The sequence below is a fragment of the Luteimonas terrae genome (assembly GCF_004358165.1).
Lineage (GTDB): Bacteria > Pseudomonadota > Gammaproteobacteria > Xanthomonadales > Xanthomonadaceae > Luteimonas > Luteimonas terrae.
Map to the genome: position 1 here is coordinate 56247 of NZ_SMTG01000007.1, position 55771 is coordinate 112017.

At 69.4% G+C, this 55771-nt stretch carries 53 protein-coding genes and 1 pseudogene (2 of these 54 only partly in view); 28 read left to right on the forward strand and 26 right to left on the reverse strand.

Annotated elements, in window-relative coordinates:
• The 7 genes from argS to E2F49_RS14800 form a co-directional block, all read left to right on the forward strand.
• Nucleotides 1–990 carry the 3' portion of an arginine--tRNA ligase gene (gene argS, locus E2F49_RS14775; protein WP_243713620.1) on the forward strand. Its footprint begins 711 nt before the window's first position, so 990 of the gene's 1701 nt are visible here — the last part of the coding sequence; its start codon lies off the left edge, out of view; it ends in the stop codon at nucleotides 988–990.
• Nucleotides 991–1767, forward strand: coding sequence for an SPOR domain-containing protein (locus E2F49_RS14780; protein ID WP_133394600.1), 777 nt, complete (start codon nucleotides 991–993; stop codon nucleotides 1765–1767). It abuts the gene before it with no gap.
• A gap of 343 nt (nucleotides 1768–2110) precedes the next feature.
• Nucleotides 2111–2482, forward strand: coding sequence for a hypothetical protein (locus E2F49_RS16465; RefSeq protein WP_055250530.1), 372 nt, complete (start codon nucleotides 2111–2113; stop codon nucleotides 2480–2482).
• 40 nt (nucleotides 2483–2522) lie between these two features.
• Entirely contained in the window at nucleotides 2523–3086 is a 564-nt protein-coding gene (locus tag E2F49_RS16470; protein ID WP_165971251.1) for a methyltransferase family protein, read from the forward strand.
• A 68-nt stretch (nucleotides 3087–3154) separates the two neighbouring features.
• A complete protein-coding gene (locus E2F49_RS14790) occupies nucleotides 3155–3928 on the forward strand; it encodes a UPF0149 family protein (RefSeq protein ID WP_133394602.1) in 774 nt (257 codons plus the stop codon).
• A gap of 58 nt (nucleotides 3929–3986) precedes the next feature.
• On the forward strand, nucleotides 3987–4739 hold the full coding sequence (locus E2F49_RS14795) for an SDR family NAD(P)-dependent oxidoreductase (RefSeq protein WP_133394603.1): 753 nt from the start codon (nucleotides 3987–3989) through the stop codon (nucleotides 4737–4739).
• Nucleotides 4740–4829: 90 nt separating this feature from the next.
• Nucleotides 4830–5279, forward strand: coding sequence for an EF-hand domain-containing protein (locus E2F49_RS14800; protein ID WP_165971252.1), 450 nt, complete (start codon nucleotides 4830–4832; stop codon nucleotides 5277–5279).
• Nucleotides 5280–5333: 54 nt separating this feature from the next.
• On the opposite strand, the gene E2F49_RS14805 is transcribed toward E2F49_RS14800, so the two are convergent.
• Nucleotides 5334–6290 (reverse strand): MBL fold metallo-hydrolase, encoded by a 957-nt coding sequence (locus tag E2F49_RS14805; protein WP_133394605.1) that lies wholly within the window; start codon nucleotides 6288–6290, stop codon nucleotides 5334–5336.
• A gap of 249 nt (nucleotides 6291–6539) precedes the next feature.
• On the opposite strand from E2F49_RS14805, the gene E2F49_RS16575 reads away from it, so the two are divergent.
• Nucleotides 6540–6965 carry an EF-hand domain-containing protein gene (locus E2F49_RS16575; protein ID WP_208004924.1) on the forward strand — a complete coding sequence of 142 codons (426 nt, stop codon included), beginning with the start codon at nucleotides 6540–6542 and terminating at the stop codon, nucleotides 6963–6965.
• Between the two features lie 27 nt (nucleotides 6966–6992).
• On the opposite strand, the gene speA is transcribed toward E2F49_RS16575, so the two are convergent.
• Together speA and E2F49_RS14820 are read right to left on the reverse strand one after the other, a co-directional pair.
• Entirely contained in the window at nucleotides 6993–8882 is a 1890-nt protein-coding gene (gene speA, locus E2F49_RS14815) for an arginine decarboxylase (protein ID WP_133394607.1), read from the reverse strand.
• Nucleotides 8883–8957: 75 nt separating this feature from the next.
• Nucleotides 8958–10811 carry a M48 family metallopeptidase gene (locus tag E2F49_RS14820; RefSeq protein WP_165971253.1) on the reverse strand — a complete coding sequence of 618 codons (1854 nt, stop codon included), beginning with the start codon at nucleotides 10809–10811 and terminating at the stop codon, nucleotides 8958–8960.
• Nucleotides 10812–10981: 170 nt separating this feature from the next.
• Between E2F49_RS14820 and speE the strand changes: the two genes are divergently transcribed.
• Entirely contained in the window at nucleotides 10982–11833 is an 852-nt protein-coding gene (gene speE / locus E2F49_RS14825; RefSeq protein ID WP_133394609.1) for a polyamine aminopropyltransferase, read from the forward strand.
• Nucleotides 11834–11912: 79 nt separating this feature from the next.
• On the opposite strand, the gene E2F49_RS14830 is transcribed toward speE, so the two are convergent.
• A complete protein-coding gene (locus E2F49_RS14830) occupies nucleotides 11913–12251 on the reverse strand; it encodes a P-II family nitrogen regulator (protein WP_133394610.1) in 339 nt (112 codons plus the stop codon).
• Between the two features lie 214 nt (nucleotides 12252–12465).
• Here E2F49_RS14830 and ubiK point away from each other — a divergent pair, with 214 nt between their 5' ends.
• The gene (ubiK, locus tag E2F49_RS14835; RefSeq protein ID WP_055250553.1) at nucleotides 12466–12756 is read left to right on the forward strand and encodes a ubiquinone biosynthesis accessory factor UbiK; all 291 of its coding nucleotides are present in this window, start codon (nucleotides 12466–12468) and stop codon (nucleotides 12754–12756) included.
• A gap of 10 nt (nucleotides 12757–12766) precedes the next feature.
• Nucleotides 12767–14263, forward strand: coding sequence for a YifB family Mg chelatase-like AAA ATPase (locus E2F49_RS14840; protein ID WP_133394611.1), 1497 nt, complete (start codon nucleotides 12767–12769; stop codon nucleotides 14261–14263).
• On the opposite strand, the gene E2F49_RS14845 is transcribed toward E2F49_RS14840, so the two are convergent.
• Nucleotides 14264–14749: a hypothetical protein gene (locus E2F49_RS14845; RefSeq protein WP_133394612.1), complete on the reverse strand. Its 486-nt coding sequence runs from the start codon at nucleotides 14747–14749 to the stop codon at nucleotides 14264–14266.
• A 166-nt stretch (nucleotides 14750–14915) separates the two neighbouring features.
• Here E2F49_RS14845 and E2F49_RS14850 point away from each other — a divergent pair, with 166 nt between their 5' ends.
• Entirely contained in the window at nucleotides 14916–17012 is a 2097-nt protein-coding gene (locus E2F49_RS14850; RefSeq protein ID WP_133394613.1) for a S9 family peptidase, read from the forward strand.
• Nucleotides 17013–17069: 57 nt separating this feature from the next.
• Here the strand turns inward: E2F49_RS14850 and E2F49_RS14855 are convergent, their stop codons facing one another.
• The 4 genes from E2F49_RS14855 to aceB form a co-directional block, all read right to left on the reverse strand.
• The gene (locus tag E2F49_RS14855) at nucleotides 17070–17384 is read right to left on the reverse strand and encodes a hypothetical protein (protein ID WP_133394614.1); all 315 of its coding nucleotides are present in this window, start codon (nucleotides 17382–17384) and stop codon (nucleotides 17070–17072) included.
• Nucleotides 17385–17579: 195 nt separating this feature from the next.
• Nucleotides 17580–18029 carry a hypothetical protein gene (locus tag E2F49_RS14860; protein WP_133394615.1) on the reverse strand — a complete coding sequence of 150 codons (450 nt, stop codon included), beginning with the start codon at nucleotides 18027–18029 and terminating at the stop codon, nucleotides 17580–17582.
• 88 nt (nucleotides 18030–18117) lie between these two features.
• Nucleotides 18118–19449, reverse strand: coding sequence for an isocitrate lyase (gene aceA, locus E2F49_RS14865; protein WP_133394616.1), 1332 nt, complete (start codon nucleotides 19447–19449; stop codon nucleotides 18118–18120).
• Nucleotides 19450–19523: 74 nt separating this feature from the next.
• Nucleotides 19524–21143 (reverse strand): malate synthase A, encoded by a 1620-nt coding sequence (aceB, locus tag E2F49_RS14870; protein WP_425481394.1) that lies wholly within the window; start codon nucleotides 21141–21143, stop codon nucleotides 19524–19526.
• 123 nt (nucleotides 21144–21266) lie between these two features.
• Between aceB and E2F49_RS14875 the strand changes: the two genes are divergently transcribed.
• The gene (locus tag E2F49_RS14875) at nucleotides 21267–22235 is read left to right on the forward strand and encodes a LysR family transcriptional regulator (RefSeq protein WP_133394617.1); all 969 of its coding nucleotides are present in this window, start codon (nucleotides 21267–21269) and stop codon (nucleotides 22233–22235) included.
• A gap of 222 nt (nucleotides 22236–22457) precedes the next feature.
• Here E2F49_RS14875 and E2F49_RS14880 read toward each other — a convergent pair whose 3' ends face one another.
• The 4 genes and pseudogenes from E2F49_RS14880 to coaBC form a co-directional block, all read right to left on the reverse strand.
• Nucleotides 22458–23318 (reverse strand): DNA ligase, encoded by an 861-nt coding sequence (locus tag E2F49_RS14880; protein ID WP_133394618.1) that lies wholly within the window; start codon nucleotides 23316–23318, stop codon nucleotides 22458–22460.
• A gap of 128 nt (nucleotides 23319–23446) precedes the next feature.
• Complete coding sequence (locus E2F49_RS14885; RefSeq protein WP_133394619.1) at nucleotides 23447–25786, reverse strand: phosphomannomutase/phosphoglucomutase; 2340 nt, start codon at nucleotides 25784–25786, stop codon at nucleotides 23447–23449.
• Between the two features lie 12 nt (nucleotides 25787–25798).
• Nucleotides 25799–26272: a dUTP diphosphatase gene (gene dut / locus E2F49_RS14890; protein WP_133394620.1), complete on the reverse strand. Its 474-nt coding sequence runs from the start codon at nucleotides 26270–26272 to the stop codon at nucleotides 25799–25801.
• Nucleotides 26269–27485: pseudogene (coaBC, locus tag E2F49_RS14895) on the reverse strand (bifunctional phosphopantothenoylcysteine decarboxylase/phosphopantothenate--cysteine ligase CoaBC). The gene dut and the pseudogene coaBC overlap by 4 nt, the downstream one beginning before the upstream one ends.
• Before the next feature lie 174 nt (nucleotides 27486–27659).
• Here coaBC and radC point away from each other — a divergent pair.
• The 5 genes from radC to E2F49_RS14920 all read left to right on the forward strand — a co-directional run bounded on the left by radC (nucleotide 27660) and on the right by E2F49_RS14920 (nucleotide 31400).
• Nucleotides 27660–28334 carry a RadC family protein gene (radC, locus tag E2F49_RS14900; protein WP_055250574.1) on the forward strand — a complete coding sequence of 225 codons (675 nt, stop codon included), beginning with the start codon at nucleotides 27660–27662 and terminating at the stop codon, nucleotides 28332–28334.
• Between the two features lie 43 nt (nucleotides 28335–28377).
• Nucleotides 28378–28773: a YchJ family protein gene (locus E2F49_RS14905; protein WP_133394621.1), complete on the forward strand. Its 396-nt coding sequence runs from the start codon at nucleotides 28378–28380 to the stop codon at nucleotides 28771–28773.
• Nucleotides 28774–28861: 88 nt separating this feature from the next.
• Entirely contained in the window at nucleotides 28862–30097 is a 1236-nt protein-coding gene (locus E2F49_RS14910) for a lytic murein transglycosylase (protein ID WP_133394622.1), read from the forward strand.
• 182 nt (nucleotides 30098–30279) lie between these two features.
• The gene (locus E2F49_RS14915; RefSeq protein WP_133394623.1) at nucleotides 30280–31086 is read left to right on the forward strand and encodes a hypothetical protein; all 807 of its coding nucleotides are present in this window, start codon (nucleotides 30280–30282) and stop codon (nucleotides 31084–31086) included.
• 86 nt (nucleotides 31087–31172) lie between these two features.
• On the forward strand, nucleotides 31173–31400 hold the full coding sequence (locus tag E2F49_RS14920; protein WP_133394624.1) for a hypothetical protein: 228 nt from the start codon (nucleotides 31173–31175) through the stop codon (nucleotides 31398–31400).
• A gap of 66 nt (nucleotides 31401–31466) precedes the next feature.
• Here the strand turns inward: E2F49_RS14920 and E2F49_RS14925 are convergent, their stop codons facing one another.
• A complete protein-coding gene (locus E2F49_RS14925; protein WP_165971254.1) occupies nucleotides 31467–31910 on the reverse strand; it encodes an I78 family peptidase inhibitor in 444 nt (147 codons plus the stop codon).
• A 101-nt stretch (nucleotides 31911–32011) separates the two neighbouring features.
• Here E2F49_RS14925 and E2F49_RS14930 point away from each other — a divergent pair, with 101 nt between their 5' ends.
• Complete coding sequence (locus tag E2F49_RS14930; protein ID WP_133394626.1) at nucleotides 32012–33730, forward strand: M28 family metallopeptidase; 1719 nt, start codon at nucleotides 32012–32014, stop codon at nucleotides 33728–33730.
• A gap of 170 nt (nucleotides 33731–33900) precedes the next feature.
• On the opposite strand, the gene tyrS is transcribed toward E2F49_RS14930, so the two are convergent.
• Nucleotides 33901–35121, reverse strand: coding sequence for a tyrosine--tRNA ligase (tyrS, locus tag E2F49_RS14935; RefSeq protein ID WP_133394627.1), 1221 nt, complete (start codon nucleotides 35119–35121; stop codon nucleotides 33901–33903).
• Nucleotides 35122–35299: 178 nt separating this feature from the next.
• Between tyrS and E2F49_RS14940 the strand changes: the two genes are divergently transcribed.
• Nucleotides 35300–36766, forward strand: a complete 1467-nt coding sequence (locus E2F49_RS14940; RefSeq protein WP_133394628.1) for a M23 family metallopeptidase — start codon at nucleotides 35300–35302, stop codon at nucleotides 36764–36766.
• 70 nt (nucleotides 36767–36836) lie between these two features.
• Nucleotides 36837–37970: an anhydro-N-acetylmuramic acid kinase gene (locus tag E2F49_RS14945; protein ID WP_133394629.1), complete on the forward strand. Its 1134-nt coding sequence runs from the start codon at nucleotides 36837–36839 to the stop codon at nucleotides 37968–37970.
• Between the two features lie 16 nt (nucleotides 37971–37986).
• On the opposite strand, the gene E2F49_RS14950 is transcribed toward E2F49_RS14945, so the two are convergent.
• Genes E2F49_RS14950 through E2F49_RS14960 form a run of 3 tightly spaced genes read right to left on the reverse strand, consistent with a single transcriptional unit; the run spans nucleotide 37987 to nucleotide 40381 of the window.
• Nucleotides 37987–38247: a hypothetical protein gene (locus tag E2F49_RS14950; RefSeq protein WP_133394630.1), complete on the reverse strand. Its 261-nt coding sequence runs from the start codon at nucleotides 38245–38247 to the stop codon at nucleotides 37987–37989.
• Nucleotides 38244–39566 carry an AmpG family muropeptide MFS transporter gene (locus E2F49_RS14955; RefSeq protein ID WP_243713621.1) on the reverse strand — a complete coding sequence of 441 codons (1323 nt, stop codon included), beginning with the start codon at nucleotides 39564–39566 and terminating at the stop codon, nucleotides 38244–38246. The genes E2F49_RS14950 and E2F49_RS14955 overlap by 4 nt, the downstream gene beginning before the upstream one ends.
• Nucleotides 39563–40381 carry an exodeoxyribonuclease III gene (locus tag E2F49_RS14960; RefSeq protein WP_133394631.1) on the reverse strand — a complete coding sequence of 273 codons (819 nt, stop codon included), beginning with the start codon at nucleotides 40379–40381 and terminating at the stop codon, nucleotides 39563–39565. Before E2F49_RS14960 ends, E2F49_RS14955 begins: the two co-directional genes overlap by 4 nt.
• Before the next feature lie 103 nt (nucleotides 40382–40484).
• Between E2F49_RS14960 and pyrE the strand changes: the two genes are divergently transcribed.
• From pyrE to E2F49_RS14975, 3 genes are all read left to right on the forward strand, one after another.
• Nucleotides 40485–41144, forward strand: coding sequence for an orotate phosphoribosyltransferase (gene pyrE, locus E2F49_RS14965; protein WP_133394632.1), 660 nt, complete (start codon nucleotides 40485–40487; stop codon nucleotides 41142–41144).
• Between the two features lie 34 nt (nucleotides 41145–41178).
• Nucleotides 41179–41829 carry a hypothetical protein gene (locus E2F49_RS14970; RefSeq protein WP_133394633.1) on the forward strand — a complete coding sequence of 217 codons (651 nt, stop codon included), beginning with the start codon at nucleotides 41179–41181 and terminating at the stop codon, nucleotides 41827–41829.
• Between the two features lie 78 nt (nucleotides 41830–41907).
• Entirely contained in the window at nucleotides 41908–42702 is a 795-nt protein-coding gene (locus tag E2F49_RS14975) for an undecaprenyl-diphosphate phosphatase (RefSeq protein WP_133394634.1), read from the forward strand.
• 3 nt (nucleotides 42703–42705) lie between these two features.
• Here E2F49_RS14975 and E2F49_RS14980 read toward each other — a convergent pair whose 3' ends face one another.
• On the reverse strand, nucleotides 42706–43494 hold the full coding sequence (locus E2F49_RS14980; RefSeq protein ID WP_133394635.1) for a TatD family hydrolase: 789 nt from the start codon (nucleotides 43492–43494) through the stop codon (nucleotides 42706–42708).
• A 131-nt stretch (nucleotides 43495–43625) separates the two neighbouring features.
• Entirely contained in the window at nucleotides 43626–45401 is a 1776-nt protein-coding gene (locus E2F49_RS14985) for an endonuclease (protein ID WP_133394636.1), read from the reverse strand.
• Between the two features lie 93 nt (nucleotides 45402–45494).
• On the opposite strand from E2F49_RS14985, the gene hrpB reads away from it, so the two are divergent.
• Entirely contained in the window at nucleotides 45495–48047 is a 2553-nt protein-coding gene (gene hrpB, locus E2F49_RS14990) for an ATP-dependent helicase HrpB (protein WP_133394637.1), read from the forward strand.
• Nucleotides 48048–48430: 383 nt separating this feature from the next.
• Nucleotides 48431–48784 (forward strand): hypothetical protein, encoded by a 354-nt coding sequence (locus tag E2F49_RS14995; protein ID WP_055250605.1) that lies wholly within the window; start codon nucleotides 48431–48433, stop codon nucleotides 48782–48784.
• Nucleotides 48785–49047: 263 nt separating this feature from the next.
• Here E2F49_RS14995 and E2F49_RS15000 read toward each other — a convergent pair whose 3' ends face one another.
• From E2F49_RS15000 to E2F49_RS15010, 3 genes are all read right to left on the reverse strand, one after another.
• On the reverse strand, nucleotides 49048–50187 hold the full coding sequence (locus tag E2F49_RS15000; RefSeq protein ID WP_165971255.1) for a hybrid sensor histidine kinase/response regulator: 1140 nt from the start codon (nucleotides 50185–50187) through the stop codon (nucleotides 49048–49050).
• A gap of 102 nt (nucleotides 50188–50289) precedes the next feature.
• Nucleotides 50290–50835: a pseudouridine synthase gene (locus E2F49_RS15005; protein ID WP_133394639.1), complete on the reverse strand. Its 546-nt coding sequence runs from the start codon at nucleotides 50833–50835 to the stop codon at nucleotides 50290–50292.
• 102 nt (nucleotides 50836–50937) lie between these two features.
• Nucleotides 50938–51792 carry a class I SAM-dependent methyltransferase gene (locus E2F49_RS15010; protein WP_243713622.1) on the reverse strand — a complete coding sequence of 285 codons (855 nt, stop codon included), beginning with the start codon at nucleotides 51790–51792 and terminating at the stop codon, nucleotides 50938–50940.
• 180 nt (nucleotides 51793–51972) lie between these two features.
• On the opposite strand from E2F49_RS15010, the gene E2F49_RS15015 reads away from it, so the two are divergent.
• Entirely contained in the window at nucleotides 51973–52926 is a 954-nt protein-coding gene (locus E2F49_RS15015) for an aldo/keto reductase (RefSeq protein ID WP_133394640.1), read from the forward strand.
• A gap of 63 nt (nucleotides 52927–52989) precedes the next feature.
• A complete protein-coding gene (locus E2F49_RS15020) occupies nucleotides 52990–54015 on the forward strand; it encodes an NADP-dependent oxidoreductase (protein ID WP_133394641.1) in 1026 nt (341 codons plus the stop codon).
• Between the two features lie 27 nt (nucleotides 54016–54042).
• Here the strand turns inward: E2F49_RS15020 and E2F49_RS15025 are convergent, their stop codons facing one another.
• The 3 genes from E2F49_RS15025 to E2F49_RS15035 form a co-directional block, all read right to left on the reverse strand.
• Nucleotides 54043–54969, reverse strand: coding sequence for a 2OG-Fe(II) oxygenase (locus tag E2F49_RS15025; protein WP_133394642.1), 927 nt, complete (start codon nucleotides 54967–54969; stop codon nucleotides 54043–54045).
• A gap of 86 nt (nucleotides 54970–55055) precedes the next feature.
• Nucleotides 55056–55664 carry a hypothetical protein gene (locus E2F49_RS15030; protein ID WP_133394643.1) on the reverse strand — a complete coding sequence of 203 codons (609 nt, stop codon included), beginning with the start codon at nucleotides 55662–55664 and terminating at the stop codon, nucleotides 55056–55058.
• Nucleotides 55661–55771 carry the end of an NAD-dependent epimerase/dehydratase family protein gene (locus tag E2F49_RS15035; protein WP_133394644.1) on the reverse strand. It continues 882 nt past the right edge of the window, so only the last 111 of its 993 coding nucleotides appear in the window; its start codon lies off the right edge, out of view; the stop codon is at nucleotides 55661–55663. The genes E2F49_RS15030 and E2F49_RS15035 overlap by 4 nt, the downstream gene beginning before the upstream one ends.

Below are 55771 nucleotides of genomic sequence, written 5' to 3' on the forward strand. Positions count from 1 at the left end.
GACGCGATCCGCCGCTTCGCCGTGGCGTGGCTGCGCCGCGAGCAGAACGAGGACCTCGCCGCGTTCGGCGTCGGCTTCGACGTGTACTTCCTCGAGTCGTCGCTGTACGCCGACGGCAAGGTGGAAGAAACCGTGCGCGAGCTCGTCGCACACGGCCACACCTACGAGGAAGGCGGCGCGCTGTGGCTGCGCAGCACCGACTACGGCGACGACAAGGACCGCGTGATGCGCAAGTCCGACGGCACCTACACCTACTTCGTGCCGGACGTGGCCTACCACCTGTCGAAGTGGCAGCGCGGCTACGAGCGCGCGATCACCGAACTGGGCGCCGATCACCATGGTTCGCTGGCGCGCGTGCGCGCCGGTCTGCAGGCGCTCGACGCCGGCATTCCGCAGGGCTGGCCGGAATACGTGCTGCACCAGATGGTCACGGTGATGCGCGGCGGCGAGGAAGTGAAACTGTCCAAGCGTGCCGGCAGCTACCTCACGCTGCGCGATCTGATCGACGAGGCGGGCCGCGATGCGACGCGCTGGTTCCTGGTCGCGCGCAAGCCCGATTCGCAGCTGGTGTTCGACATCGACCTGGCGCGCAGCCAGTCGCTCGACAACCCGGTCTACTACGTGCAGCTCTCGCATGCGCGCATCTGCGGCCTGCTGCGCAAGCTCGATGAAGCCGGTCTCGCCTTCGATCTGCAGAACGGCCTGAAGCAGTTGCCGGACATGACCGATGTCGCGCTGCGCGACGTGCTGATCGACCTCTCGCGCTGGCCGGAGATCGTCGCTGCCGCGGGCGCGCAGCTTGAACCCCACCTGATCGCGACCTACCTGCTGGAGCTGGCACAGGGCTTCCAGACGTACTACAACGACCACCAGTTCCTGGTCGACGATGCCGACGTGCGCGACGCACGTCTGGCGCTGGCCACCGCAGTGCGTCAGGTGCTGCGCAACGGCCTCACGCTGCTGGGCGTGCAGGCACCGGAGGCGATGTAAATGGCGGCACGACGCGGCAAATCCCAGGCCCGACGCAACGGCGGCAGCTCCGGCGGCCTGCCCGGCTGGGCGTGGATGATCATCGGCGTGGTGCTGGCGCTCGGCGTCGTGCTGGCGGTGCCGCGCCTGCTCAAGCCCGATGCGCAGGACGGCTTCTTCCGTCCGCAGCCCAACCCGGATGCGCAGCCCGCGGCGGCGACTTCGGAAGACGAACCCGAGCTGCCCACGCCCGCCGGCCAGCGTCCGCGCAGCGGTACGCAGCCACAGCCGACCTCGACCGACTACGACTTCTACACGATGCTGCCCGAGCAGGAAGTTCCGATGACGGACGCCGAGCTCGCTGCCAGCGCGCGTGCCGAAGCCCAGCGCCAGCAGCGTGCCGAAGCGCAGCAGCGCGCGCTGCAGGCCCAGCATCCCGACGCCGCCGATCTCGCCGGTGGCGCGACGGCTGGTCCGCAGCCCTTGCCCGAAGACCGCCCGGCCGCGACCACGCCGCCGACCGCACCGGTGCAGGCGGCCAGTGCCCCGGCCGCCGCCGGCGGCGATGCCCGCTACATCCTGCAGGCCGGTTCGTTCAGCGCGTCGGGTGATGCCGAAGCGCTGAAGGCCCGTATCGCCCTGCTGGGTCTGACCGCGCGCGTGGAATCGGGCGAAGCGGGCGGCCGCACCGTGTACCGCGTGCGCATGGGGCCCTACGGCACCGCGACCGATCTGGCCGAAGCCAAGCAGAAGCTCGGCAACGGCGGCCTGCCGGCGCTGGCGATCAAGGCGCAGTAAGTACTGGTCTTCCGCTTGCGGAAGACGCCTTCGTCCCTCTCCCCTTGCGGGAGAGGGGGGACCATTTGCAAAGCAAATGGTGGGTGAGGGGGCGACGCTCGCGGGGTCCGCTTTTCTTGAAGCTTTCCTCGCATCCCTCTCCGCGCCCACACCACACTCCCGCGAGACCGCCCTCACCCCAACCCTCTCCCGAAGGGAGAGGGGCTCAAGCGCACCGCGAGGATGAGGGGCTCAAGCGCCCAGGTATCGGGGCTGAACCTCATTCCGTGTCTCCCGTCCCATCCGGATCGCAGTCCGCGCGACCGCGCTGCGGACACTGGAATCCCGAGGGAGGACACGCGCCATGGCCATCGAAGCCGCACTGATCAAACCCGTCGTCGATGTGCTGCTGGCGCTGTTCCAGCAAGGCAACGACCTCAAACTCAAACACAACGCCCAGGCCGCCGTCCGCGACGCGATCCGCGAACTGCTGCAGGCCAATCCGGATGAGAACCGCGCGGCGACACGCATCGCCGTCGCGCGCGCGGCCGGCATCCTGTCCGAGGATGTGGTGCTGGCCGAGGACATGCTGCAGAAGCATCTGGCGACGAAGGCCCGCACGCGCGGCAAGTCGACGACCGGCCGGCGCCGCATGCGCAGCGCACCGGCGAGCGGCGAAACGCCTTCGCCCCGGTCACCGGATGCGCCCGGAACCGGCACTCCGACATCACACTGAGCCTGCAAGGCTGACGCCCGGTTCCAGCGGAGATGGCGTCATGACCGGCATCCTCGTATTCGCGGCGATCAGCCTGACGTGGTGTCTGAGCGAACTATGGATCGGACTGCGCCATCGCGCGTCCGACCGCAGCCGCGACAGCGGCACCCTGGCCAGGCTGGTGCTGGTGATCGGCGGCGGGGTGGGCGTGGCCCTGCTGGTATCGGCGTGGTCGCCGGGCCGGGTGCCCGCCGAATGGCGCGAGGCCTTCCTGTGGGCCGGCTGCGCGCTGATGCTGGCCGGCATGCTGTTCCGCTGGTGGGCGGTGCGGGTGCTGGCACGCCATTTCACCGTGGACGTGGCGATCGCGCCGGACCATCAGCTGATCCGCCGCGGCCCCTACCGCTGGCTGCGCCATCCGTCCTATACAGGCCTGCTGCTCACGTATCTGGGTTTCCTGTGTGCGCTGGGCAGCTGGCTTGCGCCGCTGGTCGTCGCCATACCGCTGTGGCGCGCATTGCGGTCGCGCATCCAGGTGGAGGAAGCGGCGCTGTCGACCGCGTTCCCGCACGCCTACGCCGACTACGCGCGCAGCACGCGCCGCCTGCTGCCGGGCATCTGGTGAGCGCGCGCCGGGCGCGGGCTTTCGACGCGCGGTAAGCTGTCGCGCCTTGCCGCAGGCTGTCCCGTCGCATGACCACGTCCACGCCCCTGAGCGATACCGAACTCGACCGTCTCGACGTCCTGCTCGACCGCTGCACCGATCCGGAGACGGGGCTGGGCAACCTCGAGATGCTCGACGGCTATCTGTCCGCCTGCGCGGTCGGTCCGGTGGAAGTGGCGCTGGCCGACATGCTGCCGACGATCTGGGGCGAAGGCGAGGTGCCGCGCCGCGACGAGCGCCAGTCCCGCGAGGCCGAAGCCCTGATCGCGCGCCTGTCGGCCGAGGTCGAGCAGCGCATCCGTCACGATCCCGAAGACGGCGGCGACCGCGAGGCGCTGATGCCGTTGCTGGGCCTGCCGCCCGAAGCCGAAGGCGATGACGGGGCGACCACGCCCTCCGCCGACGACGCCCTCGATGGCATTCCCGAGGATTTCCCGTTTGCGGCGGCCTGGGCGGCCGGGTTCCTGCGCGGCGCCGCGCAGCACGAGGCCGACTGGTCGGCGTGGATGTCCGAGCACGCGTCGATCGAGAACGACCTGGGCGTGATCACGCGCCTGGCGATCGTCGATCCTGCGCAGCTCGAAGACGCCGAGATGGAGGCGGCCGAGATGCTGACGCTCGACGAACGGTTCGACCTGACCTACGACCTGCCCGACATGCTGCACGAGATGTATCTGCAGCGCCTGCACGATCGCCGCCCGGCACCCGCGAAGCGCGCCGACGTCCCCGGCCGCAACGATCCCTGCAATTGCGGCAGCGGCAAGAAGTTCAAGAAGTGCTGCGGCAACGAGACCCTGCACTGACCTGCCGCGCTGTTCCGCCTCGCCCCTGACCGGCGCGGCCGTACCGGAGTCTGCCCCCATGTCCCGCACCATCCTCATCACCGGCGCCACGTCGGGTTTCGGCGCCGCTGCGGTGGCGCGCTTTCTCGCCGGCGGCTGGCGCGTGGTCGCGACCGGGCGCCGCGCCGAGCGCCTGCGGGCGCTGACCGATGCACACGGCGCCGAACGTCTGCACACCGCCGCCTTCGACATCCGCGACGACCTGGCGATGCAGGCCGCGCTCGACGCGCTGCCGGCGGACTTCCGCGACATCGATGCGCTGGTCAACAACGCCGGACTGGCCCTGGGCACCGCGCCGGCACAGCGCGCGGATCTCGCGCAGTGGCGGCAGATGATCGAGACCAACGTCACCGCACTGGTCACGCTGACGCATGCGCTGCTGCCGACGCTGATCGCGCGCCGCGGCGCGGTGCTCAACGTCAGTTCGATCGCCGGCAGCTATCCCTACCCCGGCGGCAACACCTACGGCGGCACCAAGGCCTTCGTCACCCAGTTCTCGCTGGGGCTGCGCAGCGATCTGCACGGCACCGGCGTGCGGGTGACGTCGATCGAGCCGGGCCTGGCCGAAACCGAATTCACGCTGGTGCGCACCAGCGGCGACCAGGCCGCATCGGACACGCTCTACGCGGGCAGCCGGCCCATCGTCGCCGAGGACATCGCCGAGACGCTGTGGTGGGTGGCGAACCTGCCGCCGCACCTCAACATCAATCGCCTCGAGTTGATGCCGGTCAGCCAGTCGTTCGCGGGCTTCCAGATCCATCGCGAGGGCTGAGCGGGCGTCGCAGCACCCGGCGCCGGTCGGTTCCGTACACTGCGGATGCGCGGACATGCGCATCACGGACCGACAGGACAGGGAGTCCCCATGCGACGGCACCGGTGTCTCGTTGTCTCCATCCCGCTGATGCTGTGCGCCGCGACCGCGGTCGCCAGCCCCGACGTGGATCGCATCTTCGCCGAGCAGGACCGCAACGGCGATGGCGTCATCACCCAGGCCGAATCACGCGCGGGCGCCGCGCGTGATTTCCGCAAGCTCGACACCAACGGCGACGGCGTGCTGGTGGCCGCCGAGGTCAATCCTCGGGTGACAAGTTCAAGCCCGGGTGGCACAGGCTTCCCGCCCGAGGCACAGGCCGCGCTGCTGGATGCCACGATGCGTCTGTGGGACGTCAATGGCGACGGTCGCATCACGCTGGCCGAGATGCAGCAGACCTATGTCGCCAGCCTGCTGAGCGCCGACCACGATGGCGATGGCCAGGTCTCACGCGAGGAACTGGGCCGCTTCCATCAGGGCGTCATCGCACCACCCCGTTGAGCGTCTGCGCTTCGAGAGAAGGTGCGTCGCCGCCATGGCGACGCACCCGACCGCCTACTGCAGCGGCGCCCACACGAACGTGCCATCACGACGCACGACGTGCCCCAGGCCCGGGTACGGGAAATGCGGCGAGGACACGGTGACGCCGGTGTCGGCCGCACGTGCGAGCAGCGCCTCGCGGCTGGTCTCGGCAACCGGCGCGTCGCCGTCGAACGCGATCGTCCACTGCGGCCGCTGCACCGACACCGCGAAGTGGTGCGCCGCGTCGCCGATGTAGAGCAGACGCGCATCGCCATCGGTGATCTCGTAGGCGCTGTGGCCGGGCGTGTGGCCGTCGACTTCGACCGCAGTCACGACGCCGGGCAACAGTTCGGCGCCCGGCGTGAAAGCGTCGACGCGCGGCTGGATCGCCGCGGCCAGCGCCGCATTCGCATCATCCGTCTGCAGCGCCGCCCATTCCGGCGCCGAGAGATGCACGGTCGCGTTTGGGAAGCGGGCCGCGCCGCTGTCGTCGAGCAGGCCGCCGACGTGGTCCGGATGCGCGTGGCTGATGAAGATGTCGGTCACCTGCGCCGGCTCGACCCCTGCGGCCTGCAACGCGGCCGGCAGACGACCGGCATCGGCGAAGTCGGCAGCGCCGGCGCCGGTGTCGAACAGCAGCACGCGGTCGCCGCTGCGCACCAGCAGCGTCTGCACGCTCAGATGCACGGTATCGGTCGGCTCGCCCGCTTTCGACAGTACCGCATCGAGTTCCGCCTTCGGCGCACCGACGCCCAGCGTCTTGCCGTCATTCGGAAACCGGATGTCGCCGTCGCGCAGCACGGCGGCCTGGAGCGTGCCGATGTTGAAGCGGTGCACGTCGGCGTTGGCGGTCGTCGCATCGTCAGCGGCCTCCATCGGCGGTGGCGGCGCATCGACGGTCGCCGGCGGCGGTGCGGGCTCGGCGCAGGCGGCGAGGAGGGCGGTCAATGCGAGGGCGAGGATGGCGCGGGCGGGACGGATCGGACGCATGGAGTGGGCTCCCTGTAAGTGTGCGGCGCGGCCGGTCGCCCGCGCGCGATACCGGCGAGCATAGTCCGTGGATGCGATCGCGATCGCATGCATCGGCGGTCCACTGCATGCCGCGCGTGATCCCCGGAAGGCGGTGCGGGATAGTCCGATGCGACATCGCGCCCCTGCTGCGGCGAGGCGTTGCTACGGTGATCGTCAGATCCATGACGGAGCACCTGACGGATGAAGGGACCGCTTCTCGCAGCGTCGATGACACTGCTGTGCGCACCGTCGATCTCAACTGCGCAAAGTCCGTTCGACGTGCCGGGCACCTTCAAGCGCGTCGACGCCAACGGCGACGGCCGCATCACGCCTGACGAAATCCGCGTGGACGCGGGTCGCGACTTCGACAGATACGATCTCGACGGAGACGGTCTGCTCAGTCGTGATGAAGTCCGACAACAGCAGATACTGCATGGCTTACAGAACGGTGGCCCTACGGCCGCAACTGCCGAGGTCATCGAGATGGTGACCAGCCACGCCTTCAGGTTCTTCGACTTCGACGGCGACGGCCGGATCACCCGCGAGGACTACATCCGCAGCGGCATCCGCCAGATACTGCAGGCGGACACCGATGGTGACGGCGCAGTCACGCTCGAGGAACTGCATCGGTTCCACGGCCAGACGCCCCGCTGACCCAGGCGGGGCAGACCGGGCGACCCGTCACTCCAGCGGCGTGTCGTCCAGATAGGTGTAACCGGTGAGTCCGGCTTCCAGCGCGTCCTTGAGCCGCTGCGACTCGTCGGCGGCCAAAGACGCGTCGTCGACCAGCGTGGTGTAGCGCGCGCGCAGGTCGTCCAGGCGGTAGCCCACGTAGTCGAGCATCACGTCGGTGGTGTCGCCGCGACGCTGCTGCGCGACCGCGATGCCGTCGCCCTCGATCCTCACCTCCACCGCGTCGGTATCGCCGAACAGGTTGTGGATGTCGCCGAGGATTTCCTGGTAGGCGCCGACCATGAAGAAGCCAAGCCGGTACTGCTCGCCGGGCCTGAGCGGATGCAGCGGCAGCGAGGTGTCGAGGTCCTCGTTCTCGACGTAGGTGTCGATTTTGCCGTCCGAATCGCAGGTCAGATCGGCGATCACGCCGCGGCGCTCGGGCAGTTCGTCGAGGCGCTCGATCGGCACGATGGGAAACACCTGGTCGATCGCCCACACGTCGGGCATCGATTCGAACACGCTGAAATTCACGAAGTACTTGTCGACCAGGCGCTCGTTGAGTTCGTCGAGCAGCGGGCGGTGGCTCTTCTCGTCGAAGGTCAGGCGCGCGCGCACGGCATGTGCGATCGCATAGAACAGATCGTCGATGCGCGCGCGATGCACGAGATCGAGCTGGCCCAGCGCATACAGCGCCAGACCTTCGGCGTGCTGGTGCTGCGCCTCGTGGAACAGTTCGACCGCCGGACGCGAGGTCAGCTCGCCGTGCAGTTCACGCAGGTTGGCGACCACGGCCGGTTCGTCGTCATGCACGTCGGGCACGCGGCCTTCGGGCGCGCGTTCGACTTCCGACACGTTGGCGACCAGCACCGCGTGGTGCGCGGTCATCGCGCGGCCGCATTCGGTGACGATGCGCGGCGGCGTGAGGCCATGCTCGGCGCAGGCCTGGGCCAGCGGCTGCACGATCGAACCGGCGTACTGGCGCACGCCGTAGTTGACCGAGTTGTAGCTGCGCGAACGCGTGCCTTCGTAGTCGACGCCCAGGCCGCCGCCGACGTCGACGTGGCTGATCGTCGCGCCGAGCTTGGTCAGCTCGACGAAATAACGCACCGCCTCGCGCATGCCGTTGGCGATGTCGCGGACGTTGGAGATCTGCGAGCCCATGTGGAAATGCAGCAGCTGCAGGCAGTCGGCCATGCCAGCGTCGCGCAGCTTCTTCCACAGGTCCAGCAACTGGCGCGGATTGAGACCGAACTTGGCCTTGTCGCCGCCGCTGTTCTGCCACTTGCCCGCGCCGAGCGACGCCAGACGCATGCGCACGCCCAGGCCCGGCTTCACACCGAGCGCGGCGGCTTCTTCCATCACCAGCGCAAGCTCGGACGGCTTCTCGACGACGATGAAGGTTTCCAGGCCGAGCTTGCGGCCGATCAGCGCTAGTCGGATGTATTCGCGATCCTTGTAGCCGTTGCAGACCACCAAGCCGCCCGGACGCGACAGCGCCAGCACCGCCATCAGTTCCGGCTTGCTGCCCGCTTCCAGACCGAAGCCGTCGCCATGGTGCGAGGCCAGCGTGCCAGCGACGCCCTGATGCTGGTTGACCTTGATCGGATAGACGGCCGTGTAACCGCCCGGATACTCCCACTCGGCCTGCGTCTGCGCGAACGCATCCTGCAGCCGCGCGAGGCGGTCGCCGAGGATGTCGGGGAAACGCACCAGCATCGGCAGCTGCGCCCCGTTCGCACGCGCGGCATCGACCGCCTCGGGCAGTGCGATCGACGGGCCGTTCTTGCCCCGCGGCGAGACCACGATGCGACCGGCGTCGTCGACGTCAAAATACCCCTCGCTCCAGTGCGGGATCGAGTAGGTCTTGCGGGCGAGGTCGGTGGACCAGGCGGTCATCGGCGGCATTCCGGTCAGGCGTGAAGGCCGCATAGTCTAGGGGCAGCGGCCCGAACCTGCGGTGACACGCGCGCGTCAGCCCTCGCCGTGCCGGTAGCTGGGCGCACCCGCGGTCTTCCTGACCTTGGCGGCCACGCGTCGCTGGTTGGGCGCGGTGAACGCGACCCAGCTGCCGGGCAGGTCGAGGGCGTCGACGACCTTCTGCAGCGCCGAATCCTCGCCGAACACCAGGCCGCGCCACTTCACCAGCACCAGGAAATGCGGCGGGCCGTCGGGATCGCCGTCGATGCGCTTGCGTACGATCCAGGCAGTGGCGACCTTGCCGGTGGCCGCCAGCGAGGTACGTGCGGCCTGCAATGCGTCGCCTTCGAGCCCGTGCGACAACAGCACGTCGCCCGCCGACAGGGCATTGCGCGCCTGTGCGGCCTCGCGGCGACGCCGGTCGAGCGCGTGCTGGTCGCCGAGCACGCCGTCGAACGCATCGAGTTCGTCGTGACGGTGGTGGAAGCCGGCCAGCACTTCGTTGACCGCATCGGCGGCCTGCGGATCGAGCATGCGGGCGCGGTGCAGCAGCTCGATACCGGCCCGGTTGTCCTGTGCCAGCAGCAGCACGCCCAGCCGGTAATGCGCGAAGGCATCGTCCGGCGCCACCCGCACTGCATTACGGTACAGCGGCACCACGTCGACCTGCGGATGCAGGCGCTCGATCAGCGCGGCGTGCTCGACGACTTCGGCCGGACTGCGCACCAGCTGGCCTTCCAGTTCGCCGAGCCGGTCGCTGTCGAGCGCATGCGCGCGATGCCGCTCGCGCCAGCCGTCCTCGACCCGCAGCCGCCAGTCTTCGCTCAAGTCTGCTTCCAGCACCGGCAGCAGATCGCCGAGCAGAACCTCGGCCGCGCTGCGTTCCGGCGGCGCCGCGTCGCCCGCAACCACACCCAGCGCCTGCAGGCGCTGGGCGAGCGAGGGATGCGTGTCGTGGACGTCGGCACGCGCGGTCAGGCGCTGTGCGATGCGGGCATCGTCGTCGGTGTGACGGCTGCGCAGCGCCGCCGCCATGTCGCGCTGCAGGCCGCGCGGCGGCTCGCCCTCGCGCCGGTTGGCCTCGACCACCGACGGCCAGAACTCGTGTTCGAGCCGGGCCGCGCCGATGTTGACCCGCACCAGCGCGCTGCCGGCGACATCCGCACCGGCCAGCCGTGCGGCCATGGCATCGGCCTGGTACTCGTTCTGCCGCGCCAGTACGAAGCTGTAGGCATCGAAATAGGGCGCGTACCAGCGGAAGAAACGTTCGAACAGACCGCTGGCCCAGGCACCGCGGCCGGCCAAGCCGTCCAGCACGCGGTACCAGCTCACCCGCACGCGGTGGATCCAGCCCGAGAAGCGCCCGTGGCCGCCGCCGAAATGACCGAACTCGTGCGCCACCACCGAGGCGAACTGCTGCCGGTCGAGCAGCTGCATCAGCGGCAGCCCCAGCACCAGGTAATGCCGGTGTCCAAGCAGGCCCAGCGCGCGCGGCACGCTGGCCGCCGCGGCGTTGAGTTCGTCGTCGATCAGGATGCCCGCGAGCTTCGGCGCCTTGGCCGCGCGGCGCAGGCGTTCGACTTCGGCGAGCAGCGCCGGCGCTTCGCCGGGCGCGAGCAGGTGACCGGACGGCGGTTCGAAGCGCACCCACAGCGCGCGCAGCACCACCCAGCCGAACGCGACCGGAATCCAGACCACCTTGGCCAGCTTCGCCAGCAGGATCGGACTGATCGCCAGCAATACGACCACCAGGCCCACCGACACACCCAGTGCGAGCAGCACCGCGCCACCCAGCACGCCGAAGCCCAGCAGCGCGAGCAGCGCCAGCCGCACACGGTAGGCCATGGGCGCACGCTGCGCGAAGGTTTCCAGCCGTGCCACGCGTGCGCGGCGATCCGCTTCCGACATCATCCCTGCCGTCCCCGTGTTGCGCCCCCCGGCGCGTCCCCGAGGCCAATGCTAAGCCGCGCCGCGCGCCCTCGGGAAGCGTCTCCAAGCCGGCTGCAATCACCCTGCCCCATGGCCGCCACGAACGCTCGGCTACAATGCGCGCCCCCGCAATTCCACGGCACGACACCATGACCGACGCCAACTGGCTCTACGAGAACTTCGACACCGCCGGCTCGGCGATCGGCTTCCGCGTCAACAAGAAGCTAGATGAGGTGCAGTCGCCGTTCCAGAAGATCGAGATCTACGAGAGCACCGACTGGGGCAACGTCATGCTCATCGACGGCGCGATGATGGTCACCACGCGCGACAACTTCCTTTACCACGAGATGATGTCGCACCCGGCGCTGTTCACCCACGCCGCGCCGAAGACCGTCGTGATCATCGGCGGCGGCGACTGCGGCACGCTGCGCGAGGTACTGCGCCATCCGGGCGTTGAGAAGGCCGTGCAGTGCGACATCGACGAGCAGGTCACGCGCATGGCGGAGAAGTACTTCCCCGAGCTGTGCGAGTCGAACGGCGACGCGCGCGCCGAAATCCTGTTCGACGACGGCATCGCCTACATGGCGAACTGCGCGCCCGGCAGCGTCGACATCGTGATCGTCGACTCCACCGACCCGGTCGGCCCGGCCGAAGGCCTCTTCAACAAGGCCTTCTTCGAAAGCTGCCACCGCGCACTGAAAGACGACGGCATCCTGGTGCAGCAGTCCGAATCGCCGCTGGTGCTGCTCGATCTCATCAAGGCCATGCGCGCCGAGATGGGCAAGGCCGGCTTCACCACGTTCCAGACCCTGCCCTTCCCGCAGCCGTGCTACCCGACCGGCTGGTGGAGCTGCACCCTGGCGCGCAAGGGCCAGGGCTTCGATTTCCGCGAGGCCGACGCGCGCGCCAAGCCGTTCGAGACGCTGTACTACACCGCCGACATCCACAAGGGCGCACAGTCGTTGCCGCCGTTCGTGGCGAAGGCGCTCGGCGAGGGCTGAGTCACCGCCACCGCTCGAACCGGAAAGGCCCCGCATCGCGGGGCCTTTCACGTTGCGGTACCGCCTGCGGACCGCGCGGTCAGATCGCGTCGGAATCCAGCTCGCCGGTGCGGATCCGCACCGCGCGCTCCAGTTCGTATACGAAGATCTTGCCGTCGCCGATCTTGCCCATCCCGGCCGACTTCAGGATCGCTTCGACGACGTTGTCGACGATGTCGTCGGTGACCACGATTTCCAGCTTCACCTTGGGCAGGAAGTCGACGACGTACTCGGCGCCCCGGTAGAGCTCGGTGTGGCCCTTCTGCCGGCCGAAGCCCTTCACCTCGGTGACGGTGATGCCGTTCACGCCGACATCGGCGAGCGCCTCGCGCACGTCGTCGAGCTTGAACGGCTTGATGATGGCCATGACCATTTTCATCGCATGGGCCTCCCCGTTGTGGAATCGGGAACAGGATACGCCACGCTCACGCGGCGCCCCACACGATCTCCTCGACCGCGGCTTGCCGCGGCCCCACCTGCATGCTGTAGTGCCGCCCCTTTCGCGCCGGGATTCCCCGACCGCGTGCAGGGGACGCCGCCGACGGCATGCCTGCATCCGCCGAGCGAGCCTGTCTGCCACCGAGGATTTTGTGATGATCGATCTGTCCACCATCGACGAACTCGCCCGCCGCCTCAGCGGCCTGGTGCCGCCGGGCCTGCGCGAGAGCCGCGAGGACATCCAGGAGAACTTCAAGGCCGTGCTGCAGTCCGGCCTCACCAAGCTCGACCTGGTGACCCGCGAGGAATTCGAGGTCCAGCGCGCGGTGCTGCTGCGCACGCGCGAGAAGCTCGAAGCGCTCGAGGCGCAGGTGCGCCAGCTCGAGGGTCAGCCGCCGACGGGCCCGGTCACCACCAGCGGCAACGCGAGCACCATCGCCCACTAGAGGACACGCCATGGGACTTGCGCTCGTGCACGGACGTGCGCGCGCAGGCATCCGCGCTCCGGAGGTCAAGGTCGAGGTCCATCTCGGCGGCGGGCTTCCATCGATGTCGATCGTCGGCCTGCCCGAGGCGGCCGTCCGCGAAGCCAAGGACCGGGTCCGCGCCGCGATCCAGTGTGCGCAGTACGAGTTTCCCGCGCGCCGCATCACCGTCAATCTCGCCCCGGCCGACCTGCCCAAATGCGGCGGCCGCTTCGACCTGCCGATCGCGCTGGGCATCCTCGCCGCAAGCGGCCAGATTCCCGCCGACGCGCTGCGTGATTGGGAATTCGTCGGCGAACTCGGCCTGACCGGCGAGCTGCGCGCCGTCGACGGCGCCCTGCCTGCCGCGCTCGCCGTCGCCGACAGTGGACGCGCCCTGCTGGTGCCCGCTGCCAACGGCGCCGAAGCGGCGCTCGCATCCGACGTGTCGGTGCACACGGCGCGCACGCTGCTGGAGGTCTGCGCGATGCTCGGCGGCACCAGGGCGCTGCCGCAGGCCGTGCCGCCCACGCAGCGCGAGGTCGCGGTGCCGGACCTGCGCGACGTGCGCGGACAGGCGCAGGCGCGACGCGCGCTGGAGATCGCAGCGGCCGGCGGGCATCACCTGTTGCTGGTCGGCAGTCCCGGATGCGGCAAGACGCTGCTGGCGTCGCGCCTGCCGGGCCTGTTGCCGCCCGCCAGCGAAGCCGAAGCGCTCGAAACCGCGGCTGTGCTGTCGATCAGCGGGCGCGGGTTCGACCCGAGCGCTTGGCGCACGCGCCCGTTCCGCGCGCCACATCACACGGCCAGCGCGATCGCGCTGATCGGCGGCGGTGGAGATCCGAGGCCCGGCGAGGTGTCACTCGCGCATCAGGGCGTTCTCTTCCTCGATGAACTCCCCGAGTGGCAGCGGCAGGCCCTCGAGGTCCTGCGCGAGCCGCTCGAATCGGGCGTGGTCACCATCTCGCGCGCGGCGCGTCAGAGCGAGTTTCCGGCACGCTTCCAGCTCGTCGCCGCGATGAATCCCTGTCCTTGCGGCTGGGCCGGCGACAGCTCCGGGCGCTGCCGCTGCTCGACCGACGCGATCAACCGCTACCGGGCGCGCATCTCGGGTCCATTGCTCGATCGCATCGACCTGCACGTCGAAGTCCCACGGCTTCCACCCGCCGCCCTGCGTCCCGATGCGCCCGCGGGCGAACCAAGCGCGGATGTCGCCATCCGCGTCGCCGCCGCGCGGGCCCGACAGCTCGCGCGCGCAGGCACACTCAACGCGCAACTCGACCAGAGCGGTACCGACCGCTATTGCCGCCTTGCCGCGAAGGATCAGGCCCTGCTCGAACGCGCCATCGAAGCCCTGCATCTGTCGGCACGTGCGATGCATCGCATCCTGCGGGTTGCACGGACGATCGCGGACCTCGAAGGTGCGGATGTCATCGCGACGTCGCACCTCACCGAGGCGCTGGGCTACCGGGGTATACCTGCCCCCTGATCACCGCTGGCAGCCACCCGGCCCCATGGTGGCTTCCGAACATTCCAACGTGCGCCGACCGGTATCCCGCTCTACCGATTCGCGCTCCGCGCGTCGCTGCGCAACGGTCTTGCAGATCGTCTGCGGGCGGTTGGTGCCGGTCGCACGTTCGCGGCGACAGATCATGCGCTCATCCTCGTTCGAATCGATGATCGCCTGGATGGCTTCGAGATTGTTGAACAGCTCGATCTGCTGCCGCTCGGTGAGTTCGGTCGTGCGAGACCGGTCCCGGACGAGCGCAAGAACCCGATCCTGCCGATCGAACATTTCGCGTTTCCTGGCGTCCGGCAAGTCCTTGAAAACGCCCTTGCCGGTCTCCGCCGCAGTACGGAGTTCGCGCTGTTGATCGCGAATGGCGCCCGCATCGAGATTGGGATGATCGCTGGCCACCCCATCGGCGGCGATGCACAGCAAAGCGCCTAAGACAACCGCACGGATACCCTTCATTCGACTTGCTCCCTGTCCCCCATGAACCTCCGAATGTATGCCCCGGCCGCAACGACGTCCAGTGCAATCCCCAGAAGAATCGCAGGATCGAATTAACATGTTTTACACACGTCTGAATGGGCCGCGCGCTAGCGTCGCGGTGTAGCACTCACCGGGGAAATCCACCATGCGTCAACTGCTTCTCGCGACCGGCATCGCCGTCGCGCTGACCGCCTGCGGCGGTCGTACCGAAAACGCCGAAACCGACGCGCAGCCTGCGACTGGCGCTGCGCCGACCACGCTGGCCGACGTCGAACTGATCCCGCGCGAGGCGCTGTTCGGCAATCCCGAACGCGCCGGCGTCCAGCTCAGTCCGGACGGGCAGTACCTGAGCTGGATCGCGCCGGTCGACGGCACGATGAATGTCTGGGTGGCGCCGGCCAGCGATCCGTCGGCGGCCAAGGCCGTCACCCAGGACACCGCGCGCGGCATCCGCAGCTACTTCTGGACCTACAAGCCGGGCGTGTTGTTGTACCTGCGCGACACCGGCGGCGACGAGGACTTCCATCTCTTCGCGGTCGACGTCGTCGCCGGCGGGGAAGCGCGCGACCTGACGCCGTTTCCCAAGACCACCGCGCAGGTCGTCGGCGTGAGCCATCGCCAGCCGGACACCCTGCTGGTCGGCATGAACGATCGCGATGCACAGTGGCATGACCTCTACAAGGTCGACCTCGCCAGCGGCGAACGCACCCTGGTCGAGCAGAACACCGACCAGATCGCCGGCTACATTGCCGATGCCGACTATGCGCTGCGCTATGCGTCGCGCAGCCGCCCGGACGGCGGCATGGATGTCCTGCGTCGCAATGGCGATGCTTGGGAAAAGCAGGACGACATCCCGTTCGAGGACGTGCTGACCACGGCGCTGGCCGGCCTGACCGAGGACGGCAAGACCCTGTACATGTCGGACTCTCGCGAGCGCAACACCGCTGCGCTGTATGCGATCGACACCGCGACCGGCGACAAGACGCTGATCCACCAGGACCCGCGCGCCGATGTCGGCGGCAGCCTCACCGATCCGCGCACGGGCACGGTGCAGGCGGTGTCGGTCAACTATCTGCGCGAGGAATGGACGACGCTCGACGACGCGATCAAGGCCGATCTGGCCAAGCTCGAGGCGATCGGTCCGGGCGAAGTCTCGATCAACAGCCGCACGCTCGACGACCAGCATTGGCTGGTTGCCTATTCGGCCGCCGAATCGCCGGTGAAGTACTACCGCTACGACCGCGGCGAGGCCGGCGCCGAAGGCACGCTGACCGAGCTGTTCTCCGGCCGCCCTGCGCTCGACGGCAAGCCGCTGGTGCCGATGTGGCCGCTGGAACTGAAGTCCCGCGACGGCATGACGCTCGTCAGCTATCTCACCCTGCCCCGGCACGCGGACGCCAACAACGACGGCAAGGCCGATGCCCCGGTGCCGATGGTGCTGCTGGTGCACGGCGGACCGTGGGCCCGTGATGGCTACGGCTACAGCTCGATGGACCAGTGGCTGGCGAACCGCGGTTACGCAGTGCTGAGCGTGAACTTCCGCGGCTCGACCGGCTTCGGCAAGGACTTCACCAACGCCGGCAACGGCGAGTGGGCCGGCAAGATGCACGACGATCTGATCGACGCCGTGCAGTGGGCGGTCGACAGCGGCGTCACCACGTCCGACAAGGTCGCGATCATGGGCGGCAGTTACGGCGGCTACGCCACGCTGGTCGGCCTGACGTTCACACCGGACACGTTCGCTTGCGGCGTCGACATCGTCGGCCCGGCCAACCTCAACACGCTGTTGTCGACGGTGCCGCCCTACTGGGCGAGCTTCTACGAGCAGCTGACCAAACGCATGGGCGACCCGCGCACGGAGGCCGGCAAGGCCTGGCTGACCGAGCGTTCGCCTCTGACCCGTGCCGACGCGATCACCAGGCCGTTGCTGATCGGCCAGGGCGCCAACGACCCGCGCGTGAAGCAGGCCGAGAGCGACCAGATCGTCGAGGCAATGACCGCCAAGAATATTCCGGTGACCTACGTGCTGTTCCCCGACGAGGGCCATGGCTTCCACCGCCCGGAAAACAACAAGGCGTTCAACGCGGTGGCCGAAGGCTTCCTCGAAACGTGCTTGGGCGGACGTTCGCAGCCGATCGGCGAGGAGTTCAAGGGGTCGAGCATCACCGTGCCGACGGGCGCGGACGGCGTGCCGGGCCTTGCGGATGCGCTGAAGTCGCATACGCAGGACGTGCGCAAATAACAACGCCCCGGGCGCTGGCGCGCGTGACCGGCGCCGGCGCCCGGTGGGTGAGCTGGTTCAGTTTTTCTCGAAGAACTGACCCGTTGGCCGGGTGTTGTTGCGGATTGCGCCTTGGGTGTCGCCGCGCAGGGTGGCCATTTCCGAGGCCTTCCTGCAGATCTTCTGGACGCGGTTGCTGCCGATGCTGCGTTCGCGCGTGCAGACGATGCGATCGTTGTCCGGAGAAGCAGGTGCTTCGGCGAGTGGAGCGGCCGGGGCCGTCGCGATCTCCTGCGGGGCAGGCTTCGGTACATCCGATGCGAGCACATCCGAGCCGAACACCGCGAGGCTCGTGAGCACCACCGAGAGAAATACACCGTTCGAACTACGCATTGCCTGCTCCTGCATGAAAGGGCGTCCAGAGCCGCAGGGTAGAAGATCCAGCCGCTTTTTCGATAGTCGGGATCTGGCGTTTGGGCGGCATTTCGCGCTTCACTCCGCGATCCCGGCGGATGCCCACCGTCACAGGCGAGGAGCGCCGTATTCAGATTATCGCCGCGACTATAGCGCTGATATTCCATTCTCCCGCTACCGCTGACCAGCACGCCTCCAGACCCGCTGATAGGTCTGATTCTGCGCATGGAGTCCGCGTGCGGTGGCACAACGCGTCTCGAGCTGCAGCTTCCCGACCGGCCGTTCACGCCAACATTCCAGGCGGCCGCCCGGATCGTTATTGACGAGTGCGGAGATCGACTCCAACGCATTGAACAATTCGATCTGACGTCGCTCGGAAAGATCCCGTGTGCTGTCCACCCCGCCGAGCAGCCCGGCGACACGATCCTGAAGCTTCAGAAGCTCCAGCCGGGAAGCCTCGTCGAGACGGCCGTAACGAGGCGATCCTGAGAGAACTTCTCCACGGATCTCGGCCTGCTGTGCCCGGATCGCACTCGCGTCGTGATGAGACGGTGTCCTGTCGGCTGCGCTGGCGCCGGAAGCCAGCAGAACGAGAAACAGCGGTAAGGCGATCTTCTTCCACATGGCACTCACCTGGAGGGCGGTTTTCGCAGCGTAAACCGATTCATGCACCACGACGAGCGGCTCCCGCCAGAGCCCGGAGCCGTCGACGTCAGGCTGCCCTGGTTTCGTAGAACTGCTCTTCTTCGGTCGAGCCGGTCAGCGCGGTCACGCTCGACGCACCGCCCTGGATCACCGTGGTCACGTCGTCGAAGTAACCGGCGCCGACCTCCTGCTGGTGCGAGACGAAGGTGTAGCCCTTGTCGCGCGCGGCGAACTCGCGCTCCTGCACCTGCTCGACGTAATGGCGCATGCCTTCGCCACGCGCGTAGTCGTGGGCGAACTGGAAGCTGTTGAACCAGTTGATGTGGATGCCGGCCAGCGTGATGAACTGGAACTTGTAGCCCAGCGCCGACAGCTCGTCCTGGAAGTTCGCGATCTGGCGATCGTCGAGATTCTTCTTCCAGTTGAAGCTCGGCGAGCAGTTGTAGCTCAGCAGCTTGCCGGGGCTCTTGGCATGCACCGCCTGGGCGAATTCGCGGGCGAAGCCGATGTCGGGTGTGCCGGTCTCGCACCAGACCAGGTCCGCGTACGGCGCGTACGCGACGCCTCGGCTGATCGCCTGTTCCAGACCGTTGCGCACCTTGTAGAAACCCTCGCTCGTGCGCTCGCCGGTGACGAAGGGCGCATCGTTGGCGTCGAAGTCGGAGGTCAGCAGGTTCGCGGCTTCGGCATCGGTGCGCGCCAGCACGATCGCGGGTACGCCGAGCACGTCGGCGGCCAGACGCGCGGCGACCAGTTTCTGCACGGCCTCCTGCGTGGGCACCAGCACCTTGCCGCCCATGTGGCCGCACTTCTTGACCGCGGCCAGTTGGTCCTCGAAATGCACGCCCGCGGCGCCGGCGACGAGCATGTTCTTCATCAGTTCGTAGGCGTTGAGCACGCCGCCGAAACCGGCCTCGCCGTCGGCGACGATCGGCAGGAAGAAGTCGATCGCGTCGCGCTCGTCGAGCTTGCCGTCGGCGATGTTCTTCCACTGGATCTCGTCGGCGCGCTGGAAGGTGTTGTTGATGCGACGGACCATCGTCGGCACCGAGTCGTAGGCGTACAGCGACTGGTCCGGATACATGGTCTCGGAGGTGTTGCCGTCGGCAGCGACCTGCCAACCCGACAGATACACCGCTTCCAGACCGGCCTTGGCCTGCTGCATCGCCTGGCCGGCACTGATCGCGCCGAAGGCGTTGACGTAGCCCTTCTTCGCGTCGCCATTGACGAGATTCCACAACTTCTCGGCGCCGCGCCTTGCCAGCGTGTACTCGGGCTGCACGCTGCCGCGCAGGCGCACGACGTCGGCGGCCGAATACGGACGCTGGATGCCGTTCCAGCGCGGGTTGGTGGTCCAGTCCTGCTGCAGGGCGTCGATCTGTTGCTGGCGGGTGCGCATGGCGGAACTCCTACGAAGGCGGATGCGGAATCGGAATGTGAGGAAGCGGCCAAGGCCGCGCCCACGGCACTGGGTCAGTCGAGGCGCGCGTACGCCGGCTGCGTGAGAAAGTCCTCGAGCGTCTTGCGATGCGTCAGGTCTTCCAGCAGCGCAATGGCTTCGGGCACACGCGCCGCGCCCGGGATGTCCTGTCCGGTGAGCTTCGAGGGCAGCGACAACAGCACACGGTCGAGCAGGGCCTCGTCGATCGCGGTGCCGTCGTCGAGATGCAGCGGCGCGTGGCCGTCGTCGGCGAAGTGGATCCACTGCCACAGCTGCGCACGCGCGATCTCGGCGGTCGCGGCGTCTTCCATCATGTGGTGGATCGGCACGCAGCCGTTGCCGTCGAGCCAGGCGGCGAGATAACGCACGCAGACTTCGACATTGCCGTCGAATCCGGCGCGCGTGATCGTGCCGATCGACGGTGCGATCAAATCGTCGCGGTCGACCAGCACGTCGTCGCGCGTCATCGCGTGCTGGTGCGGGCCGCGCATGCGTTCGTCGAAGATCTGCTTCGCCAGCGGGATCAGCGCCGGATGCGCGACCCAGGTGCCGTCGTGCCCGGCCGTGACTTCGCGCAGCTTGTCGGCGCGCACGCGCGCCATCGCTGCATCGTTGGCCGCAGCGTCGCCGGCGATCGGAATCTGCGCCGCCATGCCGCCCATCGCGTGCGCGCCGCGGCGGTGGCATGTCTGCACCAGCAGTTCCGAGTAAGCCTTGAGGAAGGGCTGCGTCATCGTGACCTGCGCACGTTCGGGCAACACACGATCGCGATGGCGCTGGAAGGTCTTGAGATAGGAAAAGATGTAATCCCACCGCCCGCAGTTGAGGCCGGCGATGCGGTCCTTCAGCGCGTGCAGGATCTCGTCCATCTCGAACACCGCCGGCAGCGTCTCGATCAGCACGGTCACGCGGATCTGCCCGGCCGGCAGGCCCAGCGCGCGTTCGATGTGGGCCAGCACGTCGTTCCACAGCTGCGCCTCTTCCATCGACTGCAGCTTGGGGATGTATAAGTAGGGGCCGCTGTCCCTGGCCGCCAGCGCATGCGCGTTGTGGAACGCGAACAGGCCGGCGTCGAACAGCGCGGCCGACATCGCTTCGCCGTCGATGCGCACATGCTTCTCGTCGAGATGCCAGCCGCGCGGCCGCACGATCAGCACCGCGCGCTGGTCCTCGGGCTTGAGGGCGTAGCGCTTGCCGGCCGGCGATGTGAATTCCAGCGTGCCTTTGATGGCCTCGCGCAGCGCGCGCTGGCCGGTCAGCAGGTTGTCCCAAGTCGGCGAGGTGGAATCCTCGAAGTCGGCCATGTAGCAGTTGGCGCCGGAGTTCAGCGCGTTGATGACCATCTTCGGATCGACCGGGCCGGTGATCTCGACCCGGCGGTCGCGCAGCGCGACCGGCAGCGGCGCGACGCGCCACTCGGAATCGCGGATGCCGCGGGTATCGGTCCGGAAGTCCGGCAACGCGCCGGCATCGAACGCGGCCTGACGGGTGCGGCGTTCGGCCAGCAGGACCTGGCGTCGGGACTCGAAGCCGGCATGGAGCTCGCCGAGGAGGGCCAGCGATGCCGGATCGAACAGGTCGGCCGGTGCATCGGCCGGCACGGTCGCGGTGGGGCCGGAGATGAGCGGGAACGGCTTGATGACGGCATTCACGGCAGCGGTCCTTTGGATCTGCAACGCGGTTTTGCGGTGCAGCAGACCGTCCTCCGATAGGGATTATTTGACAAACGAGTTCTGTCAATGCCTAACATCAGCTGGGCTTATATGAGCGAGCCTATGTCCTCCAAGTCCCCGTCGGAGCTGCGGTTTCCGTACAAGAGCGATCGCCTCAAACCCCTGCGTGCGTTCTGCCAGACGACCCGGCTGGGTTCAGTCTCACGGGCGGCCGAGGCGCTGTACGTCAGTCAGCCGGCGATCTCGCTGCAGCTGCAGGCGCTCGAACGGGAGCTCGGCGTCAAGCTGCTCGAGCGCAGCGGCCGCCGCCTGGTGCCGACCCGCGAGGGCGAAGTGCTCTACGCACTGGCGATGCCGCTGGTCGAAGGCATCGACGGCCTGCCGGCGGCCTTCCGGCGCGAGGTCGGCGGGCTGGATGCCGGCGAGCTGACGGTCGCCGCCAACAGCTCGACGATCCTCTACCTGCTGCCGCGCATCGTCGATCTGTTCCGCCGCCAGCATCCGGACGTGCGCCTGACCCTGCAGGACGCGATCACCGCCGACGGCACCGACCTGCTGCGCAACGATGCGGTGGACCTCGTCGTCGGCTCGATGGTCGATGTGCCGGCCGACCTCAGCTATGCACCGGTCTACCGCTTCGACCCCATCCTGCTGACTCCGCCCGACCACGCGCTCGCCCGCGCGAAACGGCTCACGCTGGAAGAGATCGGCCGCTACGGTCTGATCCTGCCGCCGAAGCGCCAGATCACCTACCGCCTCGTCGACCAGGTGTTCCAGCAGGCCCGCGTGCCCTACACCGTGGCGCTGGAAGTCGGCGGCTGGGAGGTCATCAAGCAGTACGTGGCGATGGGCATGGGCATCTCGATCGTCAGCTCGATCTGCCTCGACGACAGCGATGGCGAACGCCTGGCGACGCGCCCGGTGACCGACTGGTTTCCCGCCCGCAGCTACGGCGTGGTGGTGCGCAAGGGCAAGGTGCTGTCGCCGCAGGCGCGGGCCTTCATCGAACTGATCCGACCGGACCTGTTCGTGCGCCGCGACCACGAGGATGCGGGGCATTCGGAGCGCTGACGACAGGAACTGAGCCTGTTCAACGTCCGTCGCGAGCGCAGGCAGATGGCGCGCGGCGGCGCGCAGAAAGCGCAGCGTACGTGCAGGTACGTGAGCATTGGTGGCCGCGAGCGGCCACCCTTCGGGCCAGCGACAAGCGCTGTCAGGTGCCGCTCTGCGGCGGCACCTTCGAGCACCGCACGCGCGCCAGCTGGCAAGCGCAGCAGGACTTTGAACAGGCGCTCAGGGTGGCATCTCGTCGCGCACCCGCAGGAATCGTGCAAAGCGCGGCAGACCGGTCGAAGTCAGCCCGTTGTAGCGGTAGGTCACCCAGCTGCCCGGCGGCGGCGGATCGGCGCGTTGCGCATCGCTGAAGCCGCTGCCGATGCGGAATTGCCGGCCGTCGTGGTGCTCGACGATCAGCGCGCCCAGCATGCCGGTGTACTTGCCGTTCCCCGGCGCATGCGCGACGACCCGCGCCTCGGCATCGTCATGCGGCTTGAGCTTGAACAACGCGTTGCTGCGACCGACGCCATAGCGCGCATCGGCGTGGTGCAGCATCAGGCCTTCGCCGCCCGCCGCGACGACCGCAGCCAGCCGCGCATCCAGTGACGCGCGCGTGGCGACACGCGTCTGTTCGACCATCCGCAGCTGCGCGTGGCCGGCACGCGCCACCAATGCATGCATCGCCTCGACGCGCTCGCCGAACGTGCCCGGATGTGTGGGCAGGTCGAACACCATGAAGCGCACCTCGGCCCATGCAGCGGCGTCAGCCCGCGTACTGCGCACGATGCCGCTGACGCGATCGAACTGCCCGCGTGCGATCCACAGCTCGCCGTCCATCGGCGTGCCCGGCCAGCCCGCGGTGAACTCCGCCGGCGCGACGATGCGATAGCCCCCGCGGGTCCACAGCGCGCGTCCGTCCCAGCGCGCACGCACACCGTCGTATTTCTCGCTGACGTAGTAGGCCGGCACGTCGATCCGCGTACTGCCGAGATCACGGGCCAGCATCAGGGCGGGCGGTGCCGAAATCGCCGGCGGTGCAACAGGGAGGCACAGCAGCAGACCCAGCAACCACGCGATCGCGGAGAAGCGGACTGGCATCGGCAGACTCCGGCGAGCACGAGGCAGGCCAGCGTGCGTCGACTATGCAGACCGGCACGATCACTTCATCACGGGCCCCTGTGTCGGCGGGTGCCGTAACGCCACATCGGAATCCGATGCGGCGCCACTCAGAACCCCAGCTTCAGCTCCGGATCGATCGCCAGCAACTGCTCGCGGAAGGTCTGCTGGATGCGCAGCAGCGCATCGCGGCTGTCGGCGTCGAAGCGCAGCACCAGCACCGGCGTGGTGTTGGACGCGCGCACCAGGCCCCAGCCGTCGTTCCAGTCGGCGCGCACGCCGTCGATCGTCGACAGGCGCGCGCCGTCGAACGCGGCCTCGGCCTGCACGCGCGCGACGAAGCCGTGCGGGTCGTCGTTCGGTGCCGGCACCTTGATCTCGGCCGTCGACACGCCGTTCGGCAGGGCCTTGAGCGTGGCCGACGGATCGTCGTCGAGCGCAAGGATCTCGAGCAGACGCGCGGCGGCGTAGATGCCGTCGTCGAAGCCGTACCAGCGCTCGGAGAAGAAGAAGTGGCCGCTCATCTCGCCCGCCAGTTCGGCACCGGTCTCGCGCATCTTGGCCTTGATCAGCGAGTGGCCGGTCTTCCACATCAGCGGGCTGCCGCCGTGACGCAGCACGTGGCCCGGCAGGCGGCCGGTGCACTTCACGTCGAACACGATCATCGCGCCCGGATTGCGCTCCAGCACGTCGGCCGCGAACAGCATCAGCAGGCGGTCGGCGAAGATGTTCTCGCCGTCCTTCGTCACCACGCCGAGGCGGTCGCCGTCGCCGTCGAAGGCAATGCCGAGGTCCGCGTCGAAACGCTGCACCGTGCGGACCAGATCCTCGAGGTTGTGCGGCTCGCTCGGGTCGGGATGGTGATTGGGGAAGGCGCCGTCGATGTCGCAGTACAGCGGCACGACCCCGGCGCCGATGGCCTCGAGCACGCGCGGGCCGAGCTCGCCGGCGACGCCGTTGCCGGCGTCGACGACCACCTTGAGCGGCCGCGCAATCTGGATGTCGTCGGCAATGCGGCGCACGTAGTCCTCGCCGATGTCGCGCTCGGACACGCTGCCCGGCTGTGGTGCGACGTGCAGGCGGTCGTCGGCGACGCGCGTGTGCAGATCGGTGATCGCATCACCCGACAGCGTCTCGCCGCCGACGACGATCTTGAAGCCGTTGTAGTCCGGCGGGTTGTGGCTGCCGGTCACCGAGATGCAGCAGCCGGTGCGCAGGTGGTAGGCACCGAAATAGACCACCGGGGTCGGCGCCAGGCCGATGTCGATGACGTTGCGACCGGCCTTGCGCAGACCGGCGATCAGGCCGGCGACCATGTCGGGCCCCGACAGCCGGCCATCCCGGCCGACGACGATGTCGGTCAGGTCCTGCTCGCGCATCAGCGAGCCGACGGCCTGGCCGATCAGTTCGGCGACGCCGGCATCGAGCGTCGTGCCGACCACACCGCGGATGTCGTAGGCGCGGAAGATCGAGGGGTCTAGCACCACCGACGACGGCGCGGCCTTCTTCTTCGGTGCCTCGCTGCGCACGGGCAGCGGCGGCGGTGCGCCGTCCTCGCCTTCGCCAGCATCGACGGGCGGCGGCGCGCGCAACGATTCGGCGAATGTCGGCGTGCTGTCTTCGACCTTCGCGCCCGGCGCGGCGCCACGCGGCATGCGCCAGGCCACGACGGCCAGCAGCAACAGCACGCCGGCAACGGCCAGCAACGGGATGGCGCCCAGCGCGATCGGCGGCGGTTCGACCCGCGGGACCGCGGCCGCGATGCGCAGCGGCGTGCCGGGAATCGGCTGCGCCATGCGGGCGGCCACGTTCGACAGGCCCTCGTCGCCCCGCGCCAGGATGGTGTGGTTGCCCTGTCGCAATGCGAGATAGGTCGCCCTGTCGAGCGGTGCGGCCTCCAGACCGGCCGTCGCCAGCGACAGCGGCAGCTGCACCAGGGCGATGCCGACCAGACGCGTGTCCACGCTCGCGGGCGCGGCGACCAGCACGCGCGGCGCGCCGTCGACCTGGGCAATCGCCAGCGATGCTCGCCCGTCGACCAGTGCGGCCTGCAATGCGGACAGGCGTCCGTAGCCGCCTTCTTCGAGGGCGGCGTAGGCGGTTCTCAGATCGGCCGGCACGATGGCGGCGGACTCCACGCCGGCCCATCCGTGCGCCAGCACCTGGGCGGCGGCGTCGAGATCGCCCGCGGCCAGCGCGCTCTGCACGGCCGCATCGGCGAGACGTTCGTCGATGCGCCTGAGCTCGGCGCCGAGCGCCTGCTGCGTCGCCGCCACCGCGGCATCACGTCCCTGTTCCGCCGCCGCCGTGCGCTGTTCGCCGCGCAGCTGCTGCCAGCCGCTCCATGCGAACCACACCGCCAGCACGGCCAGCAGCACGGCCAGCAACGGCATGGCCTGACGCAGTTGCGCCGCCAGTACGCCTGCCTGCCGCGGTTCCTTCTCGCTCATGTGCATTCCCCGTCAGCGCACGCCGGAATGGCCGAACCCCCCGGCCCCGCGTGCGGTTTCGACGAAAGTATCCACCACATTCAGGGTCGCCCGCACGACCGGAAGCATGACCAGCTGCGCAATCCGGTCGCCCGGTTCGATCGTGAACGCGTCCTTGCCCCGGTGCCAGATGCTGATCATCAGCGGTCCCTGGTAGTCGGCGTCGATGAGCCCGGTGCCGTTGCCGAGCACGATGCCGTGCTTGTGGCCCAGGCCCGAGCGCGGCAGCACCACCGCGCACAGGCCGGGATCGCCGATGTGGATGGCCAGACCCGAGGGAATCAGCGAGGCGTCGCCGGGCAGCAGCGTCAGCGGCTCGTCGAGCGCGGCGCGCAGGTCCAGACCGGCACTGCCGTCGGTGGCGTAGGCCGGCAGCGGCCACTGCTGGCCGAAGCGGGCGTCGAGGACGCGGACATCGAGGACACAGTCATTGGAAGCGCGGCTCATCGGGGTTCCTGTGCGAGGCGGGCCGCGACCAGCGCGACCAGACGGTCGGCGATCTCGGCCTTGGAAGCGGGGCCGAGCTGCACGTGCCCTGCGGCGTCGTGCACCAGCAGCGTGTTGTCGTCGCTTTCGAAGCCGCTGCCGGAGACGCCGACGCGATTGGCAGCGATCAGGTCGACGCGTTTGGCCGCGAGCTTGCCGCGGGCATTGTCATCGACGTCGTCGGTCTCGGCGGCAAAGCCGACCACCAGCGCCGGTCGCGACGTGGCGGCGGCGACCTCGGCGAGGATGTCGCGCGTGCGCACCAGCTGCAGCGTGAGGCCGTCTTCGCCGGGGCGCTTCTTGATCTTCGAAGACGCGATGCGCGCCGGCGTGAAATCCGCCACCGCGGCCGCGCCGATGTAGACATCGGCCGGCAATGCGCCGAACACCGCGGCATGCATCTGCGCGGCCGAGCGCACGTCGATGCGCTGCACGCCATCGGGCGTGGGCAGGTGGACGGGGCCGGCGACCAGCACCACCTCGGCGCCGGCACGGTGCGCGGCCGCGGCGATCGCGAATCCCATCTTGCCGCTGCTGCGGTTGCCGAGAAACCGGACCGGGTCCAGATCCTCGAAGGTCGGACCGGCGGTGACCAGCACGCGGCGGCCGGCGAGCGCATCGCTCATGCGGGCAAGGCGGCGACGATCGCCTGCGGTTCGGCCAGACGACCGGGGCCGGATTCGCCCTCGGCCAACGGGCCGTCGTCCGGGCCGATGATCTGTGCACCACGCTCGCGCAGCAGCGTGACGTTCGCCTGCGTCGCCGGGTGCAGCCACATGCGGTGGTTCATCGCCGGACACACGGTCAACGGCGCCGTCGTCGCCAGACACAACGTCGTCACGAGGTTGTCGGCGAACCCGTTGGCGAGCTTGGCGATCGTGTTCGCCGTCGCCGGCGCCACGACGATGCGCGTCGCCCAGCGCGCGAGTTCGATGTGGCCCATCGCCGCTTCCGCGCCGGCGTCCCACAGCGTTGTGCGCACGGCATTGTGCGAGACGGCCTGGAAGGTCGTCGCCGAGACGAACTGCTGCGCGCTGTCGGTCATCGCCACGCGCACTTCGGCGCCGGCATCGCGCAGGCGCCGGACGAGATCGGCGGCCTTGTAGACGGCGATGCCGCCGCAGACGCACAGCAGGATGCGCTGCCCGTGCAGCGGAGTCGTGGCGTCGCCCATCGCGGCGAAAGTCCTACCGGAAAACCGGCCGACAGCTTACCCGAAGCGGCACCCGCGCCCGGCAGCCGGCGCACGATGCGGACGCTGCAATGGATACTTCGCCGGTGCGGGCGACGGCGCGCGCCTTCCCCTGGGACGTGCCGCCCGCGCCGGCGTTCTTCCGGGGCGACGCACATGCACATCCGCGAATGGCCGGCCGACGAACGGCCGCGCGAAAAGTTGCTGGGTCACGGCGCGGCCGCGCTGTCGGATGCCGAACTGCTGGCGATCTTCCTCGGCTCGGGGCTGCGCGGGCAGGATGCGGTCGCCACCGCACGCCAGTTGCTGGCCGCGCATGGCCCACTGCGGGTGCTGATCGAACGTGGCGCCAAGGGGCTGTCTGCCCTGCCCGGCCTCGGCCCTGCGCGTGCGTGTGCGCTGAGCGCGGCGCTGGAACTCGGCAACCGCGTGCTGGCCGCCGATCTCGCGCGCGGCGAGGCCATGAGTGACCCGTCGGTCGCCGGCCGCTATTTTTCGCAGCGCCTGCGCAGCCAGCCCCACGAAGTCTTCGCCGCCCTGTTCCTCGACACGCGCCATCGCGCGATCGCCTTCGAGGAACTGTTCCGCGGCACGATCGACGGCGCCGAAGTGCATCCGCGCGAGGTCGTACGCCGCGCGCTGGCACACAACGCGGCCGCGGTGATCGTGGGCCACAACCATCCCAGCGGCAGCCGCGAACCCAGCGCGGCCGATCGCGCAGTGACCGCGCAACTCAAGCAGGCGCTGGCGCTGGTCGACGTGCGCCTGCTCGACCATTTCGTCGTCGGCGACGGCGCCGCGGTGTCGATGGCCGCACGCGGCTGGGTCTAGGCGGCGACTTGGCGCGCGTGCCGCGGCTGCGCACACTGCGGGCATGTCGACCTCCCCTGCCGTCAACGATCCCTGCCCTTGCGGGCGTCCACGCCCGTATGCCGACTGCTGCGGCGCGCTGCATGCCGGCGCCGCGGCGCCGGATGCCGAAGCGTTGATGCGCACGCGCTACGTCGCCTACACCCGGCGCGACGTCGACTACCTGCGTGCGAGCTGGCATGCGTCGACACGTCCTGCCGACCTCGACTTCGACGGGCCGCAGCCGGTCTGGCTGGGCCTGGACGTCAAGCGCCACGCGATCATCGACGCCGATCGCGCCGAAGTGACGTTCGTCGCGAAGTACCGCATCGGCGGCGGCAGCGTCGTGCGCATGCGCGAGCGCAGCCGCTTCGTGCGCGAGGACGGGCGCTGGTTCTACGTCGACGGCGATCTCGACTGAGCGCTGCATGAAACCGGCCGCAGCGTCGCCGCCACCGCGACGCCGGCTCGGGCACAGTGGATGGCCTTGGCCCACGCAGGATGTCCGCATGCCCCGTTTCCGTCGTTCCGCATCTGCCGTCGTGGCCGGCCTGCTGCTGTGCGCCGGCCACGTCGCTGCGCAGACCCCGCCGCCTGCGCCCGTGCCCGCGGCCGACATGAACGCGTTCGCGCGCTGCATGGCCGGCATCCGCGGTGACGCGGCGAAAGCCGGCATTCCGCCGGCGGCCTTCGACGCACTGGCGGACGTGACGCCGGACATGAGCGTGCTGCCGCTGCTGGACTCGCAGCCGGAGTTCACGACGCCGCTGTGGGATTACCTCGCTGGTCTCGTCGACGACCAGCGCGTCGCCGACGGACGTGCGCGCCTGGCCGAGCACCGCGCCCTGCTCGATCGCGTCGCCGCGCAGTACGGCGTGGACGCCGAAACCGTGGTCGCGGTCTGGGGCGTGGAGAGCGACTACGGCCGCATCTCCGGCAAGCGGCCCTTGCGCGTGTCGCTGGCGACGCTGGCCTGCAACGGCCGCCGCCAGCCGTTCTTCCGCGGCGAATTCCTCGCCCTGCTCAAGCTGATGCACGACGGCGATCTGCAGAATCGCGACACCACCGGGTCCTGGGCCGGTGCGTTCGGGCACACGCAGTTCATGCCCAGCACCTATGCGCGGATCGCGGTCGATTTCGACGGCGACGGGCGCCGTGATCTCGTCGACAGCATTCCCGATGCGCTGGCCTCGACGGCGAACTATCTCAAGCGCAGCGGCTGGCAGACCGGTCGACCCTGGGGCTTCGAAGTGAAACTGCCGGCGGGCTTCAACATCGCCGAGGCGGGCCGGACCAGCCGCAAGACCGTCGCCGACTGGACCGCGCGCGGCATCACCCGCGTCGACGGCGGCGCGTTGCCCTCGGGCGACACGCGCGCGGCGGTGATCGCGCCGACCGGCGCGCGCGGTCCGGCATTCATCGTGTTCCGTAACTACGACGCGATCTACAGCTACAACGCCGCCGAGAGCTACGCGCTGGCGATCGCGACGCTGGCCGACCGCCTGCGCGGCGGCAGCGGCCTGGCGACACCGTGGCCGACCGACGATCCCGGCCTGTCTCGCGCCCAGCGGCGCGAGCTGCAGACGCTGCTGCTGGCGCGTGGCCACGCCATCGGCGAGGTCGACGGCATGATCGGCACCGCGACGCGTCGTGCGATCCAGAGCGAGCAGCAGCGGATCGGCCTGACGCCCGGCGATGGCCGCGCCGGCATGCGCATCCTGCAGGCGCTCAAGGCCGGACGCTGAGGCGACGCCCGCGCCGGCTCTACGCACGCCAGCGCACCGCAGCGACGCCGGGCACCGCGCGCACCGGTGTCCCGAACTGTGACCGGCGACGCGCGCTAAGTGGCCGACCTCGGGTCGCCACCAGCTGTGATCGTCATGGCGCGTATCTAAAGTCGAGGGCGTTCCTCGGCCTGGAGAGTCCCATGAGCGATGGAAGCGACGGCGCCGGTGGCGTCGGCAACGACGGCGGTAGCAGCGGCGCGAACGCCGCATCCTCGGCCAGTGACGCGCTCGGTGCCGCCGCCGATGCGGTCGGTACCGCGGTCGACGCCGCCGTCGACACACTGGGCGCGGCGATCAGCAATGCGCTTGGTACCGCAGCCGACGCGCTCGGGCTCGACGCCGCACTCGATGGCCTGGCGAACGCATTGGGGATCGACCCCAAGGATCTGCAGGGCATCGTCGGCGCGGCGGTCGTCGGCATGCTCACCGGAGGCCTGCCCGGCGCGGTGATGGGCGTGGTTAACGGTCTCGTCGGCGGCAGCCTGACCGAAGCGGCGCGCGGCGCGGTCGCCGACACGCTGCCGGCGGCCATGCAGCCGTTGGCGAACCTGGCGATCGACCAGCTTGCCGGGCGGATTCCCGGCGCGAACGTGTCGGTGCAGGACGCCCTGGCGGGCCTGGCCAGCGGGGCGCTGACCAACGGGCGTGCGCCGGACATCGGCGACATCGGCGCGATCGCGCGCTCGTTGACCGACGTGCAGTCGGCCGCGCGCGGTCTGATGGACGGCGTGGCCGGCGGCCACTTCGCCAGTGCCGCGGATGCGGCCTCGGCCATCGACAGCGCGCTGGGCGGTCGGCTGGACCAGGCGCGCGACATCGCGGGCGGCATCGCCGACACGCTGTCGAGCGGTCGCGGCGCCTACGCCAGCGGGGGCCACGACCGGTTCGGCGATGCGGTCGAACAGCTCGCCGTCGACGTCACCCGGCTCGTCGCCAGCCGCCGCTGATCCACGGCGCCCGTGCCCGCCGCCGGATTGCCGGTACGCGGGCGATCTGCGATGGTCGGTGCCTCTCGAGGACGGACACCCGCGTCATGCGCACGCCATTCGCACTGGGCCTGATCGCCCTGCTCGCCGCCTGCAGCTCCTACGAATACCGCGACACCAACGCCGCGGTCGATGCCAATCCCCTGTGCGCCAGCCGCCCCAGCCAGCCCGGCGAACCGGTGTCGCGCGACTGCGAACGCAGCACCAGCGGTGCGTGGAGCACGAAGTCCGAAGGCCAGCCGATCGATTTCAAGCGTCCGCGCGACGAGCGCTGAGTCGCGGTTGCAGAACGCAGAACGCTCGGCGAAAACCGGGCGTTCGGTGTGCAACGGACGCGCCGATCAGCCGCAGCGGAAGCCGGTGATCTTGCCGTCGGCATCCAGATCGATGTTCAGACGGTCGGGACGGAAATCCATCGTCGCCATGTCGGTCGGGCCCAGTGCGCGGTGCGCCTTGGCACCCGCGTCCTGCATGGCCTTGGCGTAGACGGTTTCGCTGCCCTGGGTGCCGATCAGGCTCTGCACCGCCTCGGTGTCGCAGGGCGTCTCGCCAGGCGCGCCGGCCGGTGCGTTCGCGGCGTCGGGCGCGGCATCGCCGATCTCGGCCTGCGCGGTGTCGGTCTCGATCGCCGAGCCGGCGCCGGTGTCGGCATCGGCCGGCGTCGCCGCGGGCTGTTCTTCCTCGAAGCCTTCTTCCGGCGCAGGCGAACAGGCGGCCAGCGCCAGCAGCGGGACGAGGGCGGCGGCCAGCACGGACGGCGGCGCGATACGGAAACGTCGTGTCATCGAATGCTCCTGATGGGGGAACCGGTGGCCACTGTAGCCAATCGGCAGCGCGTTCGACCACATGCGGCATGATGGCCGGCCCACTGTTCATGGACCTGCCGATGTCACGACCGCGCCGCCTGACCGCCCTCGCCTGCGTGCTGATTCTCGCGGCCTGCCAGCCGTCGACGCCCGCCGCGACCGGTGCCGCCGGAGTGCCCGCGGCCGCATCGGCGACACCGGAGATTCCCGGCGGCGGCGTCCAGGCCGACAACCTCGCCCGGCACCTCTCGGTGCTGGCCTCCGATGACTTCGAAGGCCGCGCGCCGACCACCGAAGGTGAGCGCAAGACCGTCGCCTACATCAGCGAACAGTTCGCGGCCGCCGGCCTGGAACCGGGCGGCGACGCCGGCGGCTGGACCCAGGCGGTCACGCTGGAGCGCAGCGTCATCGACGGCCCGGTGACCGCCGCGCTGCACGTCGGCGGCACGACGCGCGCGCTGGCCAACGGCGACGAGATCGCGGTCGAAACCCTGCGTCCCGGCACGGGCGTCGACCTGTCCGGCGTGCCACTGGTGTTCGCCGGCTACGGCATCACCGCACCGGAACTCGACTGGGACGACTACGCCGGTCTCGACGTCGCGGGCAAGGTGGTCGTGGTGCTGATCAACGATCCGGATTTCGAGAGCGACGCGCCGGGCAAGTTCGGCGGTCGCGCGCTGACCTGGTACGGCCGCTGGACCTACAAGTACGAGGAGGCCGCCAGGCGCGGCGCCGCCGGCGTGCTGATCGTGCACGAGACCGCACCGGCGTCGTATCCGTGGGCGACCGTGCGCAACGGACGCGCCGGCCCGCAATACGACATCGTTCGCGACAATGCCGAGGCGCATCACCTGCCGATGCGTGGCTGGATGACCCGCGAAGTCGCCGAGCAGCTGTTCGCCGACGCCGGCCTGGACTTCGACGCCGAGAAGCGCCGCGCGCAGACGCAGGGCTTCGAAGGCGGCGCGCTGGGCGACGCGACGCTCGACATCGCGTTCAAGGTCTCGCGCGACCGCGTGACCAGCCACAACGTCGTCGGCGTGCTGCCCGGCGCATCGCGCCCGGACGAAACGGTGGTGCTGTCGGGCCACTGGGACAGCTTCGGCATCGGCCAGCCGGACGACAGCGGCGACGCGATCATCAACGGCGCCGTCGACAACGCCACCGCGATCGCTTCGATGATCGAACTCGCCCGCGTGTTCGCCGCCGGTCCGCGTCCCGCCCGCACGCTGCAGTTCATCGCGCTGACGGCGGAAGAGAACGGCCTGCTCGGCGCGACCTACTATGCGGCCAACCCGCTGCGCCCGCTGGAAACCACTGCTGCGGTGCTCAACATGGAAATGTGGAGTCCGGACGGCGAGACCCGCGACATCTCGTCCTGGGGCAAAGGACGCGTGTCGCTGGAACGCGACCTCGCGACGGCCGCGGCGGTCGATGGCCGCACGTCGTCGCCGGATCCGAACCTCGAAGCCGGTCTGTTCTATCGCGCCGACCATTTCGCGTTCGCGCAGGCCGGCGTGCCGGCGATCACCATCGGTCCCGGCATGGACCAGCTCGACGGCGGCGTCGAAGGCGGCACCGCCGCGCGTGCCGACTACTTCTCCAAGCGCTACCACCAGCCGGGCGACGAGTTCGACGACACGTGGGACATGGCAGGCCCGACCGCCGACACGCGTACGGTCTATCGCCTCGCCGAGATGCTCGCCAATGGCGACGGCTGGCCGGCGTGGGACGCGGACAGCGAGTTCAGCGCGCGCCGGGTGACGAGCGATGCGGCGCGGGCGACGCCTGCGAAGTGATGCTTGAAGCCCTCCCCCGTGTACGGGGGAGGGTTGGGTGGGGGCGATCTGTCAGTCCGCGAAACGCGTGATTCGCGCGCCAGCGTCACCTGAGATGCCGGAGATTCCTGCAACCGGACCGTTTGCCCCATCCCGGCCTTCCCCCGCAACGCGGGGGAAGGAGAAGAGCCTCAGCCCGCGACCAGCCGCACCCGCGCGAAATTGCGCTTGCCGACCTGCAGCACGCCCTCGTAGCCGGGCTTGAACTCGGTGCCGGCGTCTTCGACCACCACACCATCCACCTTGACCGCACGCTCCTTGAGCTTGCGGTTGGCTTCCGAGTTGCTGGGCGTGATGCCGGCCGCGGTCAGCAGCGCGGCGATACGCAGGCCTTCGGCCGGCACGGTCACGTCCTGCAGCGGCAGCAGCGAAACATCGCCCTCGCCGCTGATCGCAACCTGCCAGCCGGCGATCGCGGTCGCGGCTGCGTCGGCGTCGTGGAAACGCGTGGCGATCTCGCGCGCCAAGCGCAGCTTCACGTCGCGCGGGTTCAAGGTGCCCGCCTCAACCTCGGCCTTCAACGCCTTCGCCTCGTCGATGCCGATCTCGAAACTCAGCAGCTCGATCCAGTCCCACATCAGCGCGTCGCCGATCTTCATGGTCTTGTTGACCATGTCGATCGCCGGCTCGGTCACGCCGATGTAGTTGCCGAGCGACTTGCCCATTTTGTTGACGCCGTCGAGCCCGACCAGCAGCGGCATCGTCAGCACGACCTGGGCCGGCTGTCCGTGGCTTTCCTGCAGGCCGCGGCCCATCAGCAGGTTGAACTTCTGGTCGGTACCGCCGCATTCGACGTCGGCCTGCAGCGCGACCGAGTCGTAGCCCTGCACCAGCGGGTAGAGGAACTCGTGGATCGCGATCGGCTGCTGACCGGCGTAGCGCTTGGCGAAATCGTCGCGCTCAAGCATCCGCGCCACCGTGTGCGAGGATGCCAGGCGGATCATGTCGGCCGCGCCCATCGTGCCGAACCACTCGGAATTGAAGCGGACCTCGGTCTTCGCCTCGTCCAGCACCTTGAAGACCTGCGCCTTGTAGGTCTCGGCGTTGGCCAGCACGTCCTCGCGGCTCAGCGACTTGCGGGTCGCGCTCTTGCCCGACGGGTCGCCGATCATCCCCGTGAAGTCGCCGATCAGGAAGATCACCTGGTGGCCGAGGTCCTGGAACTGGCGCAGCTTGTTGAGCAGCACCGTGTGGCCGAGATGCAGGTCCGGCGCCGTGGGGTCGAAGCCGGCCTTGATGCGCAGCGGACGGCCGAGTGCGAGCTTGGCCGCCAGGTCGTCGCGCTTGAGGATTTCATCGGTACCGCGGGCGATGAGGTCAATGGGCGCGGAAGGGGCAGGCTGCGGGGACATCGCGATTCGGACTCCAGGACCGTGTAGGGAAAACGTGAATACGGGATCGTGTGGTTAAGGCTTCGTTATGCGGTGAATGTGGCAAAAATTCCAGCACCGTCAGGCATTTGACGCATAGACCTCACGTCTCTATGGTACCCCGCTGACACGCCGTTCACGCCATCCGGACCCGACCACGATGACGACTCCTGTCCCGCCGCCTTCCGGCGACGCGCACCACCAGCAGGTGCTCCACGACAACCTGCAGGCCGCGGCCCGGAACACGGCACAGGAACAGGCCTCGCGCCTGCGTCTGTACCCCGGCCGCTGGACCCGTCGCGACTGGGCGCATGCCAGCCTGTTCGCCACGCTCGGCGTGCTGGTCGTGGCGCTGGTCCCCGGCTTCTCGCAGGCGATGCAGGGCGAGGATGCGCCGCAGCACGACGTGGTCACCATGTCGCTGGCGCTGCCGCCGCTGACCGCCGCCCAGCGCACCGCGCAGCGCGCGCACGACAACTGGCAGCTGGTCACCGTCGAACGCGGCCAGACGCTGGGCTCGATCTTCTCGGAGATGGACGTGCCGGCCTCGACGATGCACCGCATCCTTGAGCAGCCCGATGCCAAGGCCAAGCTGACCCGCATGCGTCCGGGCACCGAGCTGGGCTTCGATCTGGCGCAGGACGGCAGTCTCAAGAAGCTGCGCTACGACCGCAGCGACACCGAGCGCGTCGAACTCACCGTGTCGGGCGACGCGATCACCGAACAGGTCATCGAGCGTCCGGTCGAGATCCGCAACGTCGTCATCAGCGGCAAGGTCGGCCGCTCGCTGTTCCACTCGGCACGCCAGCTCGGTCTGTCGGGCGCGAACATCAACACGCTGACCGACGAAGTCTTCAAGTACGACATCGACTTCAACACCGACGTCACCCAGAACGACCGTTTCAGCGTCGTGGTGGAGCAGACTTGGCGCGAAGGCGAGCTGATCCGCAGCGGCCCGGTGCAGGCGGCGGTGTTCACCGCGAAGGGCAAGCCCTTCAGCGCATTCCGCTACGAGCAGGACGGCAAGGCCGAGTACTACAACGCCGACGGTCGCCCGCTCAAGAAGAGCTTCATCCGCATGCCGATCCAGTACGCGCGCCTGAGCTCGCGGTTCGGCAACCGGCGCCACCCGGTGCTGGGCACCTCGCGCATGCACAAGGGCGTCGACTACGCGGCGCCGACCGGCACGCCGATCATGGCCGCCGGCGATGCGCGCGTGCAGTTCCGCGGCGTGCAGGGCGGCTACGGCAACACCGTGGTGCTCGACCACGGCCGCGGCCACACCACGCTGTACGCGCACATGTCGCGCTTCGGCAACGTTCGGCAGGGCCAGCGCATCGCGCAGGGCACGATCATCGGCTACGTCGGCACCACCGGCATGTCGACCGGCCCGCACCTGCACTACGAATTCCGCGTCAACGGCGTGCACCGCAACCCGCTGCAGCACACGATGCCCGAACCCGATCCGCTGTCCGGCCGCGCGCTGGCGCAGTTCCGTCAGCAGACCGGCCCGGCCCTGGCGCGCATCCGCGAGGTCGAGGACGTGATCTACGCCGACCTGCCGGCGCGTCCCGATCCCGACCGTCAGGTCGCGAGTGCATCCCGCGGCGGCAACGGCCGCGGCTGATTCGCAGACGACGCCCGGCCCAGCGCCGGGCGTTTCGTTTCTCCCTTCCGATTTCCACGCACCCACCTCGATGCCCGACCTGTTTCTCGGCCTGATCTCGGGCACCAGTGCCGACGGCATCGACGCGGCGATCGTGCGTTTCGACGATCGTGCCGACGGCGGTCTGGATGCGCAGCTGCGTTTCGGCCGCACGTATCCCTGGGACGCCGCGTTGCGTGCGCGGCTGGTCGCGCTCGGCCAGCAGGCCGCCGTGCTGACGCTGGACGATGTCGGCGAACTCGATGTGCAGATCGCCGATGCCTTCGCCGATGCGGCGCTGGCGGCGATCACCGATGCCGGGCTCACCCCGGCCGACATCGCCGCGATCGGATCGCACGGGCAGACCTTGCGGCATCGTCCCCACGGCCGCGACGGCGATGGCCGCGCACCCTTCACGCTGCAGCTCGGTGACGGCGCGCGCATCGCCGAACGCACCGGTGTGGCGACCGTCGCCGACTTCCGGCGCCGCGACGTCGCGGCCGGCGGTCACGGCGCGCCGCTGCTGCCGGCCCTGCACGCCGCGCTGCTGCGTGCGCCCGGCGAGGACCGCGCGGTGCTCAATCTCGGCGGCATCGCCAATTTCACCTTGCTGCCGGGCGATGGCGGCGCGGTGCGCGGCTTCGACACCGGGCCAGCTAACGGTCTGATGGACGCATGGTGCCTGCGCCACACCGGCGAAGCGTTCGATCGCGACGGCGCGCTGGCGCGGTCGGGCAGGGTGGATGCGGCACTGCTGCAGCGCCTGCAGGGCGAGCCGTGGTTCGCCCTGCCGCCGCCGAAATCCAGCGGCCGCGACCAGTTCCATCTCGACTGGGTGGACGCCGCATTGCGCGGCCACGAATCGGTCGCCGACGTGCAGGCGACCCTGCTCGCACTGAGCGCGACGACGATCGCCGATGCGCTGCGCGCAACGCAGCCTGCGACCACGCGCGTCATCGGCTGCGGGGGCGGCGTGCACAACGCCGCGCTGATGCAGGCGCTGGCGGAGGCGCTACCGGGCGTGACCGTGGAATCGAGCGCGGCGCACGGCCTCGATCCCGACCATGTCGAGGCGATGGGCTTCGCGTGGCTGGCGCGTCAGACCCTGCTCGGCCGACCGGGCAATCTGCCGTCGGTCACCGGCGCGTCGGGTCCACGCGTGCTGGGTGTCGTGCATCCGGCCTGAGGCAGGCCGGGATGGACTAAGCGGGCTGCGCCACCGCACCGCGCCCGATCAGCGCAAAGGTGTCGTCGGGAATCTGCTCCAGCGCGCCGATCGCCGCGGCCAGCACGCCGTCCTCGGTCGCATCGAAGGTCGAGCGCTCGTCGCCGACGCTCGCCCGCAGGCCCTGTTCGATCAGGAACCGCAGCGTGCGCGCCTGGCCCCAGCCCTGGGAATCGGCGTAGCCAGCGATGCGCTCGAGCAAGGCCGGGTCGAGGTCCCTGAGTACGATTTCGGTCATTCCGTGGCGTCTCCCGTGGCGGGCGCGTCGCCGTTGTCCAGGCGCACCCGAGGCTTGAGCCAGAAGAAGAGCACAAGTGCGGGCACCGCGACCACGGCGGTGATCACGAAATAGGCCGCGTAGCCGTCGGTGGCCTCCACGATCTGCCCGGAGAAGAATCCGAGCACCTTGCCCGGCAGCATGATCAGCGACGAGAACAGCGCGTACTGGGTGGCGGTGTAGCGCTGGTTCACCAGCGCCGACAGATAGGCCACCGCGACCGTCCCGAGGAAGCCCTGGGCGAGGTTCTCGCCGGAGATCACGATCGTCAGGCGGGTCAGGTCGCCATCGGCGCCGATCAGCGTCACGTACAGCAGATTGCTGACCGCGCCGAGCACGATGGCCACGAACAGCGGCCACTGGATGCCCCAGCGCGCGACCGCGATGCCGCCGATGAACGCACCGGCGATGCCGATCCAGATGCCGTAGACCTTGGTGACCGCGGCGATCTCGGTCTTGGTGAAGCCCTGGTCCAGATAGAACGGGCCGATGATGCCGCCGATCAGCGCCTGGTCCGAGGCCTTCATCGCCAGGATGAAGAGCAGGATGCCCAGCGCGACCTTGCCGCCGAAGCGGCGGAAGAAATCGGCGAAGGGTTCGACCACGCCTTCGCGCAGGCCCTGCGCCCAGTTCTGCACGCGCGTGCGCACCACGTCCGGCTCGCGCGCGACGAACACGGTCACGATGGGCACCAGCATGCAGGCCGCCATGGCCTGGTAGACGACCGGCCAGGCGACGTGGTCGGCCAGCACCAGCGCCAGCGCGCCGGTGACGATCAGCGCGATGCGATACCCCAGCGAGTAGGTCGCGACCAGCGCGCCCTGCGCGTTCTTCGGCGCGATCTCGACGCGGTAGGCATCCACCGCGATGTCGAGCGTGGCGCCGGAGAACGCGACCAGCAGCGTGAAGCCGACGAACAGCGCCAGCGGCCCCGTACCGACCGCCGCCATCGCGATCAGACCGACCATCACCGCGACCATCGCCAGCAGCAGCCAGCCACGCCGCTGGCCCAGACGTCCGAGTAGCGGCAGCCGCCAGCGGTCGACCAGTGGCGCCCACAGGAACTTGAACGAATACGCCATGCCGGCGCTGGCGATCATCGTGATCTCGCGCAGCTCGATCCCGCCTTCGCGCAGCCAGTAGGCCAGCGTGCCGGCGACCAGCAGGAACGGCAGGCCCGACGCGAAGCCGAAGAAGAACATCGTCCACGCCGCGGGCTGGGTGAACGCCCGCCAGATCGAGGGCTTGCCGGCGGGTGTCGTGGCAACGGCCTCGCTCATGCGCGGTAATCCACGACCAGCGGTGCGTGATCGGAGAAGCGCGGCTCGGCGTGCACCGCGCAGGCCTCGACCCGGTCGCGCAGCGACGGGGTGATGAACTGGTAGTCGATGCGCCACCCCACGTTGTTGGCGCGGGCGGCGCCGCGGTTGCTCCACCAGGTGTACTCGGGCGCCTCGGTGCGCAGCACGCGCAGCGCGTCGAGCCAACCGGTCGCCGGCGGCTCGACCAGGCCGTCGCCGCAGGCGTCGCCGATCATGCCGTTAAGCCATGCGCGCTCGGGCGGCGTGCAGCCGGAGTTCTTCTGGTTGCTGCTCCAGTTCCTGATGTCGTGCCTGGAGCGCACGATGTTCCAGTCGCCGCACAGTACGTAATCGCGGCCGCTGGCCAGCCATTCGTCGAGGATGGGCTTGAGCCAGTCCATGACCTCGAACTTGAAGCCCTGGCGCAGATCGCCAGAGGAACCGGACGGAATGTAGAACGACACCACGCTCAAGTTTCCGAAACGCACCTCGATGTAGCGCCCTTCGTCGTCGAACGGGGCCCAGCCCAGCGCGGTGCGGACTTCGTCGGGCTCGCGCCTGGCGTAGATCGCCACGCCGCTGTAGCCCTTCTTTGTGGTCGCATCGCGGAACCAGGCTTTGTAGCCGGCGGGCAGGAAATCGCCGTGCAGGCCGCCGTCGGCGATCAGCTGGTGTTCCTGCGCCTTGGTCTCCTGCATGCACAGCACGTCGGCGTCCTGCTGGACGAACCAGTCGAAGAAACCCTTCTTCGCGGCGGACCGCACGCCGTTGGCGTTGAAGCTGATGATGCGCATGGGGATCCGTGGTGCGGGAACTGCGAAAAGCGTAACGCAAGCGTCCGGGCCGCACCTGACGGAACCGCTATGCTGTGCGCCCCGCGCCGCGCCTCCGAACGCCATGTCCGACCACCGCACCCGTTTCCTGCAGCTGGCGCTCGACGCCGATGCGCTGCGCTTCGGCGAGTTCACGCTCAAGTCCGGCCGCATCAGCCCGTATTTCTTCAACGCCGGGCGCTTCGACACCGGCGCGGCGATTGCGACACTGGCCGGCTGCTACGCCGATGCGCTGGACGCGGCCGGGGTCGAGTTCGACCTGCTGTTCGGCCCGGCCTACAAGGGCATTCCGCTGGCGACCGCGCTGGCCTGCGAGTACGCGCGCCGCGGCCGCGACCTGCCGGTGGCGTTCAACCGCAAGGAAGCCAAGGCGCACGGCGAGGGCGGAGTGCTGATCGGCGCGCCGCTGGCCGGCAAGCGGGTGCTGATCGTCGACGACGTGATCACCGCCGGCACCGCGATCCGCGAGGCGCTGGGCCAGATCGCCGAAGGCGGTGGCACGGTATCGGGCATCGTCATCGCGCTGGACCGCCAGGAACGCGTGGCCGACGACAGCGTCGAGTCCGCGGCGCAGCGTGTCGCGCGCGAACAGGGCGTGCCGGTCGTGGCGATCGCCGCGCTGTCCGACCTGCTTGCATTCGCCGGCCAACACGCGACACTGGCAGCCGAACGCGACCGCCTGCTCGCCTACCGGGCCCGACATGGCAGCGAACCGACAAGCTGATGCCGCACTTCGGCCGTTCAGGGGGACGGACGTCATGCACATTCCGAATCGACTGGCCCTGGGCCTGTTGCTGGCCGGCGTCGCCTGCGGCGCGCTGGCGCAGCAGCCGGGCGCCGACCGCAAGATCTACTGCTGGAACGAGGGCGGCCGCCGCGTCTGCGGCGACGCGCTGCCGGCCTCCGCGGTCGATGCCGAGCGCACCGAGATCAGCAGCCGCAGCGGCATGGCGACCGCGCACGTCAGCCGCGCGCTGACCGCCGACGAGCGCAGCGCGCTCGACGCCGCCGCGCTGCAGGCCAAGCGCGATGCCGAGGCCGAAGCCACCCGCAAGCGCCAGGAACTGGCGATGGTCGAGTCCTACGCGACCGAAGCCGACCTGCGTCGCGCCTACGGCGAGCGCATCGTGCTGGTCGAGGAAGCGCTCAAGACCTCGGCCATGGGCATCGACAACCTGCGCACCAGCCTGCTGGCGCTGCTGCGCCAGGCCGGCGAGCGCGAACTGGCCGGCCAGCCGGTGGCCAAGCCGCTGATGGACAGCATCCGCAGCCAGCACGGCGACCTGCAGCGGCAGCTGGCGATCCGCGACCAGCAGCTCGGCGAACAGGCCGCGCTGGGCGGCGATCTGCAGGCGGCGCTGCTGCGCTATCGCGAGCTCAAGCAGCCCACGGCCGCGAATCGCGACTGACGGTTACATTCCGACCGTTTCGCGGGGGTAGCGGCGCCGGTATCCTCGTCGGCTTGCCCCCGCTTCGCGTAGCCGCCCGTGTCCGATCCGATTTCCGCCCTGCTCCTCGGCATCATCGAGGGGCTGACCGAATTCCTGCCCGTTTCCAGCACCGGTCACCTGCTGATCGCCCAGCACTGGCTCGGCGCGCGTTCGGACTTCTTCAACATCGTCATCCAGGCCGGCGCGATTCTCGCCACGCTGCTGGTGTTCCGCCAGCGCATCTGGCAGCTGACGACGGGTCTGGGCAATCGCGAACACCGCGACTATTCGGCCAAGCTGTTCGTCGCATTCGCGGTGACCGCGCTGGTCGGCCTGCCGGTGCGCATGGCGGGCTGGGAACTGCCGGAGACGGTCACGCCGGTCGCCTGGGCGCTGATCATCGGCGGCATCTGGATGCTGGTGGCCGAGTACTTCGCCGAGAAGCGCGGCGACAACGCGCACGTGACATGGACGGTGGCCATCGCGGTCGGTCTGGCGCAGGTGGTGGCCGGCGTGTTTCCCGGCACCTCGCGTTCGGCGACGACGATCTTCCTGGCGATGCTGCTGGGCCTGAGCCGGCGCTCGGCCGCGGCCGAGTTCGCGTTCCTGGTCGGCATTCCGACGATGTTCGCCGCCAGCGCCTATGCGTTCCTGGAACTGTGGATGGACCAGGGCCTGGGCGGGGAAGCCTGGGGCGATGTCGCGATCGCCTTCATCGCCGCGATGGTCACCGGCTTCATCGTGGTGAAGTGGCTGCTGGGGTACATCAAGCGCCACCGCTTCACCGGCTTTGCGCTCTATCGCATCGCGCTGGGTGCGGGCTTGCTGCTGTTGATGCCGTCGGGTTTCTGAGGTCTACGGCAGGCGGAAGAACGCCGCCGCCGTCGCCGTCGTCGCCTCGGCAGTGACCGCGACGTCCTCGCTGCGATCGCGCGCCAGTTCCTCGACGATGTGCGGCAGGAACGCCGGCTCGTTGCGGCGATCCTTCGGGCTGGGCTTGAGCGTGCGCGGCAGCAGATAGGGCGCGTCGGTCTCGACCATCAACCGGTGGGCTGGAATGCTGGGCACCAACTCGCGCAGATGCTGGCCGCGGCGCTCGTCGCACAGCCAGCCGGTGATGCCGATGTGCCAGTCGCGGTCGAGGCAATCGAACAGCTCGCGCTTGTCTGCGGTGAAGCAGTGCACGATCGCCGGGCCGATCTTCCCTTCGAACTCGCGCATGATCGCGACGAAGTCGTCGTGCGCATCGCGCTGGTGCAGGAACAGCGGCTTGCCGGTCTCGACCGCGATCTGCAGCTGCCGCTCGAAGGCCTTGCGCTGCGCGGGGCGCGGCGAGAAATCACGGAAGTAGTCGAGCCCGCACTCGCCGACTGCGACGACTTCCGGATGCGCCAGCAGCGCGCGCATCTCGGCGTCGCACTCGTCGGTGTATTCGAGCGCGTGATGCGGATGCACGCCTGCGGTCGCATAGAGAAACCCGGGATGCGCCTGCGCCAGCTCGAGCGCCTTGGGCGAATGTTCGCGGCTGGCGCCGGTGATCACCATGCGTGTCACGCCGGCGTTGCGCGCGCGCTGCAGCACCGCGTCGCGATCGTGGTCGAAACTGTCGTGGGTGAGATTGACGCCGATGTCGATCAGCTGCATGGGGAAATGCGGGCAACGTGGGGGGGTGCATTGTAGTCAGCGGACCCGCTGCTGCTGCGAAGCCCTCCCCCGCGCGCGGGGGGAGGGGTTCAACCGCCACGCGTGCGCGCAAAGGGCATCCTGCGCCCGGCTCAGTTCAACAGCTGGCAGCTCGCCGGTGCGGTGCTCTCGAACAGCGCGCGCGAGGCCCACTCGGGATGGTCGATGAAGGGATTGCGGTTGCCCTGGAAGCTGAAGACCACTTCGTTGCGCGCCTGCTCGCGCGCATCCGGCGGGTCGGCCTGGTGCCATTCGAGCAGCGTCGACAGCAAGCCCATGTAAGCCGGCGATGCCGAGGTCGAGACAATGCGACTGGCATCGTCGGTCAGTTCGAGATCCGGCTCGGACTGGCCGGTGGTCGGATGTGCGCCACCTTCGTAGCGGATCGCCATGTACAGCACCGCACGCGCGATGTCGCCCTTGCGATGGCCCCAGACCTGGAAGCCGTTCGAGCCGCTCCAGTTCGAATTGCCCGGGAACAGACCGCTGCCACCGCCGACACCGTTGTTCGACTCGGTCACGCGCTCGCTGCAGTTGGCGGCGCTGCTGCAGTTCGCCAGCGGCTTGTTGCCGCGTGCGGAGTTGTGGTCCGAATCGGTGAGATAGAGCATGTGCGCATCGGTATGCGGCGCGTTCGGCAGCCCCTTGTCGCCACTGGTGGACGGGAAGCCGAGCGACTTGGGCCAGGTGTGTTCGCGGTTGTAGGTCAGACCGCTGCCGGTGCCCGCGCGACTGCTGCCCTTGGCGTAGCTGCGGTTGCGGTAGGCATCGAGGATCCTGCCGCTGTCGTTGGGATCCTCGTCGGCGATTTCGAGGATGGTCCAGGTGCTGGTGCCGGTGCCGCTGTAGGGATACGAGGTATGACCGCGGATCGTCTGATGCAGCGAGCAGCGCAGCTGCGCCGGGCTGCTGGTGTTGACGCGCGCGTAATAGCCGTCGCTGCCGCCGCCCGTGCCGCCGGCGACGTGGAACGCGACGGTGGTGTCGGCGCCGGGCGACAGACCGTCGGCATCGCTGACCGAGGCCGCACGCACCGTCAGCGTGCAGGCCTCGCCGGCATGCAGCGCGGTGCCGGTGCCGATGGCGAAGGTGCTGCCGCTGTTCGCGTGGTCGAGTGACACCGCGCCCGAATTCGCGCATTGCAGGGCGAACGCGCCGCTGGCCAGCGTGACCGGCTCGCTGAATCTCACCGACAGGTCGCCGGCGGCGGGGAAATCGCTGGCACCGCTGACCGGCGTGGTCGCGGTGACCGATGGCGGCGTGGTGTCGCCGCCACCGCCACTGCCGCCGAAGGTCTGGCCGGTGTTGCAGGCGCCGAAGGTCTGCGTCGACGACGGCGCCCACTGGAAATCGGCGGACGTGCTGCCGCTGCCGGTCAGCTGCAGCGACGTGCCGACCGGCGCGTTCGCGCTTTCTGACACCGGCAGGTTCCGGCTGGTCTCACCGGCGGCGGGCCCGTCGGCCGCGGTGATCACGCCTTCGTAGCTGATGAACTGCACCACGTTGCCGGCGCCGTCGACCAGGGCGATGCCGTCGTTCGGGCCGTTCTGCAAACCATCACGCGTGAAGGTCACCGTGGCGATGGCGACGTTCGCGCCGCAGTTGCGCGACTGCGGCGCCGGTACCGCATGGTTGCCGTACTGCTTCGCCGCGTTCGGCGTGTTGCTGCCGTTGTACAGCCACACGCGATAGCCCGACAGGTTCTCGCCCGCGGTTGCGACGATCTCGATCGCCTCGCCGGTGTCGACGCCCGCGTTGTCGTAGTGCAGCTCGTTGATGAAGACCTCGGCGAACGCGGCAGGTGCGAACGCGGACACGCCGCAGGCGAGCAGCAAGGCATGCGGAAGACGGAGCGGGCGAGGGCGCATGGTGGTTCCGTTGACGGAGAAGCGGCAGAGTCTGGCGGCCGCCAGGGTGCACCGTCACCCGGGGCAAACCCTTGCACGGACGCATCGACGCGAATGCGTGACGTCGTTAGCCTGTGCGCCGTGACGCCGACCGGATCGCCCGCTTTTCCTATCACACCCATGTTGCCGGAGATTCTCGGCAGCCTCGCCGATCATCCGCGTCTGGTGCTCGAAGCGCCGCCCGGTGCAGGCAAGACCACGCAGGTGCCGCTGGCCCTGCTGGATGCGGACTGGCTCGGCACGCGCCGCATCGTGATGCTGGAACCGCGCCGCGTGGCCGCGCGTTCGGCCGCGAGCTTCATGGCGCGGCAGCTCGGCGACGACGTCGGCGGAACCGTCGGTTACCGCATCCGCTTCGAATCGCGCATCAGCGCGCGCACGCGGATCGAGGTCGTCACCGAAGGCATCCTGACGCGGATGCTGCAGGACGATCCGGAACTCTCGGATGTCGGCGCGCTGCTGTTCGACGAATTCCACGAACGTCATCTGGCCGGCGATCTTGGCCTCGCACTTGCGCGCGACGTGCAGGCCGGCCTGCGCGAGGACCTGCGGCTGGTGGTGATGTCGGCGACGCTCGACGGCGCGCGCATCGCGCAGTGGCTGGATGCGCCGCGGCTGTCGAGCGCGGGCCGCAGCTATCCGGTCGAGGTCTCGCATGTGCCGCCCAAGCGCGACGAGACGCTCGAGCACCAGGTCCGCCGCGTCGTGCTTGATGCTTTGGCCACGCAGCCCGGCGATGCGCTGGTGTTCCTGCCGGGCCAACGCGAGATCGCGCGCGCGCGCGCGCAGCTCGACGCCACATTGCCGGGCGAGGTCGAACTGCTGGTGCTGCACGGCGAGCTGCCGGTCGAGGCGCAGACGCACGTGCTGCAGCCCGCGGGCGACGGCCGGCGTCGCGTGGTGCTGGCGACCAACGTCGCCGAAAGCAGTGTGACGTTGCCGGGCGTGCGCATCGTCGTCGACAGCGGCCAGGCGCGCGAACCGCGGTTCGATCCCAACAGCGGCTTCTCGCGTCTGGAGACCGTGGCGATCTCGCAGGCCTCGGCCGACCAGCGCGCCGGTCGCGCGGGCCGTGTCGCACCGGGTGTCGCGCTGCGCCTGTGGCCGGAATCGCAACGCCTGGAACCACAGCGACGCCCGGAGATCGCACAGGTCGACCTGGCGGCACTGGCGCTCGAACTCGCGGCCTGGGGCGACACCGCGCTGGCATTCCCGGATACCCCGCCGGCCGGCGCGATGGGCGCCGCGCAAGATCTGCTGCGGCGCCTCGACGCGCTGGATGCGCGTGGCGCGATCACGCCGACGGGGCGCCGCATGCTCGCGCTGGGCACGCATCCGCGACTCGCGGCGATGCTGCTGGCCGGCAACGACGCCGACGAACGCGCGCTCGCCTGCGATCTGTGCGCGCTGCTGGAAGCACGTGACCCGCTGCGGCCGTTGCCGGGTGCGCCGCGTTCGGATGGCGTGGCTGCGCGTTGGCAGGCGCTGGCGGCGTTCCGCAGCGGACGCGCGCCTGCCGATGCACAACGCGGTGCGCTCGCGGCGATCGATACGGCGGCCCGGCAGTGGCGTCGACGTCTGAAGCTCGATGCATCGCCGCAGACGTCGGCACCCGCGCATCTGCTGGGCGATCTGCTCGCACATGCGTTTCCGGATCGCATCGGCCACCGCCATGCACGCGACGCCTCGCGCTACACGCTCAGCAACGGCCGCATGGCACGCCTGTTCGACGACAGCAGCCTGCGCGGCGAGGCCTGGATCGTCGCCAGCGAACTGCGCTACGAAGCTCGCGACGCCCTGCTGCTGCGCGGCGCGCCGGTCGACGAAGCGCGGCTGCGCGCGCAATGGCCGGACCGGTTCAGCGATGCCGATGAAACGCGCTGGGATGCCGAGCGACGCGCCCTGGTCGGCGAACGCGTGCGCCGCTTCGACGGCATCGTGCTCGACGCGCGCGCCAATGGCCGCGTCGATCCGGCGCAGGCTGCGCAGGCGCTGAGTGATGCGGTCGGTGTGCTGGGCCTCGCCGTGCTGCCGTGGCGCGACGGTCTGCGCCAGTGGCAGGCGCGCGTGCAGGCGGTGCGCGCGTGGATGCCCGAACTCGGGTTGCCCGATGTCTCGGACGACGCCCTGCTGGCGACGCGCGACACCTGGCTGCGGCCCGCGTTCGCGGGGCTCACACGGCTCGATGCGCTGGGCGCGGACACGTTCGCCGATGCGCTGCAGGGCGGACTCGACTGGACGCGCCGCCAGCAGCTCGACCGACTGGCCCCGGTGCGCATCACGGTGCCCTCGGGCATGGCACGTGCGATCGAGTACGCGATCGAAGCCGACGGCACACCCGCGCCGCCGGTGCTCGCGGTCAAGCTGCAGGAACTGTTCGGCCTGACGACGACGCCGACCGTCGCCGACGGCCGCGTGCCGCTGATGATCCATCTGCTGTCGCCGGCCGGGCGCCCGCTGCAGGTCACGCGCGACCTCGCCGGCTTCTGGGAACGCACGTATCCGGAGGTGCGTAAGGAGATGAAGGGGCGGTATCCCAAACATCCCTGGCCCGAGGATCCATGGAATGCGCCCGCCACGCATCGCGCGAAACCGCGGGGCACGTGAGGCGTCGCGATCTGGACCCGTGGCGACGGTGCAGCCTCGCTGCGACGGTGGGTCATGCGTGGCGCGGCCCGAGGATCCATGGAATGCGCCCGCCACGCATCGCGCGAAACCGCGGGGCACGTGAGGCGTCGCGATCTGGACCCGTGGCGACGGTGCAGCCGCGTTGCGACAGTGGGTCATGCGTGGCGCAGCCCGAGGATCCATGGAACGCGCCCGCCACGCATCGCGCGAAGCCACGCGGCACGTAAGTATCCGATGCGCGCCCGCGGTAAGAGCCCGAACGGCAGCTGACGGCCGATTCCGGCAACGGCAGCGATCACGCGGGTTCCACAGGCGCTGACTAGACTCGGTCATCCCCTATGCGGACACCCGAGGTCCTTCCCATGAGCAAGTTCGAAGCGCTGTCCGACAAGGCCCTGTCGCTGGTCGGCCAGGCGGGCGACAGCCTGCGCCAGTCGATTCCGAGTTCCGCCGAGAAGTGGCTGCAGACCGGCGCCGCCTTGGGCGCGGCCCGCATGGGAACGCGTGTGGCCGGCGGCTTTCTGCGCCGCAACCCGGCGATCGTCGCCGCGTCGGTCATCGGCGCAGGACTCGTCTGGGTCGCCGCGCGCCAGTACAAGAAGCGCAAGGAAAACGGCGCCGTCGAAGGCAGCTCGCGCCGCATCGAACCGAGCCGCGCACCGGCCCGCAAGCGCACCACGCGCCGCGCGGCTGCGAACTCGAACTCGCAGGACTGAACCACCAGACTCGACCCGTGCGCCGGCCATGCGGCCGGGCGCAGGTAGACCGGAACGCGGGCCTCGGCCCGCGTTTTTTTATGTCTTGCAGATCCGTCACCCCTCTCAGGACGCTTGGAGCGCGACGACGGCCGTCACCGGAGTGCGTCGAGTCGTGTGACGCAGCTCGCGAAAGACCAGTACTGGTCCCCTTTCTGATGCCGCGGACTGCGGCATGGCGACGGCGGGTTTCGCTGCGCGCTACCCACCCTGCGGCAGGACGCTCAGGCGTCCTGCGGGTCGTCGTTCGCGGCGGTCAGTTCGAGGTCCGACGCGACTTCCGGCAGCTCGATGATGAAACGTGCACCGCCGCCTTCGCGGTCCTCGTACCAGAGCTGGCCGCCGAGGTCGACGATGATCTGCTTGGCCAGCGACAGACCCAGGCCGCTGGAGCGGCCGTCGTCCTTGCCGGCGTGCGCCAGGCGCTGGAAGGGGCGGAACAGGGCGTGCTGCAGGTCGCGGGCGATGCCCGGCCCGCGGTCCTCGACCAGCAGCTGCCAGAAGCCGGCACCGCCGCCGCGCAGCGAAATGTCGACGTTGCTGTCGGGCGCGTACTTGATGGCGTTGCTGATCAGGTTCTCGGCGACCTGGCGCAGCACCAGGCCGTCGATCGCGACCATCGGCGTGACGTCGGGCGCGCGCGCCTGCAGGAGCACGCCGCGGTCCTCGAACTGCATGGCGTAACGCGCGACGATCCAGTCCAGCACGTCGCGCAGTCCGGTGGCCTGCGCGGCCTCGGCGGCCTTGCGCGAGGTGTCCTGGGTTTCGAGATAGCGGCGGATGTAGCCGAGCGCGTCTTCGGCGCTCTCGTGGATCATCTTGTGGTAGCGCGGGATGCGCTCGGGCTTGGTCTCGTTCTTGACCAGCATGTCGCTGGCGAACCAGATGCTCGACAGCGGGTTCTTCAGATCATGCGCGACCAGGTTGACCAGCTCCTGGCGCTCGCGCGCGATGCGCTCGAGCCGGTCGCGGGTCTGCTTGAGCCCGACGTGCGCATTGACGCGCGCCAGCAGCTCCTCGGGCATGAAGGGCTTGGTGACGTAGTCGACCGCGCCCGAGTCGAAGGCGCGCAGCAGCAGCTCGCGATCCTGGGCCACGGTCAGGAACACCACCGGCAGGCGCAACAGGTCCGGGTTCTGCTTGATCTCGCCCAGCAGCGCGAAGCCGTCCATGTTCGGCATCAGCATGTCGAGCAGCAGCAGGTCGAACTGGCGCGCCTCGAGCATCGCCAACGCTTCCGCGCCGTCCGGTGCGGTCTGCACTTCGTAGCCGTGGCGGCTCAGCAGCGAACTCACCACGCGCAGGTTCGCAGGCTGATCGTCGACGACGAGGATGCGACCGCTGGCGTTTGCAGAGTTCGGCATTGGGTTCCGGAGTGCCCGACGGGGGGCGGGCGGCATGCGGGCAGGTTCCTGTCCGCCCGGCACGGTACCAGAAAGCACCCGCCCTCCACAGGCGGCGGGCCCCTATGCACCGTCGACGCGGCGCCACGCGCCCGGTGCGAGGCCGTCGATCGACCAGCGCCCGATCCCCACGCGCACCAGCCGCAGCGTCGGCAGGCCGACCGCCGCGGTCATGCGCCGGACCTGGCGGTTGCGGCCTTCGTGGATCACCAGCTCCAGCCACGCGTCCGACACGGTCTTGCGGAAGCGCACCGGCGGATCGCGCGGCCACAGCACGGGTGCGGGCTCGAGCAGCGAGACCCGGGCCGGCCGCGTGGGACCGTCGTTGAGCACCACGCCGTCGCGCAGGGCCTGCAGCTGGTCCGGCGTGGGCGTCCCTTCCACCTGCACGCGGTAGGTCTTGGGCAGCTTGTGGCGCGGGTCGGTGATGCGGTGCGCCAGCGAGCCGTCGTCGGTCAGCAGCAGCAGACCTTCGCTGTCGTGATCGAGGCGGCCGGCCGCGTAGACGTCGGCCGGCAGACCGAAACCGGCGAGCGTCGGTCGCGGCGGCGTGCTGCGATCGGTGAACTGGCAGAGCACGCCATAGGGCTTGTTGAAGGCAACGAGCATGGACTTGGCAGCGGATTCGGAACGTCAGTCCGGCGCGACGCAGGCCCGGACGCGTGCAATCGTCCGGCACCGACGTCTCACCTGTTTACGCCCGCACGCTGCTCACGGCTTCACGAACCGCAGCGTCATCCGGTCGCTCTCGCCGATCGCCGTGTACTTCGCCGCGTCCTGCGGCTCGTGGCGGTTCGACGGCGGCAGCATCCACACGCCGTTGGGATGGTCGCGGGTGTCCTTCGGGTTCGCGTTGACCTCGCTGCTGCCGTCGACCCGGAAGCCGGCCGCCTGCGCGAGCGCGATGACCTGCGCCGTGCCGACGTAGCCGCTGCGGTCGTCGGCGGGCACGTCGGCCTTCGCGCGATGTTCGACCACGCCCAGCACGCCGCCGGGCCGCAGCACGTCGTAGAACGCCTTGAACATGCCCTCGGCCTGGCCGCTGCCGCGCCAGTTGTGCACATTGCGGAAGGTCAGCACGACATCGGCCGAGTTCGACGGTCCCAGCCGCGGCGCGGCGGGATCGTAGGCCACCATGCGCGCGCGGTCGAACTGCGCCGGCGCGGCGTCGAAGCGGGCCTGCAGGCCGCTGCGCTGCCCACTCTGGTAATCGCGGCCGCGCCCTTCGGCGACGACGGCCGGATCGACGACGGCGGCGATGTAGCGGCCGTTGTCGCGCAGGTAGGGCGCGAGGATCTCGGCATACCAGGCGCCACTGCCGGGGGTGATCTCGATGACGGTGTGCTCGGGGCGCACGCCGAAGAACGACAGCGTTTCACGCGGATGACGATGGATGTCGCGCGCGCGGTTCTCCGCGCTGCGCCAGTCGCCGGCCAGCGCGGCGTCGAGGCGCGTGACGTTGTTGGCATCCAGATCGGCGGCCGAATCGGCCGGGGTGTGCGGCCCGCTGGCGCAGCCGGCGAGGACGAGCAAGGCGACGGCACAGAGCGACAAGCTGCGTTGCATGGGCGGAACTCCGGGATGCGGACGTGGCGCAAGGGTGCCACAAGCCGCGCGCCGAACGCGGTCGCTGCACGCCGGCCTTTTGGTGCGCCCCCGCCGGAACAGTGCTTTGCGCGCCGGCCGGTGTCTGTCGCAGCGGCACCCTGCCTATGCTGGCCGCTCTTCGTACACAGGAGCTGCGCCATGTCGGAACGTGAACTCGGACGCTCGGGCCTCAGGGTCTCGCCACTGGCGTTCGGCGGCAACGTCTTCGGCTGGAGCGCGGACGCGGCGACCTCGCATGCGCTGCTCGACGAATGCGTGGCACTGGGCCTGAACCTCGTCGATACCGCCGATGTCTATTCGGCCTGGGTCGACGGCAACCAGGGCGGTGAATCCGAAGCGCTGATCGGCTCATGGCTCCAGCGGTCCGGCAAGCGCAACCGCGTGGTGATCGCGACCAAGGTCGGCAAGTGGCCGCAGCGCAGAGGGCTGTCGCCGGCGAACATCCAGGCGGCGTGCGAGGACTCGCTGCGACGCCTGCGAACCGACGTCATTGATCTCTACCAGGCCCACGAGGACGATGCGTCGGTGCCGCTGGAAGACACGCTGGGCGCGTTCTCGCGATTGATCGAACAGGGCAAGGTGCGCGCGATCGGCGCGTCCAACTACACCGCGCCGCGCCTGGCCGAAGCGCTGGACGTGTCGGCACGCCATGGCCTGCCGCGCTACGAGACGTTGCAGCCGGAGTACAACCTGTTCGATCGCGCGGGCTACGAGGCCGCGCTCGAACCGCTGGTGCGCACGCAGGGCATCGGCGTGATCGGCTACTACGCGCTGGCCAGCGGCTTTCTCAGCGGCAAGTACCGCAGCGAGGCCGACGCCGCCAGGAGCCGCGCGCGCGGCGCGCAGGTCGTCGGCAAATATCTCAACCCGCGCGGCAAGCGCATCCTCGCCGCGCTCGACGATGTCGCCTGCCGGCACGCCTCGACGGTCGCGCAGGTCGCGCTGGCCTGGCTGATCGCTCGGCCCGGCGTCACCGCGCCGATCGTCAGCGCGACCAGCGTCGCCCAGCTGCGCGAGCTGGCGGCGTCGCGCACGCTGCTGCTGTCGAAGGCCGACATCGCCGCGCTCGACGGGGCCAGCGCCGGCGGTTGATCTCGACGCGGACGTCGCCCGCATCGCGGCATCCTGACCGCCGTCACCGCACCGGAGTCGACCATGGCGTCCGAACGCAACACCCGCATCGTGCTGGCGTCACGTCCCGAGGGCGCGCCGACGCCGGCCGATTTCCGCATCGAGCACGCGCCGTTGCCGACGCCGCGCAACGGCCAGGTGCTTCTGCGCAACCGCTGGCTTTCGCTGGACCCCTACATGCGCGGGCGCATGAACGCCGGCCGCTCGTATGCCGCGCCGGTCGAACTCGGCGAGGTCATGGACGGCGGCACCGTGTCGGAGGTCGTGCAGTCGCTGCATCCGGCGTGGTCGCCTGGCGATCTGGTGCTGGCACATGCCGGCTGGCAGACCCACGCCGTCGTCGATGGCGAAAGCCTGCGGCGCAAGCTCGACCCGGCCGGGCTACCGGTGCAGACCGCACTCGGCGTACACGGCATGCCCGGGTTCACCGCCTATGCCGGCCTGCGCGAGATCGGCAAGCCGCAGCACGGCGAAACGGTGGTCGTCGCCGCGGCCAGTGGACCGGTCGGCGCCACCGTCGGCCAGATCGCGAAGCTGCAGGGCGCGCGTGTGGTCGGCATCGCCGGTGGCCCGGACAAGGTGTCGCACGTGCGGGACGATCTCGGCTTCGACGTCGCGCTCGATCATCGTGCGGACGATTTCGCCGGACGGCTCGCCGCCGCATGTCCAGACGGCATCGACGTCTATTTCGAGAACGTGGGCGGCGCGGTCTTCGACGCGGTGCTGCCGCTGCTCAACGATTTCGCCCGCATTCCCGTCTGCGGCCTCGTCGCGCACTACAACGACACCGCGCCGCGCAACGGCCCGGACCGCGTGCCGCAACTGATGTCGCTGATCCTGACGCGGCATCTGACCGTACGCGGCTTCATCCAGCGCGACTTCATCGCGCTGTATCCGGAATTCGTCCGCGAGATGGGGCAATGGCTGCGCGAGGGCCGCATCCGCTATCGCGAAGACGTGGTCGAAGGCCTGGTGCACGCCCCCGAGGCCTTCATCGGCATGCTAACGGGCGGCAACTTCGGCAAACTGCTGGTGAAGATCGGCGACTGATCATGCGAGCGCGGCGGTAATGCCTGCTCAACGGCGAAAGCGGACGTAGGCGCGTTTCGCGAGGTACAGCAGGTGCCCGCTCACCCCGGCGTCCTGCGCCTTGCGCAACGCGGTGTTCTCCGCGTACAGCATGCGAATGTGGGCATCGCGCTGCGCGATCAGCTGCTGCAGTTCACCGGCATCGTCTGCATCCAGAGTGCGCCCTTCGACGAAGTGCGACGGCAGTTGCCGGTTGACGTAGTAGGTCGTGTGGCGATCCGCGACCTCGTCCGCCGGCCGGTCTTCCGTATAGAAGTACAGCGCAATCGAACGCCGCGTCAGGCCCGGCCGGTCGGACGGGATCCGGATCCGGTCGAAGGCGTGCCAGGACCGCTCGGAGGTCTCGAAGATCGCGCAGCGGTTGAACGCCGGCGCGATGGTGACGTCGGGCTTCGGCGACGCGTGCGGGTCCCGGAACAGTTCGAAATTGCCGCCCCATTCCGCGTCCCAGACCGGATTGAGATACACGATCACATTCAGACGCCGGTGCCAGCGCTCGCTGGGGTGGAAGTTGAAGTCCACATGCGGGTCCAGGCTCATGCCGTCCCGGTTCTCGTGCGTGCCGCCACCGAGGTACCAGGGGTCGTAAATCAGACCGTCGATCCCGGTCATCCGCGACAGGGCGCGCAGGAACTCGGGACTCTGGATGGCATCGTCGAGACGCCGGTAGGCATCGCCCAGCCGCCGTACCTTGTCGGACGTGGACTTGCCGCCCGGCTGCCCGTCGTCACCGACGAAGTTGCCCTGCTCGAAGGCCGGAAACTCCGACAGCAGCTGCTGCGCGAAATCCGCATCGAGGAAATCGTCGACGACGAGATGCGGGAATGGCTCCGCCGCTGCGAACGACGCGCCGAGGCGATCGGCGGTGTCGAGAACACGATGATCGAGAATCGAAGTGCCTGCGCTTCCGTGCATGGGCGGGTACAGATTGCGAACGACCCGCGAGTCTAGCAGTCGACGATCAGATTCGATTTCTCCATCTGCGGTGTGGTCACGAACCGTCAGCCCACGGCGCCGGCGGCAAGTTCCATGTACAGCACCCACCCCGTCAGCGACACGCCGCCGAGCATCCAGGCTGCGTTGTAGATCGTGAAACGCCGGTTCGAACGCGCGTCCCGATCACTGCAGGCGTCGTTGGCTGCACGCTGCAGGATGCACGTGGCGGCGGTGACCGGCAGCACGAGCAGCAGGCTGGACCATTCGGCGGCCCACCACCAGCCGTCGGGAACGCGGTATGAGATCCACGGCCACGCGATCGCGCTGCCGATGTCGAGCGCGGTCAGCACCAGGTACACCGTGGCCGCAGCGAATGTGCCCCTGTGCCGCGCGAGCGCGCGTGCCTCCAGGGTCTGGCGGATGCGGCGCTCGAGCGCGTGCACGTAGAACAGCGCGAAGATCGCGCGGGCGACCGGCCATACGGTTTCGCTGCGTCCCACGCGCCAGCGTCGCCAGTGCATGTAGAACCAGAACAGCTGGTAGACGCCCAGCGTGCAGATCGACAGCGCCATGACCTTGGTCGGCGAGACCACGAAGAACGGCGCGGCGCGCACATCGTCGGGCGGACGGTCCACGACGGCCGCGGCGGGTGGCGTGTACGGATCACGGGTCATGGACTTGACGCCACCGGATACAGCCCGTCGCGCCATGCGGCGCCGTGGTAGCCCTTGATGCCGACCTCGCGCGCGAGCGTGCTGCCGATCGGGCCACTGGCGCGCAG

Excerpts from the sequence above, each read along its gene's own strand:
- E2F49_RS14845 (WP_133394612.1), bottom strand. The coding sequence starts at position 14,749 with ATGAAGGGTATCCGTGCGGTTGTCTTAGGCGCTTTGCTGTGCATCGCC.
- E2F49_RS14915 (WP_133394623.1), top strand. The coding sequence starts at position 30,280 with ATGAGCGATGGAAGCGACGGCGCCGGTGGCGTCGGCAACGACGGCGGT.
- E2F49_RS14875 (WP_133394617.1), top strand. The coding sequence starts at position 21,267 with ATGTCCTCCAAGTCCCCGTCGGAGCTGCGGTTTCCGTACAAGAGCGAT.
- E2F49_RS14930 (WP_133394626.1), top strand. The coding sequence starts at position 32,012 with ATGTCACGACCGCGCCGCCTGACCGCCCTCGCCTGCGTGCTGATTCTC.
- E2F49_RS14955 (WP_243713621.1), bottom strand. The coding sequence starts at position 39,566 with ATGAGCGAGGCCGTTGCCACGACACCCGCCGGCAAGCCCTCGATCTGG.
- E2F49_RS14855 (WP_133394614.1), bottom strand. The coding sequence starts at position 17,384 with ATGCGTAGTTCGAACGGTGTATTTCTCTCGGTGGTGCTCACGAGCCTC.
- E2F49_RS14970 (WP_133394633.1), top strand. The coding sequence starts at position 41,179 with ATGCACATTCCGAATCGACTGGCCCTGGGCCTGTTGCTGGCCGGCGTC.
- E2F49_RS14945 (WP_133394629.1), top strand. The coding sequence starts at position 36,837 with ATGCCCGACCTGTTTCTCGGCCTGATCTCGGGCACCAGTGCCGACGGC.
- E2F49_RS14960 (WP_133394631.1), bottom strand. The coding sequence starts at position 40,381 with ATGCGCATCATCAGCTTCAACGCCAACGGCGTGCGGTCCGCCGCGAAG.
- E2F49_RS14840 (WP_133394611.1), top strand. The coding sequence starts at position 12,767 with ATGGGACTTGCGCTCGTGCACGGACGTGCGCGCGCAGGCATCCGCGCT.
- E2F49_RS14850 (WP_133394613.1), top strand. The coding sequence starts at position 14,916 with ATGCGTCAACTGCTTCTCGCGACCGGCATCGCCGTCGCGCTGACCGCC.
- E2F49_RS15015 (WP_133394640.1), top strand. The coding sequence starts at position 51,973 with ATGTCGGAACGTGAACTCGGACGCTCGGGCCTCAGGGTCTCGCCACTG.
- E2F49_RS14880 (WP_133394618.1), bottom strand. The coding sequence starts at position 23,318 with ATGCCAGTCCGCTTCTCCGCGATCGCGTGGTTGCTGGGTCTGCTGCTG.
- speE (WP_133394609.1), top strand. The coding sequence starts at position 10,982 with ATGACCGACGCCAACTGGCTCTACGAGAACTTCGACACCGCCGGCTCG.
- E2F49_RS14940 (WP_133394628.1), top strand. The coding sequence starts at position 35,300 with ATGACGACTCCTGTCCCGCCGCCTTCCGGCGACGCGCACCACCAGCAG.
- hrpB (WP_133394637.1), top strand. The coding sequence starts at position 45,495 with ATGCGTGACGTCGTTAGCCTGTGCGCCGTGACGCCGACCGGATCGCCC.
- radC (WP_055250574.1), top strand. The coding sequence starts at position 27,660 with ATGCACATCCGCGAATGGCCGGCCGACGAACGGCCGCGCGAAAAGTTG.
- E2F49_RS14980 (WP_133394635.1), bottom strand. The coding sequence starts at position 43,494 with ATGCAGCTGATCGACATCGGCGTCAATCTCACCCACGACAGTTTCGAC.
- E2F49_RS14820 (WP_165971253.1), bottom strand. The coding sequence starts at position 10,811 with ATGTCGGAAGCGGATCGCCGCGCACGCGTGGCACGGCTGGAAACCTTC.
- E2F49_RS14795 (WP_133394603.1), top strand. The coding sequence starts at position 3,987 with ATGTCCCGCACCATCCTCATCACCGGCGCCACGTCGGGTTTCGGCGCC.
- E2F49_RS16470 (WP_165971251.1), top strand. The coding sequence starts at position 2,523 with ATGACCGGCATCCTCGTATTCGCGGCGATCAGCCTGACGTGGTGTCTG.
- E2F49_RS14950 (WP_133394630.1), bottom strand. The coding sequence starts at position 38,247 with ATGACCGAAATCGTACTCAGGGACCTCGACCCGGCCTTGCTCGAGCGC.
- E2F49_RS15000 (WP_165971255.1), bottom strand. The coding sequence starts at position 50,187 with ATGCCGAACTCTGCAAACGCCAGCGGTCGCATCCTCGTCGTCGACGAT.
- E2F49_RS15025 (WP_133394642.1), bottom strand. The coding sequence starts at position 54,969 with ATGCACGGAAGCGCAGGCACTTCGATTCTCGATCATCGTGTTCTCGAC.
- E2F49_RS14885 (WP_133394619.1), bottom strand. The coding sequence starts at position 25,786 with ATGAGCGAGAAGGAACCGCGGCAGGCAGGCGTACTGGCGGCGCAACTG.
- E2F49_RS15020 (WP_133394641.1), top strand. The coding sequence starts at position 52,990 with ATGGCGTCCGAACGCAACACCCGCATCGTGCTGGCGTCACGTCCCGAG.
- E2F49_RS14800 (WP_165971252.1), top strand. The coding sequence starts at position 4,830 with ATGCGACGGCACCGGTGTCTCGTTGTCTCCATCCCGCTGATGCTGTGC.
- E2F49_RS14995 (WP_055250605.1), top strand. The coding sequence starts at position 48,431 with ATGAGCAAGTTCGAAGCGCTGTCCGACAAGGCCCTGTCGCTGGTCGGC.
- speA (WP_133394607.1), bottom strand. The coding sequence starts at position 8,882 with ATGACCGCCTGGTCCACCGACCTCGCCCGCAAGACCTACTCGATCCCG.
- E2F49_RS14805 (WP_133394605.1), bottom strand. The coding sequence starts at position 6,290 with ATGCGTCCGATCCGTCCCGCCCGCGCCATCCTCGCCCTCGCATTGACC.
- E2F49_RS14985 (WP_133394636.1), bottom strand. The coding sequence starts at position 45,401 with ATGCGCCCTCGCCCGCTCCGTCTTCCGCATGCCTTGCTGCTCGCCTGC.
- E2F49_RS14925 (WP_165971254.1), bottom strand. The coding sequence starts at position 31,910 with ATGACACGACGTTTCCGTATCGCGCCGCCGTCCGTGCTGGCCGCCGCC.
- E2F49_RS15030 (WP_133394643.1), bottom strand. The coding sequence starts at position 55,664 with ATGACCCGTGATCCGTACACGCCACCCGCCGCGGCCGTCGTGGACCGT.
- tyrS (WP_133394627.1), bottom strand. The coding sequence starts at position 35,121 with ATGTCCCCGCAGCCTGCCCCTTCCGCGCCCATTGACCTCATCGCCCGC.
- E2F49_RS14910 (WP_133394622.1), top strand. The coding sequence starts at position 28,862 with ATGCCCCGTTTCCGTCGTTCCGCATCTGCCGTCGTGGCCGGCCTGCTG.
- E2F49_RS14860 (WP_133394615.1), bottom strand. The coding sequence starts at position 18,029 with ATGTGGAAGAAGATCGCCTTACCGCTGTTTCTCGTTCTGCTGGCTTCC.
- ubiK (WP_055250553.1), top strand. The coding sequence starts at position 12,466 with ATGATCGATCTGTCCACCATCGACGAACTCGCCCGCCGCCTCAGCGGC.
- aceA (WP_133394616.1), bottom strand. The coding sequence starts at position 19,449 with ATGCGCACCCGCCAGCAACAGATCGACGCCCTGCAGCAGGACTGGACC.
- E2F49_RS16465 (WP_055250530.1), top strand. The coding sequence starts at position 2,111 with ATGGCCATCGAAGCCGCACTGATCAAACCCGTCGTCGATGTGCTGCTG.
- E2F49_RS15010 (WP_243713622.1), bottom strand. The coding sequence starts at position 51,792 with ATGCAACGCAGCTTGTCGCTCTGTGCCGTCGCCTTGCTCGTCCTCGCC.
- E2F49_RS14780 (WP_133394600.1), top strand. The coding sequence starts at position 991 with ATGGCGGCACGACGCGGCAAATCCCAGGCCCGACGCAACGGCGGCAGC.
- E2F49_RS16575 (WP_208004924.1), top strand. The coding sequence starts at position 6,540 with ATGACACTGCTGTGCGCACCGTCGATCTCAACTGCGCAAAGTCCGTTC.
- E2F49_RS14920 (WP_133394624.1), top strand. The coding sequence starts at position 31,173 with ATGCGCACGCCATTCGCACTGGGCCTGATCGCCCTGCTCGCCGCCTGC.
- E2F49_RS15005 (WP_133394639.1), bottom strand. The coding sequence starts at position 50,835 with ATGCTCGTTGCCTTCAACAAGCCCTATGGCGTGCTCTGCCAGTTCACC.
- E2F49_RS14830 (WP_133394610.1), bottom strand. The coding sequence starts at position 12,251 with ATGAAAATGGTCATGGCCATCATCAAGCCGTTCAAGCTCGACGACGTG.
- pyrE (WP_133394632.1), top strand. The coding sequence starts at position 40,485 with ATGTCCGACCACCGCACCCGTTTCCTGCAGCTGGCGCTCGACGCCGAT.
- dut (WP_133394620.1), bottom strand. The coding sequence starts at position 26,272 with ATGAGCCGCGCTTCCAATGACTGTGTCCTCGATGTCCGCGTCCTCGAC.
- E2F49_RS14790 (WP_133394602.1), top strand. The coding sequence starts at position 3,155 with ATGACCACGTCCACGCCCCTGAGCGATACCGAACTCGACCGTCTCGAC.
- E2F49_RS14905 (WP_133394621.1), top strand. The coding sequence starts at position 28,378 with ATGTCGACCTCCCCTGCCGTCAACGATCCCTGCCCTTGCGGGCGTCCA.